Origin of the sequence: Ureibacillus sp. FSL E2-3493, from assembly GCF_038077515.1 — a bacterium.
Classification (GTDB): Bacteria; Bacillota; Bacilli; order Bacillales_A; family Planococcaceae; genus Ureibacillus; species Ureibacillus halotolerans.
The window spans coordinates 1,296,817-1,354,487 of sequence record NZ_JBBOPK010000001.1 but is presented as its reverse complement, the minus strand read 5'-3'; the positions used below and the strand labels follow the sequence as shown (position 1 = coordinate 1,354,487).

At 34.9% G+C, this 57,671-nt stretch carries 64 protein-coding genes and 2 riboswitches (2 of these 66 only partly in view); of the genes, 14 read left to right on the top strand and 50 right to left on the bottom strand.

Annotated features, from left to right (window positions below):
• Together sleB and prsW are read right to left on the bottom strand one after the other, a co-directional pair.
• Window positions 1-782, bottom strand: the 5' portion of a protein-coding gene (gene sleB / locus MHH69_RS06910; protein WP_122973053.1) for a spore cortex-lytic enzyme. 4 nt of this gene lie to the left of the window's left edge; the window shows 782 of its 786 coding nt (coding positions 1-782); its start codon is at window positions 780-782; the stop codon falls past the left edge of the window.
• 147 nt (window positions 783-929) lie between these two features.
• Entirely contained in the window at window positions 930-1,604 is a 675-nt protein-coding gene (gene prsW, locus MHH69_RS06905) for a glutamic-type intramembrane protease PrsW (protein WP_122973051.1), read from the bottom strand.
• Window positions 1,605-1,689: 85 nt separating this feature from the next.
• Here prsW and MHH69_RS06900 point away from each other — a divergent pair, with 85 nt between their 5' ends.
• A complete protein-coding gene (locus MHH69_RS06900) occupies window positions 1,690-2,658 on the top strand; it encodes an asparaginase (protein ID WP_122973049.1) in 969 nt (322 codons plus the stop codon).
• 43 nt (window positions 2,659-2,701) lie between these two features.
• Here the strand turns inward: MHH69_RS06900 and MHH69_RS06895 are convergent, their stop codons facing one another.
• From MHH69_RS06895 to MHH69_RS06875, 5 genes are all read right to left on the bottom strand, one after another.
• The gene (locus MHH69_RS06895) at window positions 2,702-3,676 is read right to left on the bottom strand and encodes a YpdA family putative bacillithiol disulfide reductase (protein ID WP_341361992.1); all 975 of its coding nucleotides are present in this window, start codon (window positions 3,674-3,676) and stop codon (window positions 2,702-2,704) included.
• A 47-nt stretch (window positions 3,677-3,723) separates the two neighbouring features.
• Window positions 3,724-4,479, bottom strand: a complete 756-nt coding sequence (locus tag MHH69_RS06890) for a metallophosphoesterase (RefSeq protein ID WP_341361991.1) — start codon at window positions 4,477-4,479, stop codon at window positions 3,724-3,726.
• A 182-nt stretch (window positions 4,480-4,661) separates the two neighbouring features.
• Window positions 4,662-5,330, bottom strand: coding sequence for a LysM peptidoglycan-binding domain-containing protein (locus tag MHH69_RS06885; RefSeq protein WP_341361990.1), 669 nt, complete (start codon window positions 5,328-5,330; stop codon window positions 4,662-4,664).
• A 118-nt stretch (window positions 5,331-5,448) separates the two neighbouring features.
• Window positions 5,449-6,894 carry a RecQ family ATP-dependent DNA helicase gene (locus MHH69_RS06880; protein WP_341361989.1) on the bottom strand — a complete coding sequence of 482 codons (1,446 nt, stop codon included), beginning with the start codon at window positions 6,892-6,894 and terminating at the stop codon, window positions 5,449-5,451.
• Window positions 6,895-6,896: 2 nt separating this feature from the next.
• A complete protein-coding gene (locus MHH69_RS06875) occupies window positions 6,897-7,928 on the bottom strand; it encodes a helix-turn-helix domain-containing protein (protein ID WP_341361988.1) in 1,032 nt (343 codons plus the stop codon).
• Between the two features lie 105 nt (window positions 7,929-8,033).
• Between MHH69_RS06875 and MHH69_RS06870 the strand changes: the two genes are divergently transcribed.
• Window positions 8,034-8,282 (top strand): ferredoxin, encoded by a 249-nt coding sequence (locus MHH69_RS06870; protein WP_097072328.1) that lies wholly within the window; start codon window positions 8,034-8,036, stop codon window positions 8,280-8,282.
• Between the two features lie 52 nt (window positions 8,283-8,334).
• On the opposite strand, the gene MHH69_RS06865 is transcribed toward MHH69_RS06870, so the two are convergent.
• Both MHH69_RS06865 and MHH69_RS06860 read right to left on the bottom strand, forming a co-directional pair.
• The gene (locus tag MHH69_RS06865; protein WP_341361987.1) at window positions 8,335-9,006 is read right to left on the bottom strand and encodes a DUF1129 family protein; all 672 of its coding nucleotides are present in this window, start codon (window positions 9,004-9,006) and stop codon (window positions 8,335-8,337) included.
• Window positions 8,990-9,331, bottom strand: coding sequence for a PadR family transcriptional regulator (locus MHH69_RS06860; protein ID WP_341361986.1), 342 nt, complete (start codon window positions 9,329-9,331; stop codon window positions 8,990-8,992). The genes MHH69_RS06865 and MHH69_RS06860 overlap by 17 nt, the downstream gene beginning before the upstream one ends.
• 197 nt (window positions 9,332-9,528) lie before the next feature.
• Between MHH69_RS06860 and MHH69_RS06855 the strand changes: the two genes are divergently transcribed.
• Window positions 9,529-10,305: an enoyl-ACP reductase FabI gene (locus tag MHH69_RS06855; protein ID WP_122973038.1), complete on the top strand. Its 777-nt coding sequence runs from the start codon at window positions 9,529-9,531 to the stop codon at window positions 10,303-10,305.
• 51 nt (window positions 10,306-10,356) lie between these two features.
• Here MHH69_RS06855 and MHH69_RS06850 read toward each other — a convergent pair whose 3' ends face one another.
• From MHH69_RS06850 to MHH69_RS06775, 16 genes are all read right to left on the bottom strand, one after another.
• The gene (locus tag MHH69_RS06850) at window positions 10,357-11,079 is read right to left on the bottom strand and encodes a TlpA family protein disulfide reductase (RefSeq protein WP_341361985.1); all 723 of its coding nucleotides are present in this window, start codon (window positions 11,077-11,079) and stop codon (window positions 10,357-10,359) included.
• A 147-nt stretch (window positions 11,080-11,226) separates the two neighbouring features.
• A complete protein-coding gene (glnA, locus tag MHH69_RS06845; protein WP_341361984.1) occupies window positions 11,227-12,561 on the bottom strand; it encodes a type I glutamate--ammonia ligase in 1,335 nt (444 codons plus the stop codon).
• Between the two features lie 41 nt (window positions 12,562-12,602).
• The gene (locus MHH69_RS06840) at window positions 12,603-12,998 is read right to left on the bottom strand and encodes a MerR family transcriptional regulator (RefSeq protein WP_122973035.1); all 396 of its coding nucleotides are present in this window, start codon (window positions 12,996-12,998) and stop codon (window positions 12,603-12,605) included.
• Between the two features lie 263 nt (window positions 12,999-13,261).
• On the bottom strand, window positions 13,262-13,840 hold the full coding sequence (locus tag MHH69_RS06835; RefSeq protein ID WP_122973034.1) for an ECF transporter S component: 579 nt from the start codon (window positions 13,838-13,840) through the stop codon (window positions 13,262-13,264).
• Window positions 13,841-14,095: 255 nt separating this feature from the next.
• Window positions 14,096-14,262, bottom strand: a riboswitch (FMN riboswitch).
• Window positions 14,263-14,360: 98 nt separating this feature from the next.
• Complete coding sequence (locus MHH69_RS06830) at window positions 14,361-15,566, bottom strand: hypothetical protein (RefSeq protein ID WP_122973033.1); 1,206 nt, start codon at window positions 15,564-15,566, stop codon at window positions 14,361-14,363.
• The gene (locus MHH69_RS06825) at window positions 15,556-16,092 is read right to left on the bottom strand and encodes an RNA polymerase sigma factor SigX (RefSeq protein WP_122973032.1); all 537 of its coding nucleotides are present in this window, start codon (window positions 16,090-16,092) and stop codon (window positions 15,556-15,558) included. The genes MHH69_RS06830 and MHH69_RS06825 overlap by 11 nt, the downstream gene beginning before the upstream one ends.
• A gap of 265 nt (window positions 16,093-16,357) precedes the next feature.
• Window positions 16,358-16,663 carry a hypothetical protein gene (locus MHH69_RS06820; RefSeq protein ID WP_122973031.1) on the bottom strand — a complete coding sequence of 102 codons (306 nt, stop codon included), beginning with the start codon at window positions 16,661-16,663 and terminating at the stop codon, window positions 16,358-16,360.
• A gap of 185 nt (window positions 16,664-16,848) precedes the next feature.
• A complete protein-coding gene (locus MHH69_RS06815) occupies window positions 16,849-18,624 on the bottom strand; it encodes an ATP-binding protein (RefSeq protein ID WP_341361983.1) in 1,776 nt (591 codons plus the stop codon).
• Window positions 18,617-19,333, bottom strand: a complete 717-nt coding sequence (locus MHH69_RS06810) for a response regulator transcription factor (RefSeq protein WP_122972877.1) — start codon at window positions 19,331-19,333, stop codon at window positions 18,617-18,619. The genes MHH69_RS06815 and MHH69_RS06810 overlap by 8 nt, the downstream gene beginning before the upstream one ends.
• 210 nt (window positions 19,334-19,543) lie before the next feature.
• Window positions 19,544-20,731 (bottom strand): c-type cytochrome biogenesis protein CcsB, encoded by a 1,188-nt coding sequence (ccsB, locus tag MHH69_RS06805; RefSeq protein ID WP_122972876.1) that lies wholly within the window; start codon window positions 20,729-20,731, stop codon window positions 19,544-19,546.
• Window positions 20,728-22,395: a cytochrome c biogenesis protein ResB gene (locus MHH69_RS06800; RefSeq protein WP_122972875.1), complete on the bottom strand. Its 1,668-nt coding sequence runs from the start codon at window positions 22,393-22,395 to the stop codon at window positions 20,728-20,730. The genes ccsB and MHH69_RS06800 overlap by 4 nt, the downstream gene beginning before the upstream one ends.
• Before the next feature lie 5 nt (window positions 22,396-22,400).
• On the bottom strand, window positions 22,401-22,946 hold the full coding sequence (gene resA, locus MHH69_RS06795; RefSeq protein WP_341361982.1) for a thiol-disulfide oxidoreductase ResA: 546 nt from the start codon (window positions 22,944-22,946) through the stop codon (window positions 22,401-22,403).
• Window positions 22,947-23,053: 107 nt separating this feature from the next.
• A complete protein-coding gene (locus MHH69_RS06790) occupies window positions 23,054-23,788 on the bottom strand; it encodes a pseudouridine synthase (RefSeq protein WP_122972873.1) in 735 nt (244 codons plus the stop codon).
• Between the two features lie 288 nt (window positions 23,789-24,076).
• Window positions 24,077-25,057, bottom strand: a complete 981-nt coding sequence (locus MHH69_RS06785; protein WP_406927334.1) for a D-alanyl-D-alanine carboxypeptidase family protein — start codon at window positions 25,055-25,057, stop codon at window positions 24,077-24,079.
• A 30-nt stretch (window positions 25,058-25,087) separates the two neighbouring features.
• Window positions 25,088-25,675, bottom strand: a complete 588-nt coding sequence (scpB, locus tag MHH69_RS06780; protein ID WP_341361981.1) for an SMC-Scp complex subunit ScpB — start codon at window positions 25,673-25,675, stop codon at window positions 25,088-25,090.
• Window positions 25,644-26,423 (bottom strand): segregation/condensation protein A, encoded by a 780-nt coding sequence (locus MHH69_RS06775; protein ID WP_122972871.1) that lies wholly within the window; start codon window positions 26,421-26,423, stop codon window positions 25,644-25,646. The genes scpB and MHH69_RS06775 overlap by 32 nt, the downstream gene beginning before the upstream one ends.
• A 112-nt stretch (window positions 26,424-26,535) precedes the next feature.
• On the opposite strand from MHH69_RS06775, the gene MHH69_RS06770 reads away from it, so the two are divergent.
• The gene (locus MHH69_RS06770) at window positions 26,536-27,057 is read left to right on the top strand and encodes a DUF309 domain-containing protein (protein WP_122972870.1); all 522 of its coding nucleotides are present in this window, start codon (window positions 26,536-26,538) and stop codon (window positions 27,055-27,057) included.
• 49 nt (window positions 27,058-27,106) lie between these two features.
• Here the strand turns inward: MHH69_RS06770 and MHH69_RS06765 are convergent, their stop codons facing one another.
• The 15 genes from MHH69_RS06765 to MHH69_RS06695 all read right to left on the bottom strand — a co-directional run bounded on the left by MHH69_RS06765 (window position 27,107) and on the right by MHH69_RS06695 (window position 41,825).
• On the bottom strand, window positions 27,107-27,478 hold the full coding sequence (locus MHH69_RS06765; RefSeq protein WP_122972869.1) for a GNAT family N-acetyltransferase: 372 nt from the start codon (window positions 27,476-27,478) through the stop codon (window positions 27,107-27,109).
• A 213-nt stretch (window positions 27,479-27,691) separates the two neighbouring features.
• Entirely contained in the window at window positions 27,692-29,014 is a 1,323-nt protein-coding gene (gene lysA, locus MHH69_RS06760) for a diaminopimelate decarboxylase (protein ID WP_341361980.1), read from the bottom strand.
• Between the two features lie 101 nt (window positions 29,015-29,115).
• The gene (locus tag MHH69_RS06755; RefSeq protein WP_341361979.1) at window positions 29,116-30,585 is read right to left on the bottom strand and encodes a spore germination protein; all 1,470 of its coding nucleotides are present in this window, start codon (window positions 30,583-30,585) and stop codon (window positions 29,116-29,118) included.
• Window positions 30,582-31,370 carry a SigF/SigG family RNA polymerase sporulation sigma factor gene (locus MHH69_RS06750; protein WP_122972866.1) on the bottom strand — a complete coding sequence of 263 codons (789 nt, stop codon included), beginning with the start codon at window positions 31,368-31,370 and terminating at the stop codon, window positions 30,582-30,584. Before MHH69_RS06750 ends, MHH69_RS06755 begins: the two co-directional genes overlap by 4 nt.
• A gap of 131 nt (window positions 31,371-31,501) precedes the next feature.
• Window positions 31,502-31,945: an anti-sigma F factor gene (spoIIAB, locus tag MHH69_RS06745; RefSeq protein ID WP_122972865.1), complete on the bottom strand. Its 444-nt coding sequence runs from the start codon at window positions 31,943-31,945 to the stop codon at window positions 31,502-31,504.
• Window positions 31,938-32,291 carry an STAS domain-containing protein gene (locus MHH69_RS06740; protein ID WP_341361978.1) on the bottom strand — a complete coding sequence of 118 codons (354 nt, stop codon included), beginning with the start codon at window positions 32,289-32,291 and terminating at the stop codon, window positions 31,938-31,940. The genes spoIIAB and MHH69_RS06740 overlap by 8 nt, the downstream gene beginning before the upstream one ends.
• A 299-nt stretch (window positions 32,292-32,590) precedes the next feature.
• Window positions 32,591-33,742 carry a Ger(x)C family spore germination protein gene (locus MHH69_RS06735; RefSeq protein WP_341361977.1) on the bottom strand — a complete coding sequence of 384 codons (1,152 nt, stop codon included), beginning with the start codon at window positions 33,740-33,742 and terminating at the stop codon, window positions 32,591-32,593.
• Window positions 33,739-35,181 (bottom strand): spore germination protein, encoded by a 1,443-nt coding sequence (locus MHH69_RS06730; RefSeq protein ID WP_341361976.1) that lies wholly within the window; start codon window positions 35,179-35,181, stop codon window positions 33,739-33,741. The genes MHH69_RS06735 and MHH69_RS06730 overlap by 4 nt, the downstream gene beginning before the upstream one ends.
• Window positions 35,147-36,271: a GerAB/ArcD/ProY family transporter gene (locus MHH69_RS06725; protein WP_341361975.1), complete on the bottom strand. Its 1,125-nt coding sequence runs from the start codon at window positions 36,269-36,271 to the stop codon at window positions 35,147-35,149. Before MHH69_RS06725 ends, MHH69_RS06730 begins: the two co-directional genes overlap by 35 nt.
• A 173-nt stretch (window positions 36,272-36,444) precedes the next feature.
• Entirely contained in the window at window positions 36,445-37,749 is a 1,305-nt protein-coding gene (locus MHH69_RS06720) for a pyrimidine-nucleoside phosphorylase (RefSeq protein WP_122972861.1), read from the bottom strand.
• Between the two features lie 12 nt (window positions 37,750-37,761).
• Window positions 37,762-38,940 (bottom strand): phosphopentomutase, encoded by a 1,179-nt coding sequence (gene deoB / locus MHH69_RS06715; RefSeq protein ID WP_341361974.1) that lies wholly within the window; start codon window positions 38,938-38,940, stop codon window positions 37,762-37,764.
• A 130-nt stretch (window positions 38,941-39,070) separates the two neighbouring features.
• Window positions 39,071-39,973: a site-specific tyrosine recombinase XerD gene (gene xerD / locus MHH69_RS06710; RefSeq protein ID WP_341361973.1), complete on the bottom strand. Its 903-nt coding sequence runs from the start codon at window positions 39,971-39,973 to the stop codon at window positions 39,071-39,073.
• 118 nt (window positions 39,974-40,091) lie between these two features.
• Window positions 40,092-40,544 (bottom strand): ferric iron uptake transcriptional regulator, encoded by a 453-nt coding sequence (gene fur, locus MHH69_RS06705; protein ID WP_122972858.1) that lies wholly within the window; start codon window positions 40,542-40,544, stop codon window positions 40,092-40,094.
• Between the two features lie 66 nt (window positions 40,545-40,610).
• Entirely contained in the window at window positions 40,611-41,120 is a 510-nt protein-coding gene (locus tag MHH69_RS06700) for a hypothetical protein (RefSeq protein ID WP_341361972.1), read from the bottom strand.
• A gap of 165 nt (window positions 41,121-41,285) precedes the next feature.
• Window positions 41,286-41,825, bottom strand: coding sequence for an NUDIX hydrolase (locus MHH69_RS06695; protein WP_341361971.1), 540 nt, complete (start codon window positions 41,823-41,825; stop codon window positions 41,286-41,288).
• An 82-nt stretch (window positions 41,826-41,907) separates the two neighbouring features.
• Here MHH69_RS06695 and MHH69_RS06690 point away from each other — a divergent pair, with 82 nt between their 5' ends.
• The 3 genes from MHH69_RS06690 (at window position 41,908) to MHH69_RS06680 (ending at window position 45,218) form a co-directional block, all read left to right on the top strand.
• Window positions 41,908-42,807 (top strand): aldo/keto reductase, encoded by a 900-nt coding sequence (locus tag MHH69_RS06690; RefSeq protein WP_341361970.1) that lies wholly within the window; start codon window positions 41,908-41,910, stop codon window positions 42,805-42,807.
• Window positions 42,804-43,295, top strand: a complete 492-nt coding sequence (locus MHH69_RS06685) for a VanZ family protein (protein WP_122972854.1) — start codon at window positions 42,804-42,806, stop codon at window positions 43,293-43,295. Before MHH69_RS06690 ends, MHH69_RS06685 begins: the two co-directional genes overlap by 4 nt.
• A 219-nt stretch (window positions 43,296-43,514) precedes the next feature.
• A riboswitch (glycine riboswitch) is annotated at window positions 43,515-43,592 on the top strand.
• A 270-nt stretch (window positions 43,593-43,862) separates the two neighbouring features.
• On the top strand, window positions 43,863-45,218 hold the full coding sequence (locus tag MHH69_RS06680; RefSeq protein ID WP_122972853.1) for an amino acid permease: 1,356 nt from the start codon (window positions 43,863-43,865) through the stop codon (window positions 45,216-45,218).
• A gap of 168 nt (window positions 45,219-45,386) precedes the next feature.
• Here the strand turns inward: MHH69_RS06680 and MHH69_RS06675 are convergent, their stop codons facing one another.
• Window positions 45,387-45,638 carry a YqkE family protein gene (locus MHH69_RS06675; RefSeq protein ID WP_341361969.1) on the bottom strand — a complete coding sequence of 84 codons (252 nt, stop codon included), beginning with the start codon at window positions 45,636-45,638 and terminating at the stop codon, window positions 45,387-45,389.
• Between the two features lie 261 nt (window positions 45,639-45,899).
• Here MHH69_RS06675 and MHH69_RS06670 point away from each other — a divergent pair, with 261 nt between their 5' ends.
• The 5 genes from MHH69_RS06670 to istB all read left to right on the top strand — a co-directional run bounded on the left by MHH69_RS06670 (window position 45,900) and on the right by istB (window position 51,068).
• Complete coding sequence (locus MHH69_RS06670) at window positions 45,900-46,853, top strand: alpha/beta hydrolase (protein WP_122972851.1); 954 nt, start codon at window positions 45,900-45,902, stop codon at window positions 46,851-46,853.
• Window positions 46,854-47,067: 214 nt separating this feature from the next.
• On the top strand, window positions 47,068-47,922 hold the full coding sequence (locus MHH69_RS06665; RefSeq protein ID WP_341361968.1) for an AraC family transcriptional regulator: 855 nt from the start codon (window positions 47,068-47,070) through the stop codon (window positions 47,920-47,922).
• 232 nt (window positions 47,923-48,154) lie between these two features.
• Window positions 48,155-48,568: a hypothetical protein gene (locus MHH69_RS06660; RefSeq protein WP_341361967.1), complete on the top strand. Its 414-nt coding sequence runs from the start codon at window positions 48,155-48,157 to the stop codon at window positions 48,566-48,568.
• A gap of 203 nt (window positions 48,569-48,771) precedes the next feature.
• Window positions 48,772-50,316, top strand: a complete 1,545-nt coding sequence (istA, locus tag MHH69_RS06655; RefSeq protein WP_341361467.1) for an IS21 family transposase — start codon at window positions 48,772-48,774, stop codon at window positions 50,314-50,316.
• Complete coding sequence (istB, locus tag MHH69_RS06650; protein ID WP_341361466.1) at window positions 50,316-51,068, top strand: IS21-like element helper ATPase IstB; 753 nt, start codon at window positions 50,316-50,318, stop codon at window positions 51,066-51,068. Before istA ends, istB begins: the two co-directional genes overlap by 1 nt.
• 129 nt (window positions 51,069-51,197) lie before the next feature.
• Here istB and MHH69_RS06645 read toward each other — a convergent pair whose 3' ends face one another.
• From MHH69_RS06645 to MHH69_RS06630, 4 genes are all read right to left on the bottom strand, one after another.
• The gene (locus tag MHH69_RS06645; protein WP_341361966.1) at window positions 51,198-51,659 is read right to left on the bottom strand and encodes a hypothetical protein; all 462 of its coding nucleotides are present in this window, start codon (window positions 51,657-51,659) and stop codon (window positions 51,198-51,200) included.
• A gap of 134 nt (window positions 51,660-51,793) precedes the next feature.
• A complete protein-coding gene (locus MHH69_RS06640) occupies window positions 51,794-52,201 on the bottom strand; it encodes a hypothetical protein (protein WP_341361965.1) in 408 nt (135 codons plus the stop codon).
• 164 nt (window positions 52,202-52,365) lie between these two features.
• Window positions 52,366-52,917, bottom strand: a complete 552-nt coding sequence (locus MHH69_RS06635; RefSeq protein ID WP_341361964.1) for a hypothetical protein — start codon at window positions 52,915-52,917, stop codon at window positions 52,366-52,368.
• A gap of 115 nt (window positions 52,918-53,032) precedes the next feature.
• Window positions 53,033-53,500, bottom strand: a complete 468-nt coding sequence (locus MHH69_RS06630) for a carboxymuconolactone decarboxylase family protein (RefSeq protein ID WP_122973109.1) — start codon at window positions 53,498-53,500, stop codon at window positions 53,033-53,035.
• Between the two features lie 132 nt (window positions 53,501-53,632).
• On the opposite strand from MHH69_RS06630, the gene MHH69_RS06625 reads away from it, so the two are divergent.
• Window positions 53,633-54,076, top strand: coding sequence for an Lrp/AsnC family transcriptional regulator (locus MHH69_RS06625; protein WP_122973111.1), 444 nt, complete (start codon window positions 53,633-53,635; stop codon window positions 54,074-54,076).
• A 119-nt stretch (window positions 54,077-54,195) separates the two neighbouring features.
• Window positions 54,196-54,747 (top strand): metal-dependent hydrolase, encoded by a 552-nt coding sequence (locus tag MHH69_RS06620; RefSeq protein WP_122973113.1) that lies wholly within the window; start codon window positions 54,196-54,198, stop codon window positions 54,745-54,747.
• A 93-nt stretch (window positions 54,748-54,840) separates the two neighbouring features.
• Here the strand turns inward: MHH69_RS06620 and MHH69_RS06615 are convergent, their stop codons facing one another.
• The 5 genes from MHH69_RS06615 to MHH69_RS06595 all read right to left on the bottom strand — a co-directional run.
• On the bottom strand, window positions 54,841-55,692 hold the full coding sequence (locus tag MHH69_RS06615; RefSeq protein WP_341361963.1) for an RCC1 domain-containing protein: 852 nt from the start codon (window positions 55,690-55,692) through the stop codon (window positions 54,841-54,843).
• Window positions 55,693-55,840: 148 nt separating this feature from the next.
• A complete protein-coding gene (locus MHH69_RS06610; protein ID WP_158599724.1) occupies window positions 55,841-55,990 on the bottom strand; it encodes a hypothetical protein in 150 nt (49 codons plus the stop codon).
• A 75-nt stretch (window positions 55,991-56,065) separates the two neighbouring features.
• A complete protein-coding gene (locus MHH69_RS06605) occupies window positions 56,066-56,353 on the bottom strand; it encodes a hypothetical protein (RefSeq protein ID WP_341361962.1) in 288 nt (95 codons plus the stop codon).
• A gap of 269 nt (window positions 56,354-56,622) precedes the next feature.
• On the bottom strand, window positions 56,623-57,372 hold the full coding sequence (locus tag MHH69_RS06600) for an ABC transporter permease (RefSeq protein ID WP_341361961.1): 750 nt from the start codon (window positions 57,370-57,372) through the stop codon (window positions 56,623-56,625).
• A protein-coding gene (locus MHH69_RS06595) for an ABC transporter ATP-binding protein (RefSeq protein ID WP_122973120.1) crosses the window boundary here: on the bottom strand, window positions 57,373-57,671 show its 3' portion. Its footprint extends 463 nt past the window's final position; the window shows 299 of its 762 coding nt (coding positions 464-762); its start codon lies beyond the right edge, outside the window — the gene reads right to left on this strand; the stop codon is at window positions 57,373-57,375.

The window sequence follows — 57,671 nt, the reverse complement described above, 5'->3', positions numbered from 1 at the left end:
TAACAGAATATATGTTCACCGATTTTTTTAATTTGCGGTCTCGACCAAATCCAATCACTTGTTGCTGTTTCTGGGTTAAAGTAATAAAGAGCATTTTCAGTAGGATCCCAACCATTCATAGCATCTAGAACGGCTTCTCGGGCTCTTTCATTAGGTGTTAACCAAATTTGACCATCAGCTACTGCTGTAAAGGCACCAGGTTGGAAAATAATTTCCGAAATCGTATTTGGAAAATCTGGTGATTCTAATCGGTTTAAAATAACGGCTGCAACGGCAACTTGCCCTTCATAAGGTTCACCACGGGCTTCACCATATACAGCATTTGCCATTAATTGCAAATCACGTTCTGTATATTTTGCTGGAAGTTGCACGTCGGTACTTTCAGATGAACCTGCCCCTCCAGTAGTTTGTTCTGCTAAAGGAACTCCTCCATAGTGGGTAAAACGATTACCTTTTTCAATTTGTTCATGCACCCAATCTCTATGATATTCACTAACAGAAACTAACTGTTCCTTTGTTTTAGCTCCTGCAATACCATCTATATCAAGTTCGTATTGTTCTTGGAAATTTCGAAGAGCCCAATATGTCCCATAACCGAATATCCCATCAATTTTCCCATTATAAAATCCTAAGTATTGTAACCTTGCCTGTAATTCAATCACATCATCTCCAAAAGCTCCACGTTCGACTACTTGACCTGAAAATGCGAATGTTTGATTTGGATTTACTACAGCTAATGTGCCAAATATTAAAATGACAGACATAAAGATACTTCTTACCATGTATTTCACTCCTTTCTCATAGCATGTAAAAATCATTTCGTTTTATACGTTTTACCAAATAAAAAAGGTTGATTCATTTTTGTTTGAATCAACCAATTGTTATAAAACAAATGCGATCGTTCATTCTACTCGCCATTTGTTTTCTTATTAAATTTTATTTTGTTCAAATAAATGTTGTACTAAATGTTGATGGGCTAATTTTACTTTTTTCAATGCTAACCACCACAAATAAAACATAAACGGAGCAATCAAATATACCCAATAGCCTTTAAAGGATAAAATAGAATTATAAATGATATGTAGTAAAAATGGCGTTAAAATAGAAAGAATTAAGTACTCTGTTTTTTTATCATTATTAGCAAACTTACTTTTACCAAAGTAGTAGCCCATTACGACTCCAAATAATGCATGGCTCGATACTGGTAAAATCGCCCTCATTAGAGCCGTATTTATTCCAAAGGATATTAAATAGAGAACATTTTCAACCGTTGCAAATCCGAGGGAAACACTTGCACCGTAAAGAATGCCATCATATGGATCGTCAAATTCAATATGTCTAAGAATAACGGTAAAGATGACGAGCCATTTAAAAAACTCCTCGAGTCCACTTGAAAATAATACTTCAGTGATAAAACGGTTGGAAAAAGTATCTTCTGTTTTTACTACATATTGTATAAACATAATCGGGAAAGTAATTAACGTCCCGAAAAGAAAAGCTTGTAACAACGTTTTTCTCGGCTCGGTCGCCATCTGATTTCTTAAATAAAAATAACTAAGCAGCGCTAACCCAGGAGCAATCGCAGCAGAAAACAATATGAACATTTTTTGGCTACGCTCCTTTCAAAACTCATTAATGTTATTATATCATTATTAGCTCACGAAAAAATGAATTAGAGGGGAAATTTTTATGGCAAAAAATATTTTATTGCTACATACAGGTGGTACCATTTCAATGAAGATGAATGAAAAGGGGGCAGTTCTCCCTAACGACAAAAATCCACTTTTAGGTGTAAGTGAACAGCTTTCCAAATATGCGAATATCCGTGAAATGGAAGTATTTAATTATCCTTCACCCCATATTACGCCCAAAGAAATGCTTTATTTACGAGATACGATCGTTCAATACACTCAAGAACATGTGGTTGATGGAATCGTTATTACCCACGGGACAGACACGTTAGAAGAAACTGCTTACTTTTTAGATTTAACAACTCAATTTGAATTTCCGATAGTGTTAACTGGTGCTATGCGTTCATCCAATGAACTCGGTGCAGACGGAGTATATAACTTAGTAGAAGCAATACAAGTTGCTTGCAGTGATGACGCAAGAAACAAAGGAGTACTCGTTGTGATGAACGATGAAATTCATCAAGCCTTTAACATTACAAAAACTTCCACATCTAGCGTCAACACGTTCCAAAGCCCACAATACGGTCCTATCGGGTTAGTAACGAAAAAAATGGTACACATTCACCAAGCACCGATTAAACGAAGATATGTAGAAGTAAACTCCATTGAAAAACGGGTTGCTTTATTAAAGGTATATGCAGGAATGGAAAGGGATTTAATCGAAGCCATATTAGATTTGAAGTATGACGGTGTTGTACTCGAAGGGTTAGGACAAGGTAATGTCCCTCCTGATGTTGCAGTCGGTATACAAAAATTACTACAGGCAAATATCCCTGTTATATTAGTATCCCGTTGCTTTAACGGAATTGCTGAAGGAGTTTATGGATACGAAGGTGGCGGAAAAAGTCTAGAAAACCTAGGTGTCATATTTGCCACTGGAATCAACGGCCAAAAAGCTCGTTTAAAACTTTTAATCGGATTAAATCAACATAATAATCCGATTGATTTAAAGGAATTTTTTAATTAACTAATCAAAAAGGTGTCTCAAAAACTGAGACACCTTTTCGTTTTTACTTTGAATTATTCATTTTCTGTTCAATGTGCTTCGCGATAAATCCTCCATGAAACTTTCCATTTTCAATAAAAATTTCATTCGCATTATTTCCAGCAGCAAGAACACCTGCAATATATAAATTTTCTATATTCGTTTCCATTGTTTCTACATCATACAATGGTCTACCAGTTTCAGCGTCGATTTCAACACCCATCGCACGGATAAAGTCATGATCAGGATGATAACCTGTCATAGCAAAAACATAATCATTTTTAATGACCTTCTCAATGCCGTTTGTTGAAAGGACAACTTCTGTTTCCCGAATTTCTTTAACAATCGTATTAAAATGCATCGTAATTTCTTCGTTTCGAACAAGGGATGCAAATTCCGGTAAAATCCAAGGTTTAACACTTGGAGAATAATCACTACCTCGATACGCAACAGTAACTCTAGCTTTTGCTTTATGTAATTCCAGGGCAGCATCCACCGCAGAATTTTTCCCACCAATTACGAGTACATCTGTATCAAAAAATGGATGGGCTTCTTTAAAATAATGAAAAACTTTTGGTAAATTTTCACCTGGAATATCCATATAATTCGGCTGATCATAATAACCTGTTGCCAGAATAACGTATGGTGTTTCGTATACTTCTTTATCGGTTTTTACCGTAAATTGATTTTCACCTTTTACAACTGATTCCACTTTTTCGAAGGCATTAACTTGAATGTTTTTCATTTTCACTACTTCACGATAATAAACAAGCGCCTGATTTCGATGGGGTTTTCGTTCCTCTATTATAAAAGGCACATCACCAATAGCTAATTTTTCACTTGTACTAAAAAAGGTTTGATGAGTTGGATAATGATAAATAGCATTTACCACATTCCCTTTTTCAATGACAATTGGCTTTAATCCGATATTTTGTAATTCTATTGCAGCAGATAAACCGCAAGGACCTCCCCCTACGATTATAGCGTCTACAGTTTGCATCTTAACCTCTCCTTAAAACAACTTACCAACTATATAAATTTATTTTACTACTTTATTGTATCATGAAAATGCAAGTCAATAATGTGACACTGGGGTTTTGCTCCTAAACGGAATGGTACCATCGTCGTACCATATCCATTACTAATGAGCGTAAATACACCATCTCTAATAGAAAATGAACCATGGGGTAACATTCCTATCGAACCAAATCGAATTTGGCCACCATGGAAGTGTCCACCTAACATTAATTTTGTATGGAAGTTATGGCGTACTTCACGAAATACTTCCGGGTTATGGGAAATAAAAATAACATTTTCCTCTCCCCTGCATTTTTCAAACGCAAGATCGAAATCTTCATTTTCCGTAGACGTATCATCGATGGCACTTATCCAACATCGATTTTTCATATTCGGAAGTATAATTGCGTCATTTTCTATTATGTGGACACCCGTCTCCTTAAAAATGTTCCGCAATGTTACTTCGCCAACTTCACGATCATTATTTCCCCAAACAAAATAGAGCGGACCTAACCTTTGAAGCAGTTCAATGTTTTGATAGATTCGTTCAATGGGTGTTCGTTTATCGGCAAAATCTCCACCAATAATGACCGCATCAAATCGTTTAGAAATTTGTTCAATCATTGGGACATGAATTTTCCTTAAATGGACATCCGAGATGAAAAAAAGGGAAACTTGTTCCGGTTCACCAAGTAAAGAAATTTCATGATGTAATACATTGTTTTCATTGGCCTGTTTATACATAAAGAGTAAAAACACGACGATTACCATTATTAGGACAAACAAAAAAATTATAAACCCTCCGTTTCAAAAACAAAAAGACGAGGTAAGTTACCATCGTCTTTTTAGTATATTCGGCTCCAACCGAATATGTAATCTTTATACAGTTGAGATTAATCCAAAATCATTAATCTGTCCAGAAAAAGCAAAGATAGCCATGGATTCATCAAACGGATAGAAAATCTTAGTTACGGTATAATTAAAGTTTGCCCTACGTAAACGTCATTAGAAGATAAATTATTAGCTTGTTTAATTTTCTCTACACCACTTGCATCATTATAATACTTTAATGCAATACGGAATAAATTTTCATTTGGTTGGACTGTATGTACCTTACCGCTCGATTGTTTTTCAGCCTCTTGTTTTTTCGCTTCCGCTTCTTTTTGCGCTGCAGCCTGTTTTTCGGCTTCTGCTTTTTTCGCTGCTTCCTCAGCAGCTTGTTTTTCGGCTTCCGCTTTTTTCGCCGCTTCTTCAGCGGCTTGTTTTTCAGCTTCTGCTTTCTTCGCAGCCTCTGCTTCAGCAGCCTCTTTTTCGGCATCTTGCTCTTGCGCTACTTCAGGTTCCTTTTCCTTCGCACTTGCAGATACGGTATTATTTGTTTGAAACTCAACGAGTGTATCGTTATTTTTTTCTACTTCTGCTACTTCATGTTTACCTGGATCATAAAAAGCAGATACGTATATAAGTAACAATAATGGAATTCCAAGTAGTAAAATAACTAGTGCATTCATTAATGAAAATTTTCTTTTTTTCTTTATTTTATTTCGATTAGATCGTGACATTCTAGATTTTTTTTCTTCCATTTCGATTGTTTGACGATGCTCTTCGATTTTTTCTCTGTAATCTTCATTACTCATCAGTGCCACCTCCAAAACTATCTTTCTCTAATTATGACGAAATTTCTTTAAAATGTAAATAATCGAGGTGAATATTTTAATAGATTTTTGTCGACAAATCGATATTTTTAACATATATTTACGAAAAACCTAAAAGAATCGTTTCGAGTCTTTTTTTCCAAGAAACCGCCGTTTCATCCTGTTCGAAACTTTCCCGTTTTTGAATAATATTGTGATAATCTAACCCACAACATTCACAACAATCTGATGGTTTTTCCATTAAATTTTGTCCAAAATAGTGGACAAGCTTTTCTCTCATGCAACTTTTTGTTCGAATTAAATTGACTACTTCTTCAACAGCTCTTATTTTATCAGTTTTCATCGTTAATAATTGATGTTTCACTTCATTTGGATGGATTTGGTGCATCCAATAATCTAACACTCGATATGCCGTCTCAGAAATTTCCCCATTTTGAATCATAGTTGAAGGGGATTCATTCCTCCTACGATACTCTAGATAAAGATCTACGTGTACTTCATTTGGAAAATCATCGATTCCGACAAATTTCGCAAACTCATCGTCTCCATCCGCAAAAAGAAGAATTGCAAGAGCATCCTTTCCATCTCGGCCTGCTCGTCCTATTTCTTGCATATAATTGGCAACATTCGATGGGATTGATTCATGGATAATTTGCCGAACATTTTGTTTATGTACGCCCATTCCAAAAGCATTCGTCGCAACAATCCATTCTAAGGAACCGTCGATAAACTGTTGTTGAATGAATTGTCGATCTAACGTATCTTTCCCACCATGATAGGCAGCCGTTGAAATTCCCATTTGAAGCAATCTTTCACTTATACTTTCAGTTTTTGATCTAGATTGGGTATAAATAATTCCCGGACCTGCTGTTTCCAACACGTGTTCCAAAATCCAATCCAATTTTTCCTCTCTGTTTTGAAACAATACTCTACCCATATGAATATTCGGACGATCAACGGAATGAATAAATGTAAATGGTTCATTCATCTTTAAATAAGATTCGATATCACCTAACACTTTTTGTGTAGCAGTTGCCGATAAAGCTAAAATTGGTGGCCGATTCGCTTTATCCATCACTTCACCAACTCGTAAATAATCTGGTCTAAAATCAAATCCCCATTGGGAAATACAGTGAGCTTCATCAACAACAATCAATGATAACTCCATTGAATTTAACTTCTGTTGGACTTGGGGTTGCAATAACATTTCAGGTGAAATAAATATAAACCGATATTGGTGTAAATGTTGTATCGTTACTTTTTTCTGAGTGGCGTTCAAAAAAGAATTTAAGGCCACTACCCTTTTTTCCTTCAGTTGTTTAATTTGATCAACTTGATCTTGCATTAACGATAATAATGGAGAAATGATTAAAACCGGTTTGTTAAATATATATCCCGGAAGCTGATAACATAATGACTTCCCCATTCCCGTAGGCAACAACGCAATGACATCCTTACCTTTTACAATTTGCTCAATAACTTCTTTCTGGCCGGGACGGAAGGATGTATAGCCAAAATGATGTTGTAAAACTTTCTCAAGTTCCATCGTTATTCCCCCCTCGCCAATACAAGTCGTATTTGAAAATAGGATAAATGAGGAACCACTTCATGTAAAATCTTTAGTTTTCTCGTATTATAATCATCGACTGCCGTCATTACTTTTTTAATATCTTCTTTCGAAATAAATTGTTCGATAGAAAAATCGGGATCATTCATCGCAATTTCAACGATATGGTCTTCAATCGTGCTAACCTTTAACCGGCGGATATGACTAATTTCTTCTATTAAATACCCTTTACGGAAGAGTTCGGCTGTTTGATGAGCAGAACCACTTAAAGGAATAACGACTCGAATATCTTTTGCAAGTTGATTTAGTAATAAATATTGCTCCGGATGATTTGAAATTTGGGTAATCCAACTATGTAAAGTAGAAATATAAATTAATTGAACATCCATTTCAGATAAATTTTCTTGATAACTGATTTGCTGCCATGTAAGGCCAGCCGTTTGAAAACCTGCCAAGCGGTTAATGACAATCGATTTTGCCCGTTCTTCTACTTTTGAACTTTCAAGACTCCCCACTATTTCGTCTAATAACGTTTTTTGTAAATTACCTTCTTTATATTGATTTATAAGTAAAAACTGTCGAACCCAATGTTGAATATGATCGTCCTTTTGAATAGGGGTAAAAGACATTCGACCTGCCCCATGGTGAGAGAGGGATTGCACAATCAATGAAAGTCTAGCAAAAAAAATATGCTCATTCCCTCTATAATACCACCCATTAAAATAATACTTTTCCCTATCCTTTACAAATTCTCTTGCACTATCTGTCAGCTCATAGCTACCTTCATCATGGACGATTAAATAATGTTCTTCTATTAATGAATTCAGTTTCTCGTCGTAATGAGGTCTTGACAATTTCGGTAAAATACTAAAAAACTTATGTAAATGATATATTCCCACATCTTGTATTGTTTGGCCTGAACGTTTACCTTTTAGTAAATGGAAAGGTGCGGAAATCGTTCGTTCTTGATTGAAATTGTGGAAAATTTGTAAAAGAATTTGTTCAAATATCAAAAATCAACCCCTCCATTTCGTAGTATTATGTTGAAAAGTCGATTAAACAGTTTTAGAATAGAAAAGAAGCTTGATTGGAGCGCACGTTAAAAAGGAGAGAATACTATGCCAAAATATACAATTGTTGATAAAGATACATGTATTGCTTGTGGCGCTTGTGGTGCTGCAGCCCCAGATATTTATGATTATGATGATGAAGGAATTGCCTTCGTTATTTTAGATGATAACATGGGTACAGCTGAAGTACCAGAAGATCTACTAGAGGATATGCAAGATGCATTTGAAGGCTGTCCGACAGATTCTATCAAAGTAGCAGACGAATCATTTGAGGGCGATCCTTTAAAATACGAATAATTCATTCATATAAAAAGGTAGGAAAGGGATTTACCCTTGCCTACCTTTTTGTTTATTTTGCTTCACGGGTTTTTTTAAATAAATAGGATGCTAATATTAAGAAACAGCCAAGTCCGAAGGCAGTATAATAATGTATATCAATAGCCGGTCCAAAAGGTTTAACAAAAATATTTAAAAGTATAACACCTGCCCAAACTAAACTAAATAGTATGCCTAAACCCCAAGTAACTTTGTTTTTCTTTTTCTTGCTCGTAAATGCATTCTTTTTTAATACAGCAAATATAAAATAAATGAGACCGACTAAGCTTCCAATAATTAACACGATAGAGACTGAAGCCGTACCTAAATAAATTGTAGAGCCTTCCTTTAAAATTAAATCCGGAGCACCCCAAGCCACTAAATACCAACCAAATAATGTTAATATGATTTCCAAACTAAATCCCATTATTTTTTTTACCGATTCATTCGGAAGGGATTCGATAATATCTTGAGCGAGTTGTTGAGGTGCCTTTCCAAACACTTCCTCTGCCTTTTTCCCTTCTTTTTGTGCCTCGAGTAAGTGGTCTAACATTTCCAGCAACACTTCTTCCGTCGCCTTTTCATCTTTAAATGCATTTGTTCGAATATACAGAAGCATATTTTCATAATACGTTTTATTTTCGGGTGTTAATAAATTGCGTTTTTCATTATTTTGTTTCACCATTTTTTTAATTGTTAACGTCATTCTCATCACCTCTTAATATATTTGTAATAGGCCTACTTAATAGCTCCCATTCCTTACGAATTGATTCAAGGGCCACCTTTCCTTTATCGGTTAAAGAATAATATTTCCGATTTGGGCCAGTATCGGATGGTCGCATTTTTCCGTTAATCCACTGACTTTTTTGCAAACGTAATAATACGGGATAAATCGTACCTTCACTTATATCCTTTAAACCAAGCTGCTGCAGTTTTTGTGACAATTCATAGCCGTATACTTCTTCTTTTTCAATAACCGATAAAACACAACCATCTAAAATACCTTTTAACAACTGACTTCGTATGGACAAAGCGATTCTCACCTCACTATTTTGCTTTACAAGATACCCTCTGTTTAATACTATATTGCATAACAAAATAGCAGTCAACTATTTTGTTATGCAAGTTACTTAAATAGCATTGATTTTTAATGATAGAACTGTTAAACTGAAATTAGTAGTTGGTACTAATAACTGATATAACATTATTCGATAAAGGGGTACATTGGATGGACATTTTACAGTTAAAAGATAAAAATATTGTCGTAATGGGTGTTGCAAACGAGCGTAGTATCGCTTGGGGAATTGCAAAGAAGCTTTTAGAAGTAGGAGCAAACGTAATCTTTACTTATCGAAAAGAACGTTCAAAAGGAAAAATTGAAAAAGTTTTAGCTGATTATACAGAACATAAAACAGCTGTTATCGAATGTGATGTAAATAGTGATGAAAGCATTTCAAAAGCCTTTACTCAAATTGGTGAACAATTCGGTGTCATTCATGGAATTGTGCATTCCGTTGCCTTTGCCCATGCAGAAGATTTAAAAAATCGTTTTGTTGAAACATCTCGTGAAGGATATGCCTTTGCTCAAGATACAAGCGCATATTCGTTAATTGCAGTGGCAAAAGCGGCCCTACCATATATGACAGAAGGTGCTTCCATCGTCACAATGAGTTATTTAGGTGGACAACGAGTGCTTGAAGGATATAATGTAATGGGTGTTGCAAAAGCTGCATTAGAATCTGCAATGAAATATCTTGCATCAGATCTTGGTTCCGAAGGTATACGTGTAAACGCAATATCTGCAGGTGCTATTCGTACGTTAGCAGCCAAAGGTGTACCAAGCTTTAACACAGCATTACACAAAATCGAAGAACTATCTCCATTGAAACGTAATACAAATCAAGAAGAAGTAGCAGATATGACTCTTGTTATGTTAAGTAACTTGTCACGCGGTGTTACGGGAGAAACGATTTACGTTGATTCTGGATATAATATTATGGGATAAAATTTAGGACTTCACTATGCATACTTTGCATAAAGAAGTCCTATTTTTCATTTACTTACTTAATTTCTCTAATAATAGCTCTTCTGTAACCGGACCAATAATTTGTTCTACAATAATTCCCTCTTCATTCACAATAATACTCGTTGGGATTGTAAGAACTTCATAAGCAATGGATGTATTCCCGCCTTCATCTAATAAAATAGGAAAGGTAATACCATGTTTGTTTGCAAATTGTTTCACTTTCTCTTTGTTCGTTTCTAAATCTGTCGCATTAACGGATAAAATTTCTACATTATGTTCTTTAGCATAACTTTCATAAAAATGTTGGATTGTAGGCATTTCTTCTACACACGGAGGACACCACGTTGCCCAAAAGTTAATGAATATTTTTTTTCCCTTTAAATTTGAAAGTTTCACTGTGTCACCAGCTAATGTTTTCAATTCAAAATCAGGCGCTTTCGTATTCATCGTTCGAACTTCTGGTTGTATACTTCCCTCTTCATGAGCATCATTATGGTCATGAGCATGGGCATGTCCTTCTTCTCCATGGGTATCACCGATAACCGGTTCTTCAATGATTCGATAAGAAATAGTAGGATTATCTCCTCTAGACCCTTCGTCTTCACTTGGAAGTTCTTGCAAAAGATTCGATTGGATTGCCTCATCAATAGTTAGTGGAGTACCTTTCGATTCAGCCATATTTGTATATATTGTAATGAAAAGAACAATGACAATGAGCCCCGTTAAAACAGCAGATAATAATTGTTTTCTCAATCAATAACTCTCCTATTTCATGCATGATTATCATTAGTATATGAACTTTATTAAATATCATGTAAAGTTCTTAAAATATAAAAAACCCCATTAACTAATACTCCAAAATAGGTGGAGTATTAGCAATGGGGCATTTACAACAATAAATTAATACATTTTTAAATATTGGTCACGTTCCCAAGGATGTACAACTGTACGGAACATATCATATTCAATTTCTTTCGCCTCTTTAAAGTTCGAATAAATATGTTCGCCTAGAGCACCTTTAATCACTTCATCTTTTTCTAATTCTTGTAAAGCTTCTAGTAGTGATCCCGGTAAACTTTCAATACCAGTTTCTTTCAACTCAGCCGCATTCATCACATAAATATTACGATCTACTGGAGGAGGAGGTGTTAAACCGTTACGGATTCCATCTAAACCAGCTTCTAAAAGCACTGCTAAAGCTAAGTAAGGATTCGCTGCTGGGTCAACTGAACGTAATTCAACACGAGTAGATAATCCACGAGATGCAGGAATACGAATTAACGGTGAACGGTTACGAGCAGACCAAGCAATATAACATGGTGCTTCATAGCCTGGTACTAAACGTTTGTAAGAGTTTACTAATGGGTTTGTTACAGCTGTGAATGCTTTCGCATGTTTCATAATACCTGCCATGAATGCACGAGCAGTATCAGATAGCTCTAATTCTGCATTTTCATCCCAAAATACATTTTGGTTTCCTTTGAACAATGATAAGTTCGAGTGCATACCAGAACCGTTTACGCCGAATAGTGGTTTTGGCATAAATGACGCATGTAAACCGTGTTTACGAGCGATTGTTTTAACTACTAATTTGAAAGTTTGAATATTATCACACGCTTCTATAGCATTTGCATATTTAAAATCAATTTCGTGTTGTCCAGGAGCTACCTCGTGGTGAGAAGCTTCAATTTCAAAGCCCATTTCTTCCAATTCTAACACGATATCACGACGGCAGTTTTCACCAAGGTCAGTTGGTGCTAAGTCGAAGTATCCTCCATCATCATTTAATTCAAGAGTTGGGTTACCTTTTTCATCTAATTTAAATAAGAAGAATTCTGGCTCTGGTCCTAAGTTGAAACTTGTAAATCCTAGTTCTTCCATGTTACCTAATACACGTTTTAAGTTTGAGCGTGGGTCACCAGCAAATGGTGTACCATCCGGATTTACAATATCACAAATTAATCGGGCTACTTTCCCTTTTTCCGCTGTCCAAGGGAAGATAACAAAAGTATCTAAATCCGGTTGTAAGTACATATCTGATTCCTCAATACGTACAAAACCTTCAATGGAAGATCCGTCAAACATCATTTTGTTATCTAAAGCCTTATCTAATTGGCTTAAAGGAATTTCTACGTTTTTAATCGTACCTAAAATGTCTGTAAATTGTAGGCGAATATATTTTACGCCTTTATCTTTCACAATTTGTTTAATGTCTTCTTTTGTGTACTTAGCCATCTTTTTCCACACTCCTAAAATTTTAAATTAAAAAATATAATTTACTCACCCTTTACTTGAAAAAAGCGAGATAAATCCCCTTGCCTTAATGATGCCTTTTGCATAATTTGTGCCTGTTGCATTTCCTCACGTAAAATCGCGCGGAGTTCTGCGTCAGAAATAGATAGTTTGTTAGAAGATTTCACATTGTTGTTTTTTCTCATATCAAAAACTTTTTTAATTCCTGCCATGTTAATCCCTTGATCGAGAAGTTCACGAATTTCTAATAATGCATCTACATCATCTAATGAGAACATTCTACGATTGCCTTCTGACCTTGCAGGCTCAATTAATTTATGTTCCTCGTAATATCGAATTTGTCTCGCAGTTAACTCCGTTAATTGCATTACCATGCTAATAGGGAGTAACGGCATTGCTCTTCGAAACTCTCGACTCATCGACATCTCCTCCCTTTCATAGCATTATTTTAAACTATGTTATGTATAATAGCAATACTATGTTAGAAAAAATAACATATGAAATTTAGATTTTTTTTATCGCAATTTTAGATGGAACGAATTCCCTATATAATCAAGGGCTTACGACATAAAAAACGAAAAAACCCAACGCTTTCACGTTGGGCCATTCTGTATCAATTTTTTCAAATAAAAAAGCTGTTCATTATCGTCATAGTTTATGACATGAATGAACAACTTTTGATTTATAGTAAATATTGTGCTCGTTGATTTTCGATCCAAACTTTCATTGTACGGAATAATAAAACCGTTACAATCATGAGCATAATTCCTTTTATAAAGTTAAATGGTAAAATACCTAACACAATCGTTTCTTTCATATCAAAAGTACCCCATCCAAGGAAGTAAGAATACATAGGTAAAAAGGCTACATAGTTTAATAGACTCATTCCTACTGACATAATGACTGTACCTGCGGCTAACCCTAAAATTAATCCTTCTAGTTTAGGTATCTTTTTATAAAGATAGTAGACAGGTAAAATAAATAAAATACCTGTAACAAAGTTGGCCATATGACCTACCGGAACCCCTGTTGGTGTCCCTGAGAAAATCCAATCTAATACATTTTTAAACAGTTCGACTAAAATTCCAGCTAACGGTCCCATTGTAATTGCTGCGATTAAAGCTGGTGTATCACTAAAGTCGATTTGTAAAAATACCGGGAAGCCCGGTAAAGGGAAGTTTATTAGCATCAGAATAAAAGAAATACTACTTAACATGGCAATCGTTACAAAAGAACGTAACTTAAGGTTTTGATTTTTCATTTACTTTCTCTCCTCTTTGCTGATTCAACCCGCAAGAAGAAAGGACAGCCTTCATCTATATTCGCCTTCTCCATGAAAAATCCCTTATGCAAAATTGCATAAGGGAGAAATAGGCACATTAAAAATAAGAAAATAAGTATGCGAAAACAAGCGTATTATAAAGGGTACGCTAAATAAAAGTAAAGTTATACGACAATGTACAAACGATACTTCCACATACAGTTTCCTATCCACAAACGAATATAGAGACCGTACCTTCACCTTCTCCCATCCAGACTATACTGTCGGCTTTGGAATCACACCAAATCCTGCTCTAAGTTGAGCTCGCGGGCTTAAGAAACTATATTGCAATCCTCCGATGTAAAAGAGAATGAGTTTCTATTACCGCCGATCGGGAATTTCACCCTGCCCCGAAGATGAATCAATATTATTTTTTAACATTATATCTCGAAATTGAAATATTGTAAAGATAGTTCAATAGGAAAAACTTTTCCTTTTATTTCCTATTTTCAAACGCTATTTATTGAAAAACTGTTGAATATGGTATTTCATTTGCACCGACCGGCATTGGTAATGTTGTAGTAAAATCAAAACCTTGCCATTCGGTTTGGGTTACATTTTTAAATTGTACGTTCATATTGAAATTTGCTGCGGTTAATAAAATTCCTTCAATCATTTTCATCGCTTGTTGTTGATCAAGAGTCATTAAATCCAATTGTTCAGTGAATGTTACAGTAACCACATCCTGTTCAACCGTTACATCGTAATCAACATCCGGAACAATAACGGATTGATAAACATCATTTGTGTTTTCTTTCATTGTAAGAATCGCTTCTTCTACGGTTGAATAAAAAGCTCTAAAGTTAGGCACTAAATAGCTCTGACCATCTGGCTGTGTAAATTGATAATAGTTGTATTGAGTCGTTTCACCATTCAATGGAATTGGTGATGATTCTCCTACTTCACTGAATATAAAGGGTGAACCAGTTTCATCTAATTGAACAACTTCATCATAATGATCTCCAAATGTATCTACTAGTGATGCTGTATAAGTTGTAAGTGAACCAGTTCCAACATCATATAATTGATCACTTGGTAATGTGTGAACAACTTGATTATCCCGTTCAGTAATTTCCCCGTCATACGGATGATAATTATGAAATCCAATAGCCTCTTCGTTAAACAATGGTGCATATTTGTTATATAGCTCAACCCCTGTAGGTTGACTATTACCAAAATCCTCCTGAATTCTTTCATTTGGAATTAAAACGGTTACAGGGATACTATCTGCAGCATCACTAGCTAATCCTAATTTAAATATCGTATTTCCTTCAATTTGATCAGGATAAACAGCTGTACGAAGATCAGCCATCTCAGTTCCCATTATATTCATTTCTTCACTAGATTTCGATTCCTCTGATTCAATCATAGAGTTCTTAGAAACACTAGAGGAATCGTCTGCTCGATCCATTACGGTAGTTTCTTCAGAAGTATGTTGGTTCATCATTGACGGAACTAATATAGCGATTAAACAGACTGCAGCTATTGAAATGGCCATCGGTATCCAATTAAATTTCTTTCTAGTTTTCTTCAAAGGCTCCTCATCAAAAAGTCCATCTTCCTTTAGTCGTTGGAGGACTTCATCTTTTGAACGTTGATCATGAATTTTCGGTACATTGGATAATAGATTTTCAATTTTGTCGTCATCCCATTGGTCATGAGTCATGTTGATTCGCCTCCTTTTTGGATGTTGTTAATAACTCACGAAGTTGTTTAATGGCCCGATGTTGTGTTGTTTTAACTTTTCCTTCCGTCCAATTTAAAACCGCTGCTGTTTCCGATATAGATAATTCTTGGAAATATCTCATAATGATGACCATCTTTTGATCACCAGTACATTTTTCTAAAGCGGTTAATAACTGCTGCATTTCGTCATTGAGCTCGGTAAAACTTTCAGGAGATTTAGTTGGTGATACGAGTTGTTCTGTTTCCCAATTAAAAGCATTAAAACTGTGGGAAGAACGAACAGTATTTTTTCTAAAATAGTCGATGGCTACATTTTTTGCAATGGCAAATAGCCATGTTTTCTCTGAGCTTCTCCCCTGAAATCGCTCGTAGGATTTTAATACTCTTACATATACTTCATGGGATAAATCTTCTGCAATGGTTCGATTTTTAACTAAATAAATTAAAAATTGAAAGACATCTTGATGATACAATTCATACAAACGATGGAATATGGACTCTTTCAAACTATCAGTCCTCCGTTCCTATTAATTTTGTCGTATACAACATAGAAAAGTTTCATTAATTCAAGATATTTTATAATTTCTATTAAAATTATTCTATATGGTCATTATAAGTGCAAATATCGATGATATACATAAAATAAAGGAAAAGGTTGTCCATTTCACTACAATCTTTAAGGACAACCTTTATTTTAACGGTTTTACATTTAATGGTACAACTAAAATAAAGAACAATTTTTATTTGACGATAAACAGTCCACGAAACTGACTATTCCTTTTGCTCAAATTGTTTTGCTACTGTTTCAATTACATTGACTCTTCTTACTAAATCTCGATAACGCATTTGTTGTTGCGCTTTTTCTTTTGTAACTCTCTGTTGTTCTATATATACCTTTTGAATTTCCGAATGAAAGTATTCAATATCTGATTGATTACTCGATAAATTAGCTGCACTTTGAAGTACCAGCTTTTTAGTCTTTAAATCCGATTCTAAAGAATTAAGTTTGTGAATTTCTTCTTGTACACTCGTACATTCATTTATCAAATCTTGAAATAGATCGAGAACATGCCCCATTTCAACTATTCCCCTTTCCACACAATTTGGTTTTCTACGATATCTCTTTATCTTATGAATATTATTTCCGAAAAAACTTCTAAATAATGATGTTTTTTAACAATTGGAAAAAGGGGCTATTTAATGTCGTTCTTCCAATATAAAAAAGGCTAGAAACATTGACGTTTCTAGCCTTATCACTTTTCTTATAATGGTAAAAAGAAGGTGAAAGTAGTTCCTTCTCCAACTACACTATCTACATGAATATTCCCTTTATGGGCTTCGACGATGTTTTTCGCAATGGCAAGACCTAACCCTGTTCCCCCTTTAGAACGTGTTCGAGCTTTGTCCGCTTTATAAAAACGTTCAAAAACATAAGGTAGATCGTCTTGTGGAATTCCCTCTCCAGTATCCGAAACTTGGATTTTTGCATAGGATAATTCTTGCGTTAAGGAAACCGTTACACTTCCCTGTTCGGAAGTATGTCGAATCGCATTATCAATTAAATTCGTTAACACCTGTTCAATTCGATCTTCATCCATACTTATTTGAACATCCTCAGACAACTCTGTCTTAAATTGAAGATGAACTTTCCTTTCCTTTGCAACCTGGGTAAATTTTTGCGTAATTCTTTCAATAGCATGCACAATCGGAACTTCGTCTTTAAATAAATTTGTATATCCCGATTCCATGCGAGCTAAATCTAACAAGTCATTAACTAAACGTCCCATTCGCTGAGATTCATCATAAATGATGCGAGTCATTTCACTCCGTTCTTCTTCGTTGGACACTACATCATCTAATAACGCTTCAGAATACCCTTGCAACATCGCAATAGGTGTTCGAAGTTCATGGGACACATTCGCAATAAAATCGGAACGTAATTTTTCAAGACGGGATTGTTCGGTCATATCGCGAATGACCGCAATGGCCCCACGAATGGATAGTTCACTATTTTTTAATGGACTAATCGTAATTCGATAGTAGGAACCACCTATTTCAAGGTCTTCTTCTAGCTTATCTTCAAAATTTAATACATGATCTAGCATTTCAAAAATTTCCTTAGGAATAGGACTGTCATTTTGCCCTTTTTTCCCTATAAACCATTTTTGAAGTAATTTATCAGCAGGAGGGTTACTTAATAATATCGTACGATCCCGGTTAAATGTAATCACACTATCGGTCATTGAAGTTAAAACACTTGCTAACTGTTCTTTCTCCTGGTTAATCACTTCTAAATGATGCTTTAATTGTCTACCCATTTGATTAAAAGCAACGGCTAATTGGCCAATTTCATCATTTTGAGTAGTAGGCAACGTTTCATCAAATCTCCCTTTTGCCAATTCAAAGGCGTGTTCACGCATTTTACGTAATGGCCATGTAATACGGGAAGATAGGAAGAAGGCAAAAAACGTTGTTAAAACAAAGGCAATAAAAGCTGAAAGGAAAACGATTTTCGTCGTTTCCTGGGATGTTTCATGCAATGCCTTTGGATTTTGATAGATGAAAATTGCCCCGTGAACTTCATCATCACTTTTTAATGGATAACTTAATACAACATAAGTTTCCATTTTCTCTTCATCCGTTTGAGAAGGTAAAATCATTTCATCGATAATTGGTTTATCCGATTCATAAATTTTATCGAAGGCTTTGTTTTTTATAATACTATTTTGAATTACTTCTTCGTTTGTTGCTGTTTGAAAGGATGAAACGACTTTTCTTTCATTTGAAGCAAGGAAAGCATTGGTATCCTCCGTTAACATTTCTTCGATAATTTCATCTGTTAACTGCTCTAAATCATAATTATCAACGATACTAGCAATCGTAGAGGCTGTTTGGCTTAAAGATTTTTCTGCTTGTTCACGATGATAATCTTCTAAAAACTCCAACATTAAAACCGTAAATACGAACAATACAAATGAAACGAGAAGCAATATGGTAATCCATAGCTTCCCGACAATACTTCTCCATATTTTAATCATTGATTACCTCAAATTTATAACCTACGCCCCAAACCGTTACAATCATCTTCGCTGCATTCTCCGATACTCGATTTAGTTTTTCGCGTAAACGTTTTACATGGGTATCGACTGTTCGTAAATCACCAAAGAAATCGTAATGCCAAACTTCTTTTAATAATTGTTCTCGGTCAAATACTTTATCTGGAGATTTAGCTAAAAAATATAACAGCTCGTATTCTTTTGGCGTTAAGTTTACTTCCGTACCATCGGCAGTAACACGATGTGCATCATGATCGATAGTTAAATGTGGGAAAACCACTAGATCCTTTGAAGTAGACGGACTTGAAACGGGTGAAAACACAGCTGAACGACGTAAAATTGCTTTAACACGTAATACAACTTCACGAGGACTAAATGGTTTTACAATATAATCATCTGCACCTAGTTCGAAACCTTGTACTCTGTTAGCTTCTTCACCTTTAGCAGTTAATAATATGATAGGTGTTGTTTTCTTTTCTCGTAATTCTGAACATACTTGTAGTCCATCTTTTTCAGGCATCATAATGTCCAATAGTATACAATGATAGTCTTTCTCTAAAGCCATTGTAAGGGCGATTTCACCATTTTCAGCTTCATCTACTTCATACCCTTCACGTTCTAAATACATTTTTAATAAACGTCGAATACGGTCTTCATCATCTACTACTAATACAGAAATATTTTCAGACATAGGTTTTACCCCTCTCATTCTTTCTCTTTACTATTGTACATTTTCATATTAAAAATTTAAAGGAGATATAACAAAACTTCCACAGTTATGTCGTTTTGAAAGATTTTTGAAAATAGATTAGAGAAAAATTGTATGATTATTTGAAAAACTAAATTCTATAAAGAAAGTTCTTCCCATTAATGAGAAGAACTTTCATCCATTAACTTACTCTTAAGCGTAAGAATGTAAACCTGCAATTACTAAGTTTACAACTATTAAGTTGAAAAGAATGATGGCAAAGCCGATACATGCAAGCCATGCGGATTTTTTACCTTCCCAACCTTTAGATAAACGTAAATGTAAGTATGCCGCATAGAATAACCATGTGATAAGCGCCCATACTTCTTTTGGATCCCATCCCCAGAAACGGCCCCACGCTTCTTGCGCCCAAATCATGGCAAATACAAGGGCACCTAAACTGAATATAGGGAAACCAATTAATACAGAACGATAACCAATTTCATCTAATAAATTTAAATTTACTTTTTTAACTAATGGATGAAGCATACTTAAAATACTTCGACGAGTAATTAATCGGATTAAAATATAAAGAATTGAACCGAACACAAATGACCAAAATACAGTTGTTAATTTTTGCGCATTAATAACTGGCGCTGTTTCAACAAACGGTTCCATCACGTCATCCGTTAATAGTACGTATTCATTCATTCCGAAAACAGCTGGCATATTGTATGTGATTTCTTGTTGTGCTCCTTCTTTATCCACATAAGTAAACGCTGCTTCATAACCAATACTTTTGAAAATCACTGTTGCTAAAATAAATCCAATTACTAAAACCATAAAATAAAGAACAGCTTCTAACCAGAAACGGCCTTTTGATTTCACTTGAGGATCGGTATCTTTTAGTAAGTACAACAATCCTGCAACTGCACTAATTGCTAGAACCGATTGACCAAGGGCAGCCGTAATAACGTGAATCGTTAACCAATGACTTTGTAAAGATGGCACTAATGGATCCACATCATTCGGGAACATAGCCGCATAACCGATAATTAATAGCGCAATCGGTAATGCTATAAGCCCAAGGGCAGTTAAACGATACATATAGTAAATAAGAATGAAAGCAGCAATGATAAACATACCAAATGCAGTCGTAAATTCAAACATGTTACTTACAGGTGCATGTCCTGTATAAATCCATCGCGTAATAAAGTAACTTAAGTGGGCTAAAAATCCGATAATCGTTACGATCATCGCTAATTTGCCCCATTTATCAGCACGTTTTGCTGCACCATCCGGTTTTGAACTTTTAATCGCTCCACCGAAGAAAAATGTTCCGACTAAATAAGCAACAAATGCAACAAATAACAGATTTCCACTTATATCAATTAAACTCATAAAGTGCTGTCACCTTCCTTTTCTTTTCCTTCACCTTCGCCATCTTTATCCTCTTCTCCTTGATCAATGTATGGAGGCAAGTGGGCAAAATCTGATAAAGCATTTAAATCTTTCTTTATACTAAACCAGTTTTTGTTTGTATGGGCTGCAAGGCGAATTGTACCATCTTCCAATTGTTCCACCCAAACACGTCGGTGATTCCAATAAGAACCGATGACTACACCTAACATAAAAATAACGCCACCAATTGCTAAAATTGGAATGGTACTATCTTTATGTACAGTTAAACCAGACATATCTCTAGTTTCAACACTTTGGAATTCCATTTTATACGTGTTATTACCATTTGGTTCAATTGTTTGCTGAATCGCTACAAAGCTTACTTCCCCTTCTGGTTTATCAGGTGTTACCATTTTAAATATAAATGCTGGATTATTAGGGGTTGGTGTAGCTGTTTGCGGTTCTCCATTTTCAAATCCTGAGAAGTCAGGATAGAAACCTAATAATTCTACTTTTGTTTGATCATTCAATACATATTCTTTTTGAGGATTTGTTAGATCGATACTAACAGCACCTAAAGATTCGCCTGTTTCCTTATTTGTTAGCTCGAAGTTCATCGTTTTCAGTTCATTTAAACGGAAATCCATTTGATAAAAGGAAAATCCATCATGTTGTAAAGGATGATTGACTCGAATGGAGTATTCTTCTACTAACTCTAAATTTTCAGCTTGACCCGGAATTGCATCTTCAGACTGTTTATATAATTTCACATCAGTTTGATAGTTTTTCGCTACGACATTAACACCTTGCAACTCTTGGTTTTCTGTCTTTTCATTATCGTGCATTTCTAAAATGAAATCTTCATTTTCGATAAAGTAACCATCCATTCCTGGAACTGCCCGAGTTTCTCCTTCTCGAATCCACATCGATTCGTCCACATAAAAACCAGGTACAAGTCGAAGCATCACACCAAACAAGAATATGATCAAACCAACATGGTTTATGTAAGGGCCATAACGGGCAAAACGACCACGTTCAGCTAAAAGCGCATTGCCATCTCGGCGAACTTTATATTTTAACGCTTTCATTTTTTCTTCTATTAAATTTAAAGTTTTGGATGAATCCCCTTCTGTAACAGGACCTTCCGCAATGATACGTTGTCGCTTCATAAAACTAACATGTCGTTTAACACGTTGATTTTTTAAAGAGCGATGTAATGGTAGACCTCTATCGATACTGGCAACAATAATCGAAATCGCCAGCATTCCCACTAATATTTGGAACCACCATGAACTATAAACATTGGATAGCCCTAATTCATAATAAAGCTTCCCAAGGGAGCCGTAAGTTTCTTCATAATATGCAGCCTTTTGCTCCTCCGTTGAAACACTAACATAAAATTCTTGTGGGAAAATCGTTCCAATCGAAGCAGCAACGAGGTTAATAATAATTAAAGTTACCCCTACTTTTACACTTGAAAAGAAATTCCAAATTTTATCGACAATCGATTTATTTCTCGTTTTCGATCGAATTGCGATACCATCATATCGCATATTTAAAATTTTACTCTTTTTACCTTCTTCAGTTAAAGGTTGGCCACACTTTTCACAAAGCAAAGTACCTTCTGGGTTTTCATGACCGCAAGCACAAATAATTTTTCCCATTTGAATTACTCCTGTTCTGGCTTAATTGATTCCATATAGGAAGCGATTTGTTGTTCGTTCATTTCACCAGTAATAATTTTCTCAACTTCACCTTCTGGATTAATTAAGATAGTCGCTGGCAACAAATCAACATTATAAGCCGTCATTACACTCTTCGTAGGGTCAATTGCAACTGGAAAGTGTACATCTAAACTTTCAATAAAGTTTTTCACTTCAAATTCAGTTTGGGCAATGTTTACTGCTAATACTTCAACGCCTTGTTCTTTATAAATGGCATATTGATTTGACATAGCAGGCATCTCTTTCTTACATGGCTTACACCAAGTTCCCCAGAAATTTAAGAAGACTCCTTTTCCTTCATAATCTGAAAGTCGATGTTTTAAATCGCCATTATATAAATCAACAAGTTCAAAATCTGGCGCTTTGTCCCCTACTTGTAAAACTTCTACCTTTTCCTTAGTTGCTGTACTATAAACTGTATAGACGATTGCAGCTAAAAGAACAACGAGGATAACACCGCGATATATAGAACGTTTTCTTTTTTTATCCATTTACAGGTTCCTCCCCAGAAAACTATACAATCTTCTTTATTATAGCAAACTTCATTTTTGCATTATCTTCTGATTTTGACTGATTTATGAAACTTTCTTTCCTAATATCAGTCAATTTTACCTGTTTCTGCTAAAACTCGAAGCAATTTTACCTCATGTTTTGACAATTCCCGATATTCTCCAGGTTTTAATCCAGCTAAATCTAAAAATGCAAACCGTTCACGTTTTAATTTGACAACTGGTGTCCCTATCGCTTCAAACATTCGACGAACTTGTCGGTTGCGCCCTTCGTGAATCGTAATTTCACAAATTGCTTTCCCTGCTTTTTCATCAAAGGATGTCATACTTACTTTTGCGGGTGCCGTTTTACCATCTTCTAATTTAATACCGCGCTGTAATTTCTTTAAGCCGTCAATGGTAGGTACTCCCTTTACACGAGCGACATAGGTTTTATCGATTTTAAACTTTGGATGGGTCATTTGGTAAGCGAATTCGCCATCATTCGTTAATAAAAGTAAACCTGATGTATCATAATCAAGACGTCCAACTGGGAAAATACGTTGATGTACATGCTTTTTGAAAATATCCGTCACCGTTTTTCGACCTTTATCGTCTGTTACAGCTGATATTACGCCTCTTGGTTTATATAACAAAAAGTAAACTTTATCTTCTTTTTCAAGTTTGATACCATTTACTTCGATTGTGTCAGAGCTTGAAACCTTTGTCCCTAACTCCTTGACAACTTTTCCATTGACTTTCACTTTACCTTCTAAAATTAATTGTTCTGCTTTTCGCCTTGATGCTACGCCAGCATACGCAATCACTTTCTGTAATCTTTCCAATTTGTCCACCCCGTTCATTCGTGTCAGCACATTTAATCTGTTGAAAATTATGTCATATTCTGTTTCATTATTAAAGAAAAATAGCTTATTTCGAAAGTTGTTTGATTATTTCGAAAGGAGCCATGTAAAAAACATATAAAATTGCTTCTTTCTTAAGCTATATGTAGTTTATGGATACTTTAAACTGTTAAAAATCCCTATATCCAAAACACAAAAAATAAGACTGCTCGAATTGCAGTCCTTAAAGAATGATCATCTTTATTCGTACTGTTCATTATTGGAACGACTTTATTTGATATTAACTCTAGTTGAATAAATACTTTCATTATTTAAAAATACATGCCAAATTCCAAAGTTGTCTTGCTTTCTAGATAAGTGTAACACGTTTTGAATTTGTTTTTCTTCTTCTTTGTTAACTAATAGTTTAATCGGTTTACTTAATTCTACCGTTTTTGTTTCTGTTGCTTGATATTCTCCTTTATCTGCAATTGTAACATAGTCATAGTTGGAAAATATTTTATTCGCAAGTGATGTATGTACTTGCCAATCATTTGACTCGCTTAACGTAACAACAATAACCTTTTTATTATCTTTTTCAAAATAAGTTGCCAACGTTCTTCCTGCCACTTTTGTAAACCCTGTTTTTCCTGCTACGGCATCTACTTGTTGACGTAAAAGGCGATGTTTATTTTGCCAAGTGACACCATTTTTAGTTGGACTTTTATAATTAATCGTCGAAGCAATTTTTTTAAATGTATCGTTCTGTAAAGCAATACGTAACATTTGAGCTGTATCATATGCGGATGAAAGATGTAATTCATTGTGTAAACCAGAAGGGTTTGTAAAATACGTATCATTTAATCCGTATAGATAAGCTTTTTCATTCATTAAATCAACGAAACCTTCTAAGGAGCTTCCTGCATGTTCTGCTAAGGCGTATGCAGCGTCATTCCCGGAACGTAACATTAAGCCATACAATAACGTTTCCACCGTAACTTTTTCACCAGGCTCTAAATAAATCGATGAGCCTTCACTTAATGCTGCTTGGCGAGAAATGGTCACTTCATCGTCTAATTGACTATTTTCAATAGCTATTAATGCTGTCCAAATTTTTGTTAAACTAGCTATAGGCATTCTAGAATGGACATCACTGCCTTCCAATAATCTACCTGTTTCTGCATCAATTACGGCATACGAAGCATTTGCTGCGGTTGTAACCGAGAAAAAAAATACGATGGAACAAAGAAACGCAAAAAAGATTTTTGCAATTTTTTTCAACAAGCCACTCCTTTTTTCACTTTACTCTTCACTAAAAGCTTCTTGGAATTTCGTCATAAATAAATCTGTTTCTTCATTTTCATCCACTTGATCGCCTTCAAGTAATGGAGGAAGTTCTTTTATATCTTTCAAACCGAAATAGTTCAAAAACTCCTTTGTCGTACCATAAAGTATCGCTCGTCCTGTTCCTTCTGCCCTTCCGACTTCTTGTATTAATGCACGGGAAACGAGCGTTTGGATAGGACGTTCACTTTTCACTCCACGTAAATCTTCAATTTCCGTTCTCGTAATGGGTTGCTTGTACGCAATAATAGCTAACACTTCTAATGATGCCGTAGATAACACATGGCTATTCGGATTTTCTACAAGTTTTTTTATACAATCCGCCATCTCAGGTTTTGTCGTTATTTGATATGTACCTGCTAATGTTTTTAATGTGATTCCTCGTTCTTCAGATTCATTATAATTTGTTTCTAGCTCACTTAAAGCGGCCTCAATCTCCATTTCATCGACTTCTAGTAATTGGGATAGCTGCTTTAAAGTTAAGCCATCGTCGCCCACTACAAAAAGAAGTGCCTCAATCTTGCTCATCAAATTGTTTAAGTTCATCGCCAATATCCTCCTTTTGTAAAATAACAGTTAAGTCTTCGAAGTTATTTTCTTGCTCTACAAAAACGACATGGCGTTTCATTAGCTCTAATAATGATAAAAACGTTACAATAATTGTTGATTTATCTTCGTATGGGAAAAGTTCAGAAAAGGAAGATCGACCCCCGCTTAACTTTAACGAATCAATCACAGCAATCATTTGATCTTTAACCGATATTTCTTGTCTAGCAACTCTTGTAGATAAAGGTCTTTTAAGCTGCTTCCGACGTAGCAATTTTTGGAAAGCACTTAACATATCATAAACATTGACATTCATATCGAAAAGTGCAAGCTGTTCATCTGGCAGAAATCCTGATAAATCGCTAGGTGGTCGTGTGAAAACTTGTGCACGATCAGCTTCTAAATCCTTTAATTCGTTCGCAGCTTCTTTATATTTCTTATATTCTATTAATTTTGTTACGAGCTCTTCCCGTGGGTCAGGTCCTTCAACTTCAAATTCAGCATCTTCTATTTCACCTTCGTGAATGGGAAGGAGCATACGACTTTTAATCGCAAGTAATGTTGCTGCCATGACAAGATACTCACTTGCTTCATTTAATTCTAGCTCTTTCATCGCATGAATATGGTCAATATATTGTGCGGTTAACTCAGCCATTGGAATATCATAAATATCAATTTCCAAACGATGAATTAAATGCAATAATAAGTCAAGAGGACCTGTAAAGGCTTCTAATTTTACTTCATACATGTGTCAACCACCTGACATTTTGTTCGTTAACTTTATAGTTCGTCCTAATTTTAATCATATGGATACTTAACTATTGTAATTCAAATTTTAGTATAGAGGAAAGAGGATTGTAATGCATCCACTGTTTCATCCATTGTTTATAGATTATTGTACATATTTTAATGGCAATCAAGATTATTTTGAATGTCACGAAGTTCTTGAAGAATATTGGAAAGAAATTGCACCTGGTAAGAAAAATCATCCATTGGTAGGATATGTCCAACTTGCAACAGGCATGTATCATTGGCGTCGAAACAACACAATCGGTGCTATGAAAATATTAAAAAAGGCTATGAACAATTTCTCTATCAATCAATCATCGCCCTTTTTCGATTTCATCGAGTTCGATGAATTATGTAAAAACTGCGAAATGAGTATGGAAGCTATAAAAAATGGTGAATCCTTTAAACCTTTTTCTTTAACTTTGACTCATGCTAAGTTTGCTTCAATCGTGGATAGAAAAATAGAAGAACTACCCAATGTTTCAAAAGAATTTCTTCTCCATAAACATATGCTACGCGATCGTACAGATATTCTTGAAGCTCGGAACAATAAACTTGGCTTATCGCAAAAACATTCTAATAAAGAGGATTAATTACAGCTTTTGCAAATATATTTGTAAAAACAAGAAGAAGAGGCTGACGTCACTCGTTGTCGTCCGCCTCTTCTACTATTGGTAAACATTTTTCTATAAAAGGTTGTGTTTCTTCATTCGCTTTCAACTCTTTAAATTGCCCTGTCTTTAAAAGTGCTTTCAACATGGCAATTGCGACACCTTCACCTCGATAAGAAGGCACTACCGTAATATGTTGAATGATAGCAACAGAATCTTTTTCGAGCACTCCTACAATTCCTATATATTCTTCATCTTTTTTCCACAAATACAAATGCCAATTTTCTTCTTCTTCATAAGCATGTATTGTTTCCATCAAACGCTTTACGTCCTTTTCTTGAGGCATGAACGAAAGCAGACCCATTGCTATTTTTTCAAAAGATTTTTTATAGCGTATTAACATGAATAACATTCCCTCATTTTCTATCAGTACAACATCTTTAAATATACTACATGATTTAAGACAAGTAATCAACTAAATTTCCATGAATTTACAATTGTCATAACCAATACTATTCTAAAGATGCATTTGGAAGGATAATAAATAGATCAATTAACGCCCAAATCAGGCATACTGCTAATAGAATCCCAAAAAGCAACCATTTCGATATTTTCATCAATATTCACCCTTTTTTAAAGATAGCGGGAGATCATTTTGAATAATATTTTCATAACTTTCTCTGTTTATAGCCAATTGGTGTTGACCCGATTCTACAAACACAACTGCTGGTCTAGGAATACGATTATAATTTGACGCCATCGAATAACCGTATGCACCAGTACAGAAAACAGCTAAAATATCACCTGATTCAACTTGTTGCAAAGGTGCATCTACTATTAATTTATCACCTGATTCACAAAGTTTACCTGCAACAGTGTATGTACTTAATCGTTCTTCGTTTGCCTTATTGGCAACAACCGCTTCATATTTTGCATCATAAAGGGCTGGACGAATATTATCGCTCATACCGCCATCCACAGCGATGTAATCACGAATATTGGGAACATTTTTTCGTGAACCAACTGTATATAAAGATGTACCAGCGTCACCAACAAGGGATCGACCAGGCTCAATCCAAATCTCCGGCATTGTTAATTTTAGCTTAGCGGCATATTCTTGTACAGTTTTGATCATACCTTCAACATACACATGGGGCTCTAAAGGAGTATCTTCTTCCGTATAACGAATACCAAATCCTCCACCTAAATTTAAAACCGTACTTTCGAATTGATATTGTTCTTTCCATTCACCTTGTTTTTTCATTAACTTTTCAGCAGCTAGGCCGAATCCATCTGTCTCAAAAATTTGGGAACCGATATGACAGTGCAAACCTAACAGTTCAAGATATTCATGATCTTTCACTTCTAAAAAGGCACGATCTGCTTGACCATTATTTAAATCAAATCCAAATTTTGAATCAGCTTGTCCAGTCGTAATGAAGTCATGGGTATGAGCTTCAACTCCAGGGGTTACACGTAATAAAATACGCATCTTTTGTTTTCTTTCTTCAGAAATTTCTTTTAAAAGCTCAATTTCATAAAAGTTATCTACAACGATACAGCCTATTTTTGAATCAAAGGCAAATTCCAATTCCGAATAGGATTTATTGTTGCCATGGAAATGAATTCGTTCTGAAGGGAAACCTGCTTGGATCGCAGTAAACAGTTCTCCACCAGATACTACATCTAAAGATAAGTTTTCTTCTTTAGCAAGTTGATAAATGGCAATACATGAAAAAGCTTTCGAAGCATAAGCGACTTCTGCTTTTACACCAAGTTTCTTAAATGTTTCGATAAATCCGCGGGCACGGTCTCTAATTAGTTGTAAATCATAAACGAAAAGTGGAGTGCCGTATTTTTTCGCAAGTTCAACTGAATCCACTCCACCTATCGTTAAATGTCCATTTTCATTAATTTGTTGTGTTCCATAAAGATGCATAGTCTCTCCTCCGCTCGATAGGAAAAGGTCAACCCTTCTCCAATTAAAAATTACCTTAGATGAACTTTAACATAGGTAATTTTCTTTCGCAACGGATGATTTTAAATACGTTTTCTTTGCTTCGCTCCCACAATATATGGTCTGAGCGCATCGTCAGCCATAGGAAAACGAATGAATACACGTAAAAAGGCTTTTGGGAAAAAAGGAACAAGAGGCCACATGTATGGAACTGTCATCGGCTTGAGAGAACATAAATAGGAGAACACAATGAAAATACCAATAAAGAACCCACTTGGACCAGCTATAACCGTACCAAGCAAAATGACAAATTGAAAATATTTAACCGCACTACTTAATTCATATGTTGGAATTGTGAAAGTAAAGATTGCTGTAATGGCGGAATAGAGCACAATTTCAGCAGAGAATAATCCAACATCAATCGCAATCTGACCGATGATAATTCCCGCAACTAATCCCATTGCCGTAGAAAGCGGTGTTGGAGTATGAATAGCCGCAATCCTTAAATATTCCAACCCTAAGTTAGCGATTATAATTTGTAAAAATAATGGTACGGACGAGTCTTCCTTCGTACCGATGAAATCAATAGCATCAGGTAAATATTGATCATGGGTGGCCAGTAAATACCAAATTGGTAGTAACGTTAAACTAAAGAATGCCGCTAAATACCTTAACAAACGGGTAAAGGATCCGATAAACGGTGCCTGTCGATATTCCTCGGCATGTTGTAATAAGTGGAATAAAGAAATCGGCACAACAATAACAGAAGGGGACGTATCAACAATAATCGCGATATGTCCCTCTAATAAATGGGCCGCTACAATATCCGGTCTTTCAGAATAGCGGACAAAGGGTAAAGGATGGAATTTTTGTTTAAACAGCCATTCCTCGAGGGATTTATCCGCCATCGTAAGACCGTCGTGTTTAATTTCCTCTAACCTTTTCTGTACCCATTTTAAATGTTTCTTATTTACAATATCCTTCATGTAACAGATGGCCACATCGGTATGACCTAATGTGGTAATTTTATGCAACTCAAACCGTAATTGAGGGTCGCGAATCCGTCTGCGAATTAAAGCAGAGTTTAACATGATATTTTCTGCAAATCCGTCTCGGGAACCACGAATGACTTTTTCATTATCCGGTTCATCCGGCTGACGGCCAGGATAGCTTCTAAGCTCCAATAAATAGCCGTAACCATGTAACGTAATAATCCCTACTTGTCCTGCTAAAACACCAATCATGAATTCTTCCCGATCTTTTGGTATTGATTTTCCGTAGAAATTAAAATGATCATCAAAATACTTATCTTCATGTTCAATTTCAATATCTAACTCAGAAAACTTTTCGTCTTCGTCATAATCAAAAAATAATGGTGTCAACTGAACTGTTGTGGCAGTTCCGTCGACAAGTCCACTAATATAAACCATTAAAATCGGCAAACTTTTTACATGAAGGTCTTTAATACAGACATCATAGGATTCATCTTTACCAAATTGACTATACAAATAATCTTTTGCTTCATCTATAGATGCAAAAACTCGATTACTCATTTATTCACCGTCTTTTTTGTAGTTCGTGATGTATTCGTTTCCATCCACGTTTTAAGTTGTGCTAAAATCTTCTTTTCTAAACGTGAAACTTGAACTTGTGATATCCCTAACCTTTCTGCAATATCCGTTTGGGTCAAATCTAAGTAGTAGCGTAAATAAATAATCGCTTGTTCTCGCTTATCCAATTTTGCTAAAACTTCTTTTAAAGGAATATATTGAAATGGAAGTTCAGACTTCTCATCTTTCATTTGATCCATTAAAGTAATGGAATCTCCTTCACTTTCAAAAAGCTGTTCATGTAAAGAAGCTGGGTCTCGCATTGCATCGGTTGCAACAAGCACCTCATCCTTTGTTACACCTAAAATATCAGCAAGCTCTGAGATGGATGGCGGCTTTTCATTGGTTTTTAAAAATTCATCTGTTGCATGACGAATTTTATAATTCAACTCCCGAATGGAACGACTCACTTTTACCATACCATCGTCCCTTAAAAAACGTTGAATTTCACCAATAATCATCGGGACAGCATAGGTTGAAAACTTCACATCGTAGGATAAGTCAAATTTATCAACCGATTTCATCAATCCGATACAACCGATTTGAAATAGATCTTCAAGCTCTACTCCCCGGGAAGCAAAGCGTTGAACAATCGACCAAACGAGCCGCGTATTGCCCTCAATCATTTGCTTTCTTGCATCAATGTCACCAGCTTGCGCTTTTTCAATTAGACCGCGCATTTCTTCCTGCGTTAACAAAATATTGGACGGCTGTTCGATTGTCCTCATCCCCCTTACTTCTATCAAATACGACCGTATTTTCGTCCACATAAAATTGATCGTTAAAACAAATTGTTAAAAACAATTAGGTGCTAAACACCATTCACGTGACGACTAGTTTCGCAATAATAAAAGCTACTTTAAGAGATTTGAGGCATCTTTACCGAGTAAAATTTTTTTGAAAAGGTAACAACCGTTCCAACATTCGGTTCAGATTCAACTTGAAGGTCATCTGCAAAGCTTTCCATAATCGTAAAGCCCATGCCAGAACGTTCCATTTCAGCTTTCGAAGTAAACAATGGTTCCATTGCTTTCTTCACATCAAAAATCCCTTTTCCATTATCTTTAACCGCTACAGATATAACATCCCCATCACGAACAGCGTGAACAGTCACGATGCCCTTTCCATCTTCGTCATATCCATGAATAATCGCATTGGATACAGCTTCTGAAACGATTGTTTTAAACTCTGAAAGTTCGTCAATGGTTGGATCAAGTTGAGCAATAAAACTTGTAATTGCCATCCTTGCCAAACTTTCATTCTCACTAATTGCTACAAATGAAAGTGTCATTTCGTTATCCATTCACAATCCCCCTTGCGTGTAAAATTGCATCTGCTTCTGTACCCTCCATAATGAATGAAGCAAGTCCCGAAAATTGAAAGATTTTTTTCATCGTATTTGAAGGGTTTAAAATAACCGTTTGACCATTTACGGCACTAAGTTCCTTCATACGACCTAAAATCAGCCCAATTCCGGAACTATCCATAAAGTTCAATCTTTCTAAATTCCAAATAATTGTGTTCAAATTTCCTTGTAAAATCGTTTTGGAAATATGCGTGCGAATTTTTTCTGTTTCGTGATGGTCTAATTCACCATATAGCCTGATGACTGCTATATCATTTAAGTGCATGTTAATTTCATAGTTCATTTTGTTAATTCGCCTCCTCTTAGTTCGCTAATTCAACATTTTATTATCAGATTCCTTTTTACTGACAATAGTAGAAGAAATTCGCTGAAACTAGTGAAAATACGACAAAAGGAAAAGTGGATAGAATTATCAATTCATATAAAAAAATGATTGTATTACCAAAATAAGTATGGAAAAAAACTTTCCATTTTAAACATTTGAAAATAGGATTTAAGAAATTATTGTTTTGACCTCCATTAAAAAAGAACATCCTTTGCAAAATCAAAGCATGCCCTTTTTTAAAGTCATTATTAATCTTTTTACCTTTCCACTTCATATTTATAAGTATTGAAGTGGATTATATTTACATCAACCTTGACATTTTTTAAAGAGTTATTGTTTAAATAAAAGGTATAAGATTGTTCCAATTTTTTGTATGCCTTTGGGTGTATTCTGTACCATTTTTCACCTATATTCAGTACATCTAATTGATTTTCCACCCCCTTTTGATAGAGGGATATAAATTTTTCTTTTAAGTCTTCCTCAATCAGTTTAATTACCTCATCAATCGGAATATCTTTTAGTTTCTCCAACAAATCGACATTGGCGGAAAGTTCGACAGAAAATTGTGGAGAGTCCGTTCCTTTTTCATAATGAATGTTCATTTTTGAATCTAAGAACTCTACATTTGCTACAAGCTCCTCACCATTTTTTACTTTATAATTTAACGTCACTTTATCTTCAGTTAACCAAGTAAGAAATAGTGCATCATTAAATTCAATTTCTTGTACATATTTTTCATTTTGAAAAACAGAATATCCGTTAAAATAAAGGGCTGTGTAATTTCCTTCAGACATCCAATTCGTATCATCCAGTTTTACGGAAGGTATTTTTGCCATCCCCATCGGCTCATAATAAGTTTTTAAAAACTCCATTAATGTCACTGGCTTAAGTTCATCTCTTGCAGTTTCATAGGCAAATTTTTTAAACAGGATTGTATAAATAGGTGGAAAGTTAAATAATGCTTCCACATTTAAAACATCTTCAATCTCCTCTTCTGTTGTCACAATTTGAAGGGTAGAACTAAGGGAACGGTTGCGATTAATTTCTTCTATTACTTCATTAAATTTATGGGTGACAATTTTATCACTTAATACGAGGGCACTTACATGCCCTAAAAACAAATCGTTTTCTGTTTTGTTATATAGTTCACTTATAGCTAAATTCAACGTTTCTCCTTCTGCTCTCCCAACAAAAATAGGTACCTTTTCAGTCGGTCTCGCTCCTTCTTGTTTTGCGACATTGGCGAAATTTAACCCTTGAAGATAAACAATATATTCATTTTTTTCTTGATCGTAATCCATACCAATGGCGACAATATAAGTTAAGTCTTGAATATTTTTCACACCGCCACATCCCGATAAGAACACAACAATGAATAAGAAAAGTGAAAAGAGCATCATTCGTTTCATTCCTTTCCACTCCTCGTAGCATCTTCAGGACTAGTTATAGTTGTTCTGGATTTATAAAATGAGCGTGGAGGTTTTAAAAAAGTTTTTATTGCTTCTTTAAAACTAAATGGTGCCAATGAACTTATATAGGAAACTCCAAAAGAAGTAATGGTTGAAAAATATATTATTGTAAGAATAAATCCTAAAATTGTTCCAAATAGACCGAAGATTGAACTTAGCAGCGTAATAATTAGTCGAAGAACGGAAAACGCAGTACTTAAAGCTGGATTGACGACTGTAAAGGAACAAATATAAGTAATCGCTACAATAACTAACATAGTAGGAGAAGTAAGACCTGCCCGAATCGCTGCGTCCCCTATTATTAAACCTCCCAATACAGTTACACTTTGACCAATAGCCCGGGGAAGTCGAGCACCGGCTTCATTAAATAAATCAAATAAAAATAAGATAAGGAACATTTCGATTCCTGTGGCAAAAGGGATTCCTAAACGGGAAACTGAAATGGTCGCTACTAATAAATAAGGAATTTGTTCGATATTGTAACTAGTAAACGCAACCCATATTCCTGGTAAAAATATGGAAATCAACGCTCCTACCGATCTTAATAACCTTTCCATCGATACAAAAAAATAGTTAAGATAGGAATCTTCTGGCGACTTCGTTTCTAACAGCATCGCTATCGGCGCGAAAGAAACGGTTGGATTTCCATCCACTAAAAGGGCAAATCTCCCTTGATTTAATGCTTGTACTAAAAAATCCGGTCTACCTGTATACGACAACGTAGGAACAAGCGACTTTGGTCTATCCCTAATACAATCTTCAAGCTCATTTATACTTACTAAAATATCTAGCTCTACTTGATTTAACCGCTTTTGTATTTCCTTTAGCACTCTTGGATCAATAATATCTTCCATATACATGAGCGCTACCTTTGTTTTACTTCTTTTTCCAATTGTATATTTTTCGAGACATAAAGTAGATGACTGAATCCTTCTTCTAATTAAAGATATATTCGTTTTTATATCCTCTACAAATCCATCCCTTGGACCCCTTAAAGATGTTTCAAGGGCGGATTCTTCTGGAATACGCTTTGGAAAATCCCCCATTTGCATACTTAAAAGACAATTATCGGCTAGAAATAAAATGTTTCCTTGAAAAAGCAAATCGGACAACTCTTCTTCTGACTTGAAAGAAACGTCCTCTGCGTAAAACAAGGAAATTAACCGGTCCTTTATTAAATCATCTTCATAGATACTCAATTTAGGTAAAATGTTTTTATCCAAATATTGATTATCAACTAAGCTTTCAAAAAACATAAACTCAAAGGTTTTAGACTGAATTTGATGGGTTTTATAAAGGAAATCTTGACTAAACTTAAATTGATTTTTCAAATTTTGTACTTTTTCATTTATTTTGTTGGAACTTGATGTGTTTGTCATGTTGCTCAACTCTTTTCTTCGTTACAAAAATATAAAAGGCTGAAAAAAGTATTTGAAACGTAAAAAATATAAAACAAATCGGGAAGTAGTACTTATATACAAATTCAAAAAAGTGTTGGGATTGAACTTTAATCATCATAACGGCAAATAGAACAATATATAGAACAAGAACAGGTTTGTAATTTAAACGATAATGTCGAGTTTTTGCGAAAAATGTGCATAGGAGATACATATGTAATCCAATGCGAATAACGGCTCCACTTAGCCATTGATATAACGCAAAAAAATCTAAATGGGAAATATACTCACCGATTCTTAATATACGCCATTGTTCATAAGCCGGATAACGAAAATTAACGGATTCCGTTAAGCCGAATTCCATTAATGAAGCAGTAAGAGGACCAAAAATAAGAATGGTAAATATCGTAATAAGTACAAATAAATGTTTGAATTTAATAGGTGCCTGTACATAAGGTTGTAATAAAACGATGACATAAACTTCCAGCAGTGCTGATAATACATATATACTCCCCTTTATAATAGGTGAAACACCATCCGTAAAAATCGGAAACAATAAACTTGGATCTTTAGAAGGGGTATTCGTAATTGAGATAAATATTCCAAATATAATTACGAGTGGCAATAATAGACCGCTTGTAATCGACATATTTTTAATACCTACTAGGGTAACAATACAACATGCAATGATTAAAAGGACGGTAATCATTAAAAAGGAAGATTCAGCAAGAAAATAGGCATTTATCCAGATAACTAAGTCACGAAAAGTTACATAGGTGCTAAAAAATAAATACAACACAACAGGAATGGAAAGAAATATCGAAAAGGTTTTACCCATCCGCTTCTTTATTAATGAAAAGAATCCATCCTGCGGACTGTTGTTTAAAATATAAGTAATAAGTATAAGGAATAGAATACAAATGGGATAGGTGATGATGACACTTACCCAACTATCTCTACCAGCTGCTGAAAGCAAATTAGGAATTAAAATGACATGGTTTAATAAACCTGTCGAAAGGATTAACATTAGCAACAATTGTCTAGGGAGTAACACTTTTGTTAAGCTTTGCATACAATCACCTATTTTTCCTAGGATAGCAGTATTATTCCCTATTCATATGCAAATAATACATCCACACATCATTAACATTAAAAATACTAAATGAAGTTTATTTCGGAAAATCTTCGAAAAAGCAAAAAAGTTAGTAACGTTCTTACTTAACGTTACTAACTTTTAACTTAAGATTATTTTGTAATGACTTCTTTAATTAATGTTGGAGCTTCCACTTTTTCTGGCACAATTTCAATATGTTTGTAAAGTTTCTCCATCACTTCTGAAACATCTTCACTGTTCGAATGAATTGTTACAAGCGACTCTCCTTTTTGAACAGCATCGCCTACTTTTTTATGTAGGACAAGTCCAACAGATAAATCAATTGTTGACTCTTTAGTTGCACGACCTGCACCTAATAACATTGCTGCTACACCGACATCATCTGCTTCAATTTTCGTTACATAGCCCGTTTCCTTTGCAGGTAACTCCATTTGATATTTTGCCTGAGGCAATAGAGAAGGATCGTCAACGACAGAAGCATCTCCCCCTTGAGCAGCGACAAACTTCTTAAACACCTCTAATGCTTGGCCATTAGCGATTACAGTTTGCAGTTGAGTGCGAGCTTCTTCAATACTATTAGCTTTTCCGCCTAATACGACCATTTGGGATCCTAATGTATAGCACAATTCCATTAAATCTTCAGGACCGTTACCTTTTAATGTATCAATGGCTTCTTTTACTTCTAATGCATTTCCGATGGCAAAACCTAATGGTTGACTCATATCAGAAATAATCGCCATTGTATTACGACCAACGCTATTGCCAATTTGCACCATTGCATGGGCTAAACTTTTCGCATCTTCAAACGTTTTCATAAATGCACCTTCGCCTGTTTTCACGTCTAAAACAATGGCATCTGCACCAGCTGCAATTTTTTTAGACATGATCGAACTTGCGATTAATGGGATGCTTGGTACCGTACCTGTCACATCACGCAATGCATATAACTTTTTATCGGCAGGAGTTAAGTTTCCACTTTGACCGATAACAGCAGTTCCAATGTCATTTACTTGTTTCATAAATTGTTCATTGGAAAGCTCTACATGAAATCCTTTTATTGACTCCAACTTATCGATTGTTCCGCCAGTATGGCCAAGGCCGCGACCACTCATTTTGGCAACAGGAACACCACATGCAGCAACCATTGCTGCTAAAGATAACGTAGTCGTATCCCCTACTCCACCTGTTGAATGTTTATCAACTTTTATTCCTTCAATCCCGGATAAATCGATTTGGTCACCTGATTCAACCATTGCCATCGTTAAATCAGCCCGTTCCCGATCATTCATATCTTGGAAATAAATAGCCATCATTAAACTACTTACTTGGTAATCTGGAATTGATCCATCTGTATAACCTTGTACGAAAAAACGAATTTCTTCGGTTGTTAATTCTTCACCATTACGTTTTTTCTCAATAACATCAACCATTCTCATGTGGAGAACCTCCTACTTTAAATTCGTTAAGAAACTTGAACCAAATTGTGGTGCTTTTACATTAAAGTTTTCAGCTATCGTTGCTGCGATATCTGCGAAAGTTTCACGAAGAGGTATTTCATCCCCTTGTTCAAATCTTGGCGAATATACTAATAATGGCACATATTCTCGCGTATGATCTGTTCCAGGGAAAGTCGGATCATTCCCGTGATCCGCTGTAATGATTAATAAATCGTCTTCTTTCATTTCATTAAAAACTTCCGGTAATCGACGATCAAATTCCTCTAAAGCGTTTCCATATCCAATTGGATCTCGGCGATGACCGTAATTCGCATCAAAGTCAACTAAATTTAAGAAGCTAATGCCATGGAAATCTTTTTTAACAACGTCAATGAATTTATCCATTCCATCTGTATTATCTTTTGTACGAATTGCCTCTGTAACGCCTTCACCATTATATATGTCAGAAATTTTCCCAATAGCAATCACGTCAAATCCTGAGTCCTTTAATTCATTCATTGTTGTGCGACCAAAAGGTTTTAACGCATAATCATGACGATTGGCTGTACGGGTAAAGTTCCCTAGTGTTCCAACGAACGGACGAGCAATAACTCGACCGACTAAAAATTCTGGATCTAAAGTAAGCTCTCTTGCGATTTCGCAAATTTTGTATAGTTCCTCTAATGGAATAATGTCTTCATGGGCTGCAATTTGTAAAACAGGATCTGCCGATGTATAAACGATCATGGCACCTGTTTCCATATGATCCGGTCCTAGCTCATCAATAATTCCTGTACCACTAGCCGGTTTATTGCCAATAACTTTACGACCTGTTTTCATTTCCAATTGTTCAATAAGTTCCTTAGGGAAGCCTTCTGGATAAACTTTAAATGGTTTATCAATGTTTAAACCCATAATTTCCCAATGTCCTGTCATCGTATCTTTCCCGACAGATGCCTCTTGCATCATCCCAAAATACGCTTTTGGTTGTTCTACTTTTTTAATACCTTTTATTTCACGAATATTTGATAGTCCTAATGATTCCATATTGGGCATTGTTAATCCATTCATTTTATCAGCAATATGCCCTAATGTATCAGCACCAGTGTCTCCAAAACGGTCGGCATCAGGTGCTTCTCCGATTCCAACTGAATCCATTACGATTACATGTATTTTTTTAAACGGTTTCATAAATGTGTCCTCCTCTTCCATTTTCTATATTAAACAAAGGTCAGACATCTTACAAATAATTTTATATGTAATATTTGTCATCCTTTAGTGAAACTTTTATTTTAACCGTTCATATTCCGTTCCAAATCCTTTATGCCCTTGGATGGAATTGTTTATATACTTCCGAAAGTCGCGTTTTACTTATATGGGTATAGATTTGAGTTGTTGATATATCCGCATGTCCTAACATTTCTTGAACCGCACGAAGATCAGCACCATTTTCAATTAAATGGGTTGCAAAACTATGTCTTAACGTATGGGGTGTTATTTCCTTTTCAATATGGGCATTTTTAGCATGCTCCTTTAATAATTTCCAACAACCTTGTCGTGTTAAACGTTTTCCCCGCTGATTTATGAAAAAAGCATCTGTTTTCGGATATTTCCCCTGTAATTTGAATCGGGCAATTTGTAAATACTGATCTAATGTATGAATGGCACTTTTCCCCAATGGAACAATTCGTTCTTTTCCACCTTTACCAAAAACACGAACAAAGCCCATTGTTAAATGAACATCGTCTAAATTTAAACCAATCAGCTCACTTATACGCATACCTGTCCCATATAACAGCTCTAACATCGCTATATCCCTAATTCCCTGCGGCTTTTCCCGATTAGGTGCTGAAATTAACCTTTCAATTTCCTCGATTGATAAAACTTTTGGAAGCTTTTGTTCAATTTGGGGCATTTCTAAATGAACTGTCGGATCAGTATCGGTCATTTTTTCTCGTAATAAAAATTGATGGAAAGAACGGATAGATGAAATATGTCTCGCTACCGTTCTTGCTGAAATACCTTCGCTTCTTAATGTCTCTAAATGTATTAATATATGGGATCGGTTAATATCTTTTAATGATTGTATAGCTTGTACTTTATATATATGCTCTATATAGCTCTCAAGATCACGCCGATATGAAGATAATGTATTCGTAGATAGTTGTCGTTCAACTTGTAAAAAATGGAGATAATCTAATATCGCTTCTTTAGCTTCTTTCATTGTTCATCACCTATCCTTCTTATTCCTACTATAGATTTTTTCGAAATTGTCTACAAGTATAGAAGTTACTTAATAGAAAAGGATGTACATCCGTCATAAACGAAATGTACATCCTTTTTCATTGTTCTTCATTTTGGCCATGACATCTGTGGCAAATACCGTGGAATGTTAATCGATGATCTTTAATAATAAAGTTCCAACGTTTTTCAACAATCGCCTCGACATCTTCTAGTAAATCCTCTTGGATTTCATCTACTGCACCACATTCAATACAAACTAAATGATGGTGGAAGTGTTTTGCGCCTTCTTGTCGAAGATCGTAGCGAGATACGCCATCGCCAAAGTTAATTTTGTCAACAATTTTCAATTCAGTTAATAATTCTAATGTCCGATAAACAGTAGCTAAACCAATTTCAGGTGCTTTATCCTTTACTAATAAGTAAACGTCTTCAGCACTTAAATGGTCTTCCTCATGTTCTAATAGCACTGCAACTGTCGCTTCACGCTGTGGCGTCAGTTTATAGCCAGCACTATGCAATTGCTTTTTTATACGGTCAATACGGCTTTCCATAAGACGCCCTCCTAAACTCATTCTATTATACCAAATGAGTAAAAGCTATTACAAGAGAGGGATGAATTATAAAATGTAAGAAATTGCAACAATCTCCCCTACGCAAATAATGGTTAACGTAACGATGATTGTAACAAAGAGTCGTTGAGAAAAGAAATGCTTTCGGTTAGGCCCCATTTTCTTCGTTGTATAAACCGAACAAAGGACAAATAATAGTACACAATAAATGAGTTGGAATGGGAACCACCATATACTGTAAACTAACAAAGATTCTTGTTGTGTTAATAGAAACACCGAACTAAATCCAAAAAATGTAATTTTAACAGCCACAACGAATTTTGATAAAACATGTAAATATGGATGGGTTGCAAAGAGCAAGACGAGTACTATCCAAGCAACTAACGGTATAATGGTATTCCAAATGGAAACATCGGTTAAATCTAAAACTCTCGGATCTACATAGCTTATTAATTTCATAGACTTGTCCAAAGAAAACACTTGAAAACAGACGACACCGCTTATAAAACTAATTGCTAATATAACAGCATATTGAATAAATAATACAGAACGAAACATAAGCATTCTCCTTTCGTTGGTATAGCTTATGCTCGTCCTCTATCAATATGTCCTAAAACTATGTTCAAATTTCAAAGAAATCTATTAAAATTTCGTCATACATTTTATAATTCAGTGGGATAGTTAGAGATTCAGTAAAAGGATGAATCCTTTTCAAAATGAATTTTATTTGTTCATTTTCATCCAAAGTACAGCATAAGCTGTTTTCGCATCATAAATTTGCTGATTGACTACCATTTGTTCCGCTTCTTCAACAGTAACTTCTAAAAGTTCTACAAATTCATCCTCATCTAAGTCCGCTTTTTCTTCTATTTTGTATAAATCTTTTGCAACAAACAAATGAATTACTTCATCAGCAAAGCCGGGAGAAGTGGCAAAGGTTTGCAAATAAATTAGTTCATTACATCCATATCCCGTTTCTTCCTCCAGCTCTCTTCTAGCTGTAACAGCTGGTTCTTCCCCAGGCTCCAACTTCCCTGCTGGAATTTCAACAATCGAACGTTCCAATGCTTTTCGATATTGTTCTACTAAAACTAATTTCCCTTCTTTTGTTATAGCTATAATCGCAACCGCTCCTGGATGGTTCACTATTTCCCTCTTTGATTGCTTTCCATTTGGTAAAGTAACGTCATCTACTTTTAATGAAATCACTTTCCCTTTAAAAATTGGAGTTGAATCAATTGTTTTTTCTTCGAATTTTTTCATTTCAAACGCCCTCACTTGTCCTGTTGATTCATTTCATTGTACCATTAGTGAAAGAATTTGTTTGGGGGAAAGAGGTTAAAACATGAAAAAAAGAAAAGTTGGAAATAGTTCTATTGAAATTTCGGAAATTAGTTTCGGTTGTATGTCTTTACCGACAACGATTCATGAAGCAAAGCCAATTGTAGATAGCGCCCTTGAAAATGGTATTAACTATTTTGATACTGCTGACCTGTATGATAAAGGGGTTAATGAAGAGATTATCGGGGAACTTTTAAAACCCCATCGTCATGATATTATCCTTGCTACAAAGGTCGGTAATCGATGGAATGAGGGGGAAGAAGGTTGGCATTGGGATCCATCCCCTGCAATAATCGAACAAGGTGTAAAAGATAGTTTACGTCGCTTAAAAACGGATTATATTGATATTTATCAATTACACGGCGGAACAATTGATGATCCGTGGGATGATATTATTGAAACCTTTGAAAAACTTAAAAAAGAAGGTTACATTCGAGAATATGGTATTTCCTCTATTAGACCTAATGTATTCAAGCCGTTTTTACAAAAAAGCAATGCTATATCAAACATGATGCAATATAGTATTTTAGATCGTCGTCCTGAAGAATGGTTTGAAGAGATTACAAAAACAGGTGCTTCAGTCGTAACCCGCGGTTCCATTGCAAAAGGTTTACTTACGAAAGAATGGCCAACGAGATTAGAAAAATCAAAGGGTTATCTATCTTATACGAAGGATGAATTGATGGAAGTGTTAACAAATCTTCAAAAGGAATATGAAGACATCCATGCATTAGCATTAGCCTATAATCTTAGTCATCCAGTTATCGCTTCTACAGTGCTTGGAGCTAGTTCTAAAAAGCAATTACTTGATACAATAGCAGCCTATGAGAAAGCCCAATCCATCCAAAATTTATCCATCGTTTCTGAATTAACGAAAAAAGAGGTCTATACGGAGCATCGATGAAGAAATATATTTTTTTAATTGTCGGTATTTTGATAATGTTGTTTTGTATTTCGAGTATGACCTATGAACAACAAACTATTGTACCTACATTGCAAGAAACATTAGAAAACAAACCGTTTTACAATTTATTAAGCAAATTGGAACTAACCTATTGGGACCAAACTATTTCCGTTGAAAGCCGTGGATATTATTATTTTGTGGAATTTTTAATTCGTAAAGGGTTACATTTTGCGGGTTATGGTATCATTGCCATTTTAATTTATCGGATATATCGAAAATTCCAATTTCAACTAGCCGGTATTTGTGCCGTGTTATCGATATTTGTCATTGCTTCATTGGATGAATATCGTCAAACATTTGTAGAAGGTAGAACAGGGATTTTTGATGACGTTCTTTTAGACACATATGGTGCCATCACCTTTGTCATTCTATTTAAGCTATTCAGTGCCTTATATCAAAAAATAAAGCAGAGAAATAGTGTTGAATGATCATATCTCTTTGATCCCTTTTTACTTTCTTTTGAAAAACTATTCTAGAAAATAACAAATTTTTATCATTTTTCATTAGTTCACTGTTCAATCGTATTGAATATTTTTATAAACATTGATAACATTACTAAATGTATACAAAATTGAACTCCACCCTTTTATGGATGTTCTTTTGTTACAAAATTAAATAGCGGTGATTGCTATGGGATGACTATAGCAGGAGCAATTTCTGGAGAGATCGCATCTTTGCGACGCCGAAGGGTTCACAATCTCAGGCAAAAGGACAGAAAAAGTAACAAATAATCGCGAAATAGCGATTTATGATGGTAATTTTGACTTTTTTATTCATGAAAGGCTTCTTTCTTAATAAAAAGTTTATTCTTTTATCTTTTGTTATTTTTAAATGTCGAATGAGATAGGGTATCCTATCTCATTTTTATTTTCCCCTTTGTTACTGTTTGTTTCTGAATGAATAGAGGGATTCAGTTAAAAAGGATATTCCTTTTTAACTGTCCTTAAGAAAAAGTTCATTACAAGAGCAATGCCGCTATAGTTGGGGGCATATGGATGAATCAACAAGAATTAAAACGAGAATTAAAAAACCGGCACGTACAATTAATCGCCATTGGAGGAACGATTGGAACTGGATTATTTTTAGGATCTGGTGCGGCGATTGAAAAAGCAGGTCCGTCTATACTGCTCGTTTATATGATTATCGGAGCAGCCGTCTTTTTCGTTATGCGGGCTCTAGGAGAACTATTATTATCAAATAAAGGCTATCAATCTTTTAACGATTTTGCAGTAGATTATATCGGTCCTTGGGCTGGCTATATAACAGGTTGGACTTATTGGTTCTGTTGGATTATGACAGCAATGGCCGATATTATTGCCGTAGGGGTTTATGTTCGATATTGGTTCGATATACCCCAATGGATTCCGGCTATTATATGTCTCGTATTATTACTTGGATTTAATTTGTTGACTGTTAAACTATTTGGAGAATTAGAATTTTGGTTTGCCTTAATTAAAGTCGTTACAATTATTGCTTTAATCGTTATCGGTATGGTAATGATTGTCACTGGTTTTGAAACAAATAGTGGTACGGTTTCAATCTCAAACTTATGGGAACATGGCGGAGTATTCCCGAATGGCGTTACTGGATTTTTACTTGCCTTTCAAATGGTTCTATTCTCCTTTGTAGGAGTGGAATTAGTAGGTGTTTCTGCAGCGGAAACTTCTAATCCTGTTAAGAATATTCCATCGGCAATAAATAAAATTCCATTACGCATTTTGCTCTTTTATGTTGGAGCTATTTTCGTCATTCTTTGTATTAATCCTTGGACAGAACTGAATGCAGAAAGCAGTCCCTTTGTACAAGTATTTAGTTTAGTCGGTATTCCGATAGCAGCGGGCATTATTAATTTTGTTGTTTTAACATCTGCCGCATCTGCTTGTAATAGTGGGTTATTTTCAACAAGCCGTATTATGTATAACTTAAGTAAAAATAAACAAGGTGCAAAACATTTAAGTAATTTAAATAAACATGCTGTACCAGCAAATGCCCTTTTCATATCATCCGTTGTTTTATCCATTGGGGCATTATTAAGTTATGTCATTCCAGATGCTGCTTTTAGTATCGTCACAACAATTAGTGCCATTTGTTTTATTTGGGTGTGGAGTATCATTTTAATATCCCATATACGTTATAAAAAAACTCGACGGGATTTACATAGAAAGTCTACTTTTAAGGCGCCCTTTACACCCTTTATAAACTATGTAGTATTGGTGCTTTTTGTTTGTATTTTACTTATAATGTTCATGGCTGAAGAAACGAGAACGGCATTATTATTAACACCTCTTTGGTTTATTCTTTTATTTATTTCTTATGCTTTTAGAAAGAAAAAACAATCAAGGGATTATTGAACAAATAGAAAAAAGTAGTATTAGTTATGTTGAACTGAACCCCGAATAGGTCCACTTTTTTTAAAGTGTCCACTATTCGGGATTCAGTTCATGTTTCCTAATACTACTTTTTTCTTTTGAGTATGTAGTTTGAATGGAAAATACCTTCTTTTCGAACGACAACATCGATTAAAACTTCGATCCTTGATCGCCGTATTTCTCAAGTAGCTCTTCAAAAGACATATTTTTCTCCCGTTGCTTTCTTTCAAAGGCTAACCGCGCTTGACGCTCTTCTTCTTTCGCCTGCTCTTCTTCTACTAAATTTTTCTTCGCAGCTTTTAATTTTGCTAATACATCACCGTTTAGTTGGTCTTGTAATGTTAATGTATCTTCACTTTTGGACGTTTTTACCGAAGTGAATGGTTTTTTCTTTTTCGCCATACTATTCACCTACTTACCATTTCGTATTTCCTTTTTAGTTTATCATGAAATTGAAAAAATCTCTTTCATCTAAAACATTCTCCCATTTGTCACGAACTCAAACAAATACTGTTGCGTAGTATAGTAATAAGTATATTTTTCGTACATTGAATACTATCCAATCGTTAGAGCTAATATAAATTTATTTACAATTCATAATAGAACAGTGAATAGCGACAAAAGAAAGAATAATACTACTATTAATGAATCGAGGTGTTTTTAATGAAACGAAAATTCTTTTGGGTTTCAAGTATTATCACCACTATTCTTTCTGCTGCAACTACCGTCTTCGGCTTCGTTGCTTCGAATCGATTGATGTATATTAAAAATAAAGATGCAACGTTTATATATGATCGTGAATTAAAAGCACAACGCTTTGATGAAAAATGGTTCAATCAATGTCCAAAGGATGAATTAAGTATCGATTCTCCTAATGGCTATTCAATAAAGGGCATTTTCTTCCAACCCCTTAACACAAAAAATACGATTATCATCTGTCATGGTGTTACAGAAAACAAAATTAATTCTGTAAAATATGCTCGTATGTTTGAACGACTTGGTTATAATTCCTTCGTATTCGACCATCGACGTCACGGTGATTCTGGGGGAAAAACAACAAGTTATGGCTATTATGAAAAATTTGATATCGCTGCAGTCGTCCAAACGATGAAATCGATTGTTGGTGAAGATGCCATTATTGGCATACATGGAGAGTCGATGGGAGCTGCAAGCATGATCTTATATGCGGGTTTAGTTGAAGACGGAGCAGACTTTTATATAGCGGATTGTGGGTTTTCAAATTTCTCGGAACTTATCTCTTATATATTAAAAAAAGAAACGATTTTACGGACGAAAATCCCCATCCATTTAGCAAACATATTTTTAAAAATGCGTGATGGCTATACATTTAAAAGTATCACGCCGAAGGAAGCAGTTAAAACTATTCAATCCCCGGTATTATTTATCCATAGTCTTGAAGATGATTTTATTTTGCCTTATATGACAGAAGAAATGTATGAAGAAAAAGAAGAACCAAAGATGTTAAAGCTCTTTGAAAAAGGAGCCCACGCCCAATCCTTTAATCAAAATCCCGAAGAATATGAAGAAACGGTATTGGAGTTTTTACAAAAGTACGTTTATGGAAATGTGGAACAAGTTGAAAAAGACATATCCTAAACCTAGATAGACTTCCTAACTACTTCCATCATAGTGAATTAAAATCTGCTCTTTCTAAAAGAATGGGCAGATTTTGTTTTTGCATGTTATCACGATTACTTTTTTACATACCTACCTTGTATTATCGATTATCATCCGATATATTCCGTATATAAAATATCGAGTCAATCCTAAATATGAACGATAAGATGTACTTGTAAAGGAGGGAAAATGGATGATCGAAAAATTTAATCATTTAATGGACTACATTGAAACACATTTGACGGAAGAGATTTCCGGAGAAGAGATGTCAAAAATTGTAGGTCTATCTGATTATCATTTTAAAAGAATGTTCTCTTATATGGCTGGCATGTCATTAAAAGACTATATAAAAAATAGGAGATTTTCCGTTGCAAATGTTGAATTAATTAACGGAGCAAAGGTGACGGATATTGCCTATAAATATGGTTTTCAATCGATAGAAGGATTTTCAAGAGCCTTCCGTGAATGGAGTGGATTTTTACCTTCAGAAGTAATAAAGAACAAAATTCAAAAATCCTTTCCTAAATTTACATTCGTTATCGATATAAAGGGAGGTATTTCAATGGAATTTAAAATTGAAAAGAAAGAGAAATTCAATATAGTAGGCGTATCAAAAAGCGTGCCCATTCAATTCGAAGGCGAAAATAATGCAATCTTAGAACTAGCCCAGTCAATTACCGAACAACAACGAAATGAAATGCATCAATTAGCTGACTTATATCCTCATCAAGTGTTGAATGATTTTGATGATGGTTTTTTAGAGGAAAAAGGCTATTTAACCCATATGATCGGATTCGCAACAACAAAAGAAAATCCATTCGATGATTTAGAGCAAATTTCTATCGATGAAAGCCTATGGGCAATTTTCCCAAATCAAGGACCTTTTCCATCTATGTTCCAAGAGACCCATGCAAAAATTTATTCTGAATGGTTACCAACTTCAGGATATGAAGTAGCAAATATTCCAGGGATTTCTTTTATAAAGCATAATAATTCTTCCGAAAATGTATATAGTGAAATATGGATGCCAGTAAAAGAGAAGAAATAGCGAGAAAAAAGAAAATTATTAAATTCATAAAAATTTAGGTAAACCAGTTAGAATCTAACTGGTTTTTAAAATATCAAATAAATTATTTGTTTAACGCCAGATTTATTTCGGTAAAAATACGAATTTACTGTTTCTTATTAGTTTTCTCGACTGATTCATATTGAAAATTTTAACTAATTAGGATAATTTATGATAAATTAAGAAGAAAGTCGAATCAAAAAGGAGCGCTACATTGAAAAAGTTTAAAGGGTTAGCTTTTTTCTGGAAGTTACTTTGGGTTATTGGATTGATTATTTTATCATCTTTATTTTTATATTTAGAGACCCAAGTCCGAAATTATGTAGACTCAACATATATTTTTAGTCTAATTTTTTGGGTTAACTTAATGAATTCGATTATATTAGGAATCTATATTTCCCTTATTTTCGTAAAGAAATGGTCACTGAATATAAATCCAACTTTATTATGGGGTGTGTCGTTTCCTTGTTTATTCATTTCAATTTTTATCCCCATCATGATTACTTTAGGAAAATCAATTCATTATTGGATCATACAAATCTCTACTTTCGAAGTGTTCGGCATTGTTTCAGGAATGACATTTATTTTAAGTTTTTTTAATAATCAATCAAAAATTGAACATCAATAATAAGATTTTATTCTAAGTAGCGTCATAACATTTGAGAGTTTCTGATTTGAAAGAACCTTTAAAAAGGGTTAAAAATAAAAGCACTTAACGGGTTTGTATTTGATAAGCTAAAACTGAGCCACCATCGCAGTTGAAAAGTGAGCCACTTTTATATGAAAATAATCCTAACTTCATAGAGTTAGGAGCGTATAGAGGTGATTTCTTTGGAGAAGAAACAAAAAGTTTTATTAGCCTTTCATAAAGAAAATAAGAGTCAACGTCAAATTGCGAAGGAGCTTGGGATTTCTCGGAATACTGTAAAAAAGTATATCGAAGAGGATCTTGAAAAAAGAAAGCAAGATATTCGAGAACTACCTATTACAGATAACTATGTAACGCCTCCGTCGTATAAAAAGCGAAAAGGCAATAAACGTGCATTAACACCTACGGTGATGAAACGTATTCGAAAAATGTTAAAAGATAATGAATTTAAACGGCAACATCAGATGCACAAGCAACAACTAAAAATGATTGATATTCATGAAAAGTTATTAGATGAAGGTTTTGAAATTAGTTATACCACTGTTAGAAATTTTGTAAATAGTGAGGAGAAACGTCAAAAAGAAGTGTTTATTCGTCAAAAGGCAACTGCTGGTCATGAGATTGAATTTGACTGGGGTGAAGTAAAATTAATCATTGATCAAACGTTACGTTCTCTTTCGATGGCGGTCTTTACCCTACCATATAGTAATGATCGATTTGCCTATTTGTATGAATCAGAAACAATGGTTTGTGTACAAGATGCACATGTAAAGTGTATTAACTATTTAGGCTTTGTACCAGAGGTATTTACATACGATAATATGCGAACTGTTGTAAAAAACTTTATTGGAACTGAGCGTGAGATTACCGATGGTATGAAAAATCTATCGATGCATTATCATTTTAAAATACGACTATGTGAACCGAGAAAAGGAAATCAGAAGGGGCATGTGGAGCGGAGTGTAGAATACATCCGTCGGAAAGCATTTGCCCATCGAGATACGTTTACAAGTTTAGAAGAAGCTCAGGCCTATCTAACAGAAATCATCATGAGATTAAACTCTCGTAAACATTATAAGAAAAATCAAACCCACCATGAATTAATGCTAGAAGAACGTGCAGCTCGGCAAGTAAGTGCAGATATTATTCCATTTGATGCCTCTGAGTTGTTTGAATTTAGAGTGGACAAATATAGCACGATTACTTATAGACAAAATCGTTATTCTGTTCCAGAAGGACATGTAGGAGAATGGGTGAAAGTAAAAGCGAGTGCGGAAAAAATTCTTATTTTTAGTGATAATGCCTGTATCGCAACACATAAGCGAAGTTGGCAGATCCATCAGTGGATTATGGATATCTATCATTACTTACGTACATTTGAAAAGAAAAAAGGTGCATTGGCTCAAAGTGAATGTTTGAGTCAAGCACCAACAAAAATAAAAAAATTATACAAAGATTATTATATTGGAAATGAGCGAGATTTTCTAGAGTTACTTATCTATCTAAAAGAACATAACAATCTAGAAAAAATCATAGTGGCAGTTGAACAACTTGAGAAGAACCCTATGGTTCAAATATCAACAGATAAGATTATTTTCTTAGCTAATCAATGCGAACACATTCATAAAACTGTACATTCCAAAAATGAGGTCACCACCCAATCTCTCGAAAATCTTTCAGCCATTACGGCATTATTCGAAACTAAAAAGACAGGGGTGCTTCATTAATGGATAAGCGACAAGAAATGATTGAAATGTGTAAAGAACTTCGACTACCAAGCATTCGAGGATTTATACAAGATGATGATATGTGGAAACAATATCAGACAGCAGAAGATTTCTTATATCACGCACTGGTCCAAGAGATGCAAGATCGAGAAGTGCGAGCAAAAGCGAATCGGATTCGTTCAGCGAATTTTCCAGAAAAGAAACTATTAACTGAATTAGAGACTGAGAGATTACCGCAAAATGCGGCCTCTCGTCTCTCTCATTTAAAGAAATTAGATTTTATTCAAGAAAAACAAAACGTTTTATTAATCGGATCACCAGGTACAGGTAAAACACATATAGCAATTGGTTTAGGAATTGAAGCTTGTTTAGCAGGTTATAAGGTGTATTTTACAACGGTGTCATCCCTTGTAAATCAGTTAAAAGAAAGCCGTTCTGAAAGAACGTTACGTTCATTTGAATTGAGGTTTGAAAAGTATGATTTAGTGATTATCGATGAGCTAGGTTACATTTCTTTTGATAAAGAAGGCGCAGAATTATTATTTACTCATCTTTCCCTACGGGCAGGACGAGCGTCAACGATAGTTACAAGTAATTTATCATTTGATCGCTGGGAAGAAGTTTTTCATGATCCAGTTTTAACAGCTGCTTTAACAGACCGATTAACACATAGAGCCTATATGATAGACATGGTTGGACCATCTTATCGAATATTAGATACAAAAGAATGGCTAGAAAATAGTTCGGTTTAAGTGGATCAGTTTTTAATTAATAAATGGCTCAATTTTTACTTGCGAAATACACGGGTTAAAATGTTTAAGTGCTTTTACTCATTTTCCCTCTATTTTGTTTCATATTCTATGGTTAACCTTTTATTTAAATCAATATTTAACAAATGTTGTGACTCCTTGATGGGTTATGTAATTAAGATGGCTTAGTTCTTCTATCCATTTTTTAGGGTTTAGTTGAAACAAACCGTATACATTTTTATAAGTATATCTTTCTACATTGACCTCTATCGGCTCAGGGTGTTCTTCCATATCACGTCGATACTGTTCAAAATCATTTTGGCTTGGAACATAATAGATTTCGATTACATCCCCTATTTCCATATACTTTGCTAAATAGGTAAGAAATAATTGATTCCCCACTCCATTTGCTTCATAAATATAAGACAACGAGAATAGCCCCTCAATTGACTTTTTCCATTCATTATCTATTTCTTGAACAGAAAAAAAGAAAACGTCTTCCTCTCGTTCAAATACAGTACGATGATTATATTCTTCAATTTCCTCGGGAATTTTAAACGGTTTCGAAGAAGCTAAAAAGGTAATTTCAGTCAATGATTCATCACATCCTAAAAATGATTTATTGTACTAGTTACCTCCCTTTGGTAACCCTCTATCTCCTCTGACTTATTCAGTACTTAGCGGAAGATTCCTCTCAAGATCTTATTCCGTAATCCTTATTCGATAGCTTAATCACTATCACTTTTTCCGCTATGAAAAATACTTAGCATGAATGTTAACCCTGCAACAATTTCAATCATGCCAGAATGTATCACTTTTAGAAACCATACCCCTAGAAACGGTATAGAAATCGAAAAAGACGCTGATATTGGTACAATTAACGAAAAGGTAAAACAAGGAACAAATATGCAAATAAATAAGGGGAAATTAAATTTAATGGACCGTTTTTTAATCAAAATGAGTGAAAGGTACATACCCCAAATAAAATAAATGATAAATTTAGACCAATATACAGGTGTAAAATTAAATTGTGAACTATCTTTAATTTGATTTTCAATATCAAAACTAATCATTGTTAATAGTAACAAGCCGATAACCCAAATAATTTTCCAAAAATAAATAGACGATTTTTTCATACATTAAAACCTCCCCTTTTTTCATACGTTTCAAAAGAAGATTAGTTCCAAAATTTTACTTACAAAATACATAAAACAGAGCGTTGACTTATAGATCAACGCCCTGCTAATGAATTATTATCCTATATTATGATGAAATGTATAGCAGTATTTCCTCAATAGAACTAGTACGTTTCAACTTCTGTAGTATAATCAATCGAATTGGCGATTTGAACAAGAACTTCTGGCGGTACTTTATCACCTACATCTGAATCAATACTTAATACATATTGCCAACCATCTCTTTCAAAAACGAATAAATTAAACCCAATACCTAGGCCCACAACATATGAAGCTTCACTTCCATTTTTCAACTTAAAGACTTCTGAAATATGTTTTACAAAAGGAATTTTATACTTGATTGGCCGAACTTCAATTTTGTAATGATGTTGGGGGGATTGATCACTGATCATCGTTAATTCAAAATGGTCGTTCATTTCACCATTCATATTTGAAAATCTTCCAAATTGATGGGTAAAACTAATTGGCGGTACTCTAAGGGGAAGCTTCAGTTCTTTTTTAAAATGTTTCTCAAAATCCTTTGTAGCAGCTTCTACTGTTTTGTACCCTATCTCAGGATAAAACTCTTCCATCGGTTGAGGAGAATATACATTTTCATATTTCATTCCAAAAAAGAAGGCACCTAATAACAATATAAGAGGAATCGTTTTTCGCAAATTGTATCGCTCCTAAATGATATTATTTAGGAATATTTTCTCCAAAATGGCTCTAACTATCCTCTTAAACTAAGAATATTGTGCAGAGATGGCGTGATCCATTTATTACAGTTATTTATTTCATTTGCCTTCCATCTAACATTTGAAAAAGTAAGTTATTAAATGAAGAATCTTCTTGCGGTTTTAATTTCATTATTGCGCCAAAATATTGCTGTGCTGTTGTAAAAGTAATAAATGCACATAGTTCGCTAATTTCCTCTTCTGTAAAATATTCCTTCAATATATTAAAGTGGGCATCGGAAATATCACTTTTTTGTTTTAAAAATACTTCAGCAAACCCTACCGCGACCGATGTTTTTTCGTCAAACAAGTGGGGATCAGGTTTTCCTTTCGCTTTGCAATATTCACAGCCATTACTTTGAGCCAATGTTCTTCTAACTTGTTCTTTTAAATTTGCAGATAACAATCCATCCTTTTCTAAAACATCTCCTAATAGAGACCATTTTTCCATCACTTGTTGGTTATGTCCTAAAAGCTTTTGAAATGGGGTTTCCCCAAATTGGGACTCCATAATCCTTGTCATATAACGACCTCCTTGTTATATTAAATATGATTTAATTATAATGAAGAAAAAAATTAAATCACATTCAATTCAAAACAAAAAACAGAAAGGTTTTTTAAAAAATTAATTAATTTTGGAGGTTTTTCTTTAAAAATGAAAATTGATGATATGGATAAAAAAATTTTAGATGAATTACTTCAAAACAGTCGTTTATCCATGAGTGAGCTTGGAAGAAGAGTGAATTTGTCTTCCCCATCTGTAACAGAACGAGTTAGACAAATGGAGTCATTCGGAATTATAAAGAAATATACGTTAGAAGTAGACTATGAAAAAATCGGCTTACCGATCCAATGTTTAATAGAAGCAACGATAAAAAATGGTGAATATCAATCTTTTAAACAATATATCGCTTCCCTCTCAAACGTAGAGTTTTGTTATCGGATTGCAGGAAGTGCCTGTTTTATGCTTAAAATGCAATTTGATACTCTTGCGAAAGCAGAAGAATTCATTGATGCAGTCGGTCCCTATGCCCAAACTGTAACCCACTTTATTTTTTCCAACGTTCCAACAAATTTAAAATTTAACTTGAACGAATAGAGCTTATTTGAATACAATGGATACATTGCCTATTAAAGGAGGCGTATATTGTCACCCTTGTTTAATCCTTCTTACCCCTTAGAAGATAAACAGCTATTAAAAGAAGGAGGAACATCAACATGAATAAACCCGCACATCTGATGGGTGGCTTAACAGCAGGAGTAGCTGTTTCAAAATACTTAGAGCCAACAATAATAAATAGTGGAGCAGTAGATAGTATCGTAAATATTGGGGTAGTGCTTTGTGGAGCTCTACTAGGTTCCCTTTTGCCAGATATCGATCATCGAAATAGCTATATTGGAAGAAAGCTTAGAGTTGCCTCTTTTATTATTAGTAAAACCTTAGGTCATCGAAGTATCGTACATACACCTATCGTCATTTTTGCATTTTCCGCATTACTTTACTCCCTTACAACCCAATTCACAGGTATTATTCATAGCTTGTCACGGTTATTTGTTATTGGAATGAGTTATGGGATGTTTAGTCATTTACTTTTGGATATGTTAACTAGAAGAGGCATTCCCTTACTTTATCCTTTCAGTTCGAAAAGTTTTCGTATTGCCAATTTTAAAGGGGGAGGCATCGGCGATTCCCTAACAATGATCATTGGTCCAATTTTAATTGGTTTAATGGTACTAGATTCTATCATTCCTTTTCTTTTCAGAACGTAACTTCAAAAAAGACGTTACATATTTTCTCAGAAATATGTAATGTCCTTTTTCCACTATATTAATTCCTTTTAAAGGATATTATGGCAAAAGAAACTAAAGTTGAATATCATGCCAGTAGTTTACATCACATTGACCATATTCATTATCACCTACAGCAACAACCGTGCCGTCCGATTTCAGTCCAACAGTATGGGCACAACCCGCCGATACTGCCACAATATCAATCCAATCACTTACATTACATTGGCCATACCCATTCCAACCTATAGCTACTACAGTACCATCCGATTTAAGCCCGACCGTATGATTACTTCCTACCGCAATTGACACAATATCACGCCAGCCATTTACTTCGCATTGTTCATGTTTATTGAAACCTACAGCCATCACCGTTCCATTTGATTTAAGAGCGATTGTATGAAGATAACCTGTTGCGACGGCTACGATATCATTCCAGTCGTTAACATTGCATTGGCGATAACGATTATTTCCTGTAGCCAATACGGTTCCGTCATTTTTAAGGCCGATTGTATGCCAGTCACCTGCAGAAACCGCCACTATATCATGCCAAGCATTTACATTGCATTCGCCTTCATTTTTTCGACCTACCGCTACTACCGTACCATCTGATTTCAGTCCAACGCTATGACGCCAACCCGCCGCAATCGCCACAATATCATCCCAACTGTTTACATTGCATTGATCATACGTATTCCAACCCACAGCCAACACGGTTCCGTCTGCTTTAAGACCAACTGTATGAACATTTCCCGTGTTCGTCGCCATATGAACATTACCAGCAGCAACCGCCACTATATCGGTCCATTCATTTACATCACATTGGCCCAATTTATTATCACCAACAGCTATTACCGTACCGTTTGATTTCAGTCCAACGGTATGCCGACGCCCTGCCGCAACGGTATCTTTTGGCCATCTTTTCATCTTTAAGATCACCTCTGTTTATGAAGTTACTTTTTTATCTCACCTTTTCCGCTATTCTCTCAAAATTATATAAAAAGCAGCCATCTCCTCAAATGACTGCTCTCCTAATAGATTAAATTAATTCAACTATTTTGGCTAAGTGCTTTATTTATAAGAATGGATTATTTTGTTTAGATAACTTTTTAATTTCTTCTTCAGTTAATTTTCTAACTGTACCAGGTTGAGATGCCATTTTATCTATTAAATCCATTAATGATTCTTCATCCATTTTTTCCTCATTAATTTTTTCATCACGCATGACACCCTCTTAGATAAATAGTACTTTATGTAATAAATCAAAATTATTTCATTGCTTATACAAGAATATATAATATTATTGTAGAATTTTAAGTAAATTGTTATAAATTGTGTTATCGTATGATAACGAATATTCAATAACGAAATTTGCCTCTCCTTCTACATCAAGTAAGTTAGTGTCATCAATACTAATAATACTTTCATTGTTAATTCTACTTTCTTCAAGTGCATCTTCACTATCTTGAATAGCATAATCAATATCATTACCTTTTAAATAATCAAGTACTATTGAAATAGACTTACCGGGAAAAAGATTTCGATTTTTTAGTTCTCCATTCCTAAAAACATTAATAGTTACAGACATATATATCCCCCTTTATTACTATAATAAGTAAATTTCTATGATTTGTCTGTAATATATTTTTGATATAAAAACGCACAACTCAATCGAATCATAACTTATTACATTATCTCAATTTACTACGTTTGTTTGTGAACTCGTCGCGACAATATAAACCGTCTGTAGTATCTTCCCACGATTAAACATTAGGTTAATAAATCAAAAAGGCACGAAAAAATTCTCCGTGCCTTCAAAACATCTAGTTACCCCTGGATACTGGGCAAATGGTGCAGTTACCCTAGCTGACGTTTAAATGCTCTATTTGCAAAAAAGTAAGCGATGATCATGATACCGACGCACCATGCAAGTGCAATCCAAATATCGTTGCCGACAGGGCCTTCATACAAGAGGGCACGAATCGCATTTACGATTGACGTTACCGGCTGGTTTTCAGCGAAAAGGCGGATAAGTTTTGGCATTGTTTCCGTCGGGACAAAAGCTGAACTGATAAACGGTAGGAAAATTAGCGGGTACGAGTAAGCTGTAGCTCCTTCCATCGACTTTGCTGTCAACCCTGGTATAACCGCCAACCATGTCAGTGCTAGCGTGAACAGACCGATTATTCCTGCTACAGCAAGCCAATCCAAGAAATTAGCGCTAGAACGAAAACCCATTAAAAGGGCTACAAGAATAACTACCACAAGCGTTAACCCATTGGAAACAAGAGAGGTCAAGACGTGAGCCCACATAATCGAGGAACGTTTAATGGGCATCGTAATGAAACGGGCCATTAATCCACTCTTTACATCTGTAAATAACCGCAAGGATGTGTAAGCGACACCGGATGCGATTCCCATCAATAAAATTCCCGGTAATAAATAATTAACGTAATTATCTGTCCCTGTTTCTATTGCGCCACCAAAAACGTAGACAAATAACAGCATCATCATAATCGGTGTAATTGCCACCGTAATAATCGTATCTGGACTACGCATGATATTACGCATTAAACGACCAAGTAATACCCCTGTTCTATTTTTCATTTACATTTCCTCCTTTTTACCTATAATCGCGAGGAAAATATCCTCTAACGTCGGTTGTTTTTCGATGTACTCAACTTTTGCTGGTGGGAACATCTCTTTCAATTCCGTTAGGGTACCTGTTGTGATGATTTTCCCTTCATGTAAAATGGCGATTCGGTCCGCCAGTTGTTCAGCTTCTTCTAAATATTGAGTCGTCAATAAAATCGTCGTACCACCATCTGCAAGCTCTTTAACGGTTTCCCACACTTCAATCCGTGCCTCTGGATCTAACCCTGTCGTTGGTTCATCGAGAAAAATGA

What these genes read in the sequence shown, in the direction of transcription:
- MHH69_RS06870 (WP_097072328.1), top strand. Translation starts at nt 8,034, where the DNA reads ATGCCAAAATATACAATTGTTGATAAAGATACATGTATTGCTTGTGGC.
- deoB (WP_341361974.1), bottom strand. Translation starts at nt 38,940, where the DNA reads ATGAAACCGTTTAAAAAAATACATGTAATCGTAATGGATTCAGTTGGA.
- MHH69_RS06620 (WP_122973113.1), top strand. Translation starts at nt 54,196, where the DNA reads ATGAATAAACCCGCACATCTGATGGGTGGCTTAACAGCAGGAGTAGCT.
- MHH69_RS06810 (WP_122972877.1), bottom strand. Translation starts at nt 19,333, where the DNA reads ATGTCTGAAAATATTTCTGTATTAGTAGTAGATGATGAAGACCGTATT.
- MHH69_RS06865 (WP_341361987.1), bottom strand. Translation starts at nt 9,006, where the DNA reads ATGACGTTAACAATTAAAAAAATGGTGAAACAAAATAATGAAAAACGC.
- MHH69_RS06880 (WP_341361989.1), bottom strand. Translation starts at nt 6,894, where the DNA reads ATGGAACTTGAGAAAGTTTTACAACATCATTTTGGCTATACATCCTTC.
- MHH69_RS06670 (WP_122972851.1), top strand. Translation starts at nt 45,900, where the DNA reads ATGAAACGAAAATTCTTTTGGGTTTCAAGTATTATCACCACTATTCTT.
- MHH69_RS06740 (WP_341361978.1), bottom strand. Translation starts at nt 32,291, where the DNA reads ATGAACTATGAAATTAACATGCACTTAAATGATATAGCAGTCATCAGG.
- MHH69_RS06800 (WP_122972875.1), bottom strand. Translation starts at nt 22,395, where the DNA reads ATGGGAAAAATTATTTGTGCTTGCGGTCATGAAAACCCAGAAGGTACT.
- MHH69_RS06610 (WP_158599724.1), bottom strand. Translation starts at nt 55,990, where the DNA reads ATGCGTGATGAAAAAATTAATGAGGAAAAAATGGATGAAGAATCATTA.
- MHH69_RS06765 (WP_122972869.1), bottom strand. Translation starts at nt 27,478, where the DNA reads ATGTTAATACGCTATAAAAAATCTTTTGAAAAAATAGCAATGGGTCTG.
- MHH69_RS06815 (WP_341361983.1), bottom strand. Translation starts at nt 18,624, where the DNA reads ATGATTAAAATATGGAGAAGTATTGTCGGGAAGCTATGGATTACCATA.
- MHH69_RS06775 (WP_122972871.1), bottom strand. Translation starts at nt 26,423, where the DNA reads ATGTATGAAGTAAAATTAGAAGCCTTTACAGGTCCTCTTGACTTATTA.
- MHH69_RS06685 (WP_122972854.1), top strand. Translation starts at nt 42,804, where the DNA reads ATGAAGAAATATATTTTTTTAATTGTCGGTATTTTGATAATGTTGTTT.
- scpB (WP_341361981.1), bottom strand. Translation starts at nt 25,675, where the DNA reads ATGAACTTAAACAATTTGATGAGCAAGATTGAGGCACTTCTTTTTGTA.
- MHH69_RS06750 (WP_122972866.1), bottom strand. Translation starts at nt 31,370, where the DNA reads ATGAGGACAATCGAACAGCCGTCCAATATTTTGTTAACGCAGGAAGAA.
- MHH69_RS06625 (WP_122973111.1), top strand. Translation starts at nt 53,633, where the DNA reads ATGAAAATTGATGATATGGATAAAAAAATTTTAGATGAATTACTTCAA.
- MHH69_RS06615 (WP_341361963.1), bottom strand. Translation starts at nt 55,692, where the DNA reads ATGAAAAGATGGCCAAAAGATACCGTTGCGGCAGGGCGTCGGCATACC.
- glnA (WP_341361984.1), bottom strand. Translation starts at nt 12,561, where the DNA reads ATGGCTAAGTACACAAAAGAAGACATTAAACAAATTGTGAAAGATAAA.
- MHH69_RS06735 (WP_341361977.1), bottom strand. Translation starts at nt 33,742, where the DNA reads ATGAAACGAATGATGCTCTTTTCACTTTTCTTATTCATTGTTGTGTTC.
- MHH69_RS06895 (WP_341361992.1), bottom strand. Translation starts at nt 3,676, where the DNA reads ATGCAAACTGTAGACGCTATAATCGTAGGGGGAGGTCCTTGCGGTTTA.
- fur (WP_122972858.1), bottom strand. Translation starts at nt 40,544, where the DNA reads ATGGAAAGCCGTATTGACCGTATAAAAAAGCAATTGCATAGTGCTGGC.
- MHH69_RS06900 (WP_122973049.1), top strand. Translation starts at nt 1,690, where the DNA reads ATGGCAAAAAATATTTTATTGCTACATACAGGTGGTACCATTTCAATG.
- istB (WP_341361466.1), top strand. Translation starts at nt 50,316, where the DNA reads ATGGATAAGCGACAAGAAATGATTGAAATGTGTAAAGAACTTCGACTA.
- spoIIAB (WP_122972865.1), bottom strand. Translation starts at nt 31,945, where the DNA reads ATGGATAACGAAATGACACTTTCATTTGTAGCAATTAGTGAGAATGAA.
- MHH69_RS06665 (WP_341361968.1), top strand. Translation starts at nt 47,068, where the DNA reads ATGATCGAAAAATTTAATCATTTAATGGACTACATTGAAACACATTTG.
- lysA (WP_341361980.1), bottom strand. Translation starts at nt 29,014, where the DNA reads ATGCATCTTTATGGAACACAACAAATTAATGAAAATGGACATTTAACG.
- MHH69_RS06675 (WP_341361969.1), bottom strand. Translation starts at nt 45,638, where the DNA reads ATGGCGAAAAAGAAAAAACCATTCACTTCGGTAAAAACGTCCAAAAGT.
- MHH69_RS06820 (WP_122973031.1), bottom strand. Translation starts at nt 16,663, where the DNA reads ATGGGGCATGTTCTCGATCTATTTCAAGATTTGATAAATGAATGTACG.
- MHH69_RS06690 (WP_341361970.1), top strand. Translation starts at nt 41,908, where the DNA reads ATGAAAAAAAGAAAAGTTGGAAATAGTTCTATTGAAATTTCGGAAATT.
- prsW (WP_122973051.1), bottom strand. Translation starts at nt 1,604, where the DNA reads ATGTTCATATTGTTTTCTGCTGCGATTGCTCCTGGGTTAGCGCTGCTT.
- MHH69_RS06640 (WP_341361965.1), bottom strand. Translation starts at nt 52,201, where the DNA reads ATGAAAAAATCGTCTATTTATTTTTGGAAAATTATTTGGGTTATCGGC.
- MHH69_RS06700 (WP_341361972.1), bottom strand. Translation starts at nt 41,120, where the DNA reads ATGTTTCGTTCTGTATTATTTATTCAATATGCTGTTATATTAGCAATT.
- MHH69_RS06755 (WP_341361979.1), bottom strand. Translation starts at nt 30,585, where the DNA reads ATGAGTAATCGAGTTTTTGCATCTATAGATGAAGCAAAAGATTATTTG.
- MHH69_RS06770 (WP_122972870.1), top strand. Translation starts at nt 26,536, where the DNA reads ATGCATCCACTGTTTCATCCATTGTTTATAGATTATTGTACATATTTT.
- MHH69_RS06885 (WP_341361990.1), bottom strand. Translation starts at nt 5,330, where the DNA reads ATGAGTAATGAAGATTACAGAGAAAAAATCGAAGAGCATCGTCAAACA.
- MHH69_RS06725 (WP_341361975.1), bottom strand. Translation starts at nt 36,271, where the DNA reads ATGCAAAGCTTAACAAAAGTGTTACTCCCTAGACAATTGTTGCTAATG.
- MHH69_RS06855 (WP_122973038.1), top strand. Translation starts at nt 9,529, where the DNA reads ATGGACATTTTACAGTTAAAAGATAAAAATATTGTCGTAATGGGTGTT.
- resA (WP_341361982.1), bottom strand. Translation starts at nt 22,946, where the DNA reads ATGGATAAAAAAAGAAAACGTTCTATATATCGCGGTGTTATCCTCGTT.
- MHH69_RS06605 (WP_341361962.1), bottom strand. Translation starts at nt 56,353, where the DNA reads ATGTCTGTAACTATTAATGTTTTTAGGAATGGAGAACTAAAAAATCGA.
- MHH69_RS06830 (WP_122973033.1), bottom strand. Translation starts at nt 15,566, where the DNA reads ATGACTCATGACCAATGGGATGACGACAAAATTGAAAATCTATTATCC.
- MHH69_RS06695 (WP_341361971.1), bottom strand. Translation starts at nt 41,825, where the DNA reads ATGAAAAAATTCGAAGAAAAAACAATTGATTCAACTCCAATTTTTAAA.
- MHH69_RS06730 (WP_341361976.1), bottom strand. Translation starts at nt 35,181, where the DNA reads ATGACAAACACATCAAGTTCCAACAAAATAAATGAAAAAGTACAAAAT.
- MHH69_RS06680 (WP_122972853.1), top strand. Translation starts at nt 43,863, where the DNA reads ATGAATCAACAAGAATTAAAACGAGAATTAAAAAACCGGCACGTACAA.
- MHH69_RS06840 (WP_122973035.1), bottom strand. Translation starts at nt 12,998, where the DNA reads ATGAGTCGAGAGTTTCGAAGAGCAATGCCGTTACTCCCTATTAGCATG.
- xerD (WP_341361973.1), bottom strand. Translation starts at nt 39,973, where the DNA reads ATGAAAGAAGCTAAAGAAGCGATATTAGATTATCTCCATTTTTTACAA.
- ccsB (WP_122972876.1), bottom strand. Translation starts at nt 20,731, where the DNA reads ATGAGTTTAATTGATATAAGTGGAAATCTGTTATTTGTTGCATTTGTT.
- MHH69_RS06720 (WP_122972861.1), bottom strand. Translation starts at nt 37,749, where the DNA reads ATGAGAATGGTTGATGTTATTGAGAAAAAACGTAATGGTGAAGAATTA.
- MHH69_RS06600 (WP_341361961.1), bottom strand. Translation starts at nt 57,372, where the DNA reads ATGAAAAATAGAACAGGGGTATTACTTGGTCGTTTAATGCGTAATATC.
- MHH69_RS06630 (WP_122973109.1), bottom strand. Translation starts at nt 53,500, where the DNA reads ATGACAAGGATTATGGAGTCCCAATTTGGGGAAACCCCATTTCAAAAG.
- MHH69_RS06835 (WP_122973034.1), bottom strand. Translation starts at nt 13,840, where the DNA reads ATGAAAAATCAAAACCTTAAGTTACGTTCTTTTGTAACGATTGCCATG.